Here is a 57,671-nt window from a genome sequence, read left to right as displayed (position 1 = left end):
GCGTCGGCACACTCCATCATCGCGGGTATCCACGTTCTACACTCGTCCCATGGGGAGGATCCGAGAGCGCTGGCGACCATCCGGGATCATCACCATCGCCGTGATCTCACTGCTCGGCCTCGGGGTGATCGCCGTCGCCGTCATCGCCATGATCACGGAACTCTGGGGGCAGCCGCTGTTCGACACGACCGGTGTCGCTCGCCCCAAACCGGTGTGGATGGCATGGATCGGCGCCGTCGTCGCCATCCTCGGAGGGGCCTCACTCTTCCTCACCGGCACCGGCTACCTCATCCGGGTCGCACGAGGGCTCGTACCGCGAGTACCTCCGACCCGCGAGGACAGGGACGTCCGGAGGCTCCGTCGCAAACGGGAGTATGACGCGCGCAAGCATGCTCGACGCACGGCACGTGACCGGGTCGCGCAGGCCCCTCCGCAGGATGACCGGGGTCCGTCCGCCGACTGATGCCGACGGCGCGGCGAGCGCCCTACAGTTGTCGGAATGAGCGGATGGACATGGCAGGCGTGGGTCGGACTCGTCGGCGGCACGCTGATCTTCTTCGCCGTCCTCGGCCCGATCCTGCTCGTGCAGCTCCGTCGCTACGGCCAGATGTCGCTCCCCCGGGTGATCGGCGCTGCGGCGGTCAGTGTCTACGCGGTGGCCCTCGTGGCGTACACGCTGCTGCCGCTGCCGGACGAGCGCGCGAACTGCAGCACGGCCCACGGAGCACTCGAGCTGATCCCGGGGCACTCGATCGGGGACATCGCACGGGAGACCGCCGGGCTCTCCGTCCTGAGCACCCTGACGAGCCACGCGTTCCTCCAGGTCGTCCTGAACGTGATCCTGTTCATCCCGTTCGGCGCCATCGCGCGGCGGTACTGGAACCGCGGGCTCGGTGTCTCCATCCTGCTCGGGGCGCTCGTCTCCCTCCTGATCGAGTCGACGCAGTACACGGGCATCTGGGGCTTGTACGAATGCGCCTACCGGGTGGCCGACGTTGACGACGTGATCACGAACACGGCCGGTGCCGCGATCGGAGCACTCATCGCTCCGATCGTCCTCGGGTGGATGCCGAGCGCGCGAGCCCTTCGTGCCACTCGCGACCGGGCGCGACCCATCACCGTCTGGCGACGCTGGTTCGGCATGGTGCTCGACGCGTTCGCCGTGAACCTCTCGATCACGGTGCTGTCGCTCGTGTTCGTCGTCCCACGCGTCCTGCTCACGGGAGCGACCGGGACCGCCAACGACCCGACGCTGCCCGAGGTGCTCAGCATCGGCGCGGGCACGGTCGTCCTCGTCATCGTCCTGCCGGCGCTCATCGGGAGCGGGGCGTCGCTCGGGCAGCGCCTCGTCTGGCTCGCTCCGCAGTGGTCGGACGGCCGTGGATCGGCGGCCCGCCGCCTCTACCGCGGGTCCGTCGTGGCCCTGCCGTACATCGCCACGACGACCGCCGCGCAGATACCCGACGCCACCAGCGGCCTCACCCAGACGATCGTCGGGATCATCGGGATCCTCAGCTTCATCATCGTCACCACGGCCGTCGTCTCCGTCCCGTTCACCCGGCACCGCCGCGGCGTCTCGTACGTCTCCGTCGGCGCGGACCTGCGCGACGCCCGCACGACCACGCCGTAGCGCGACAGCAGGAGATCAACGCCGGAGCAGGACCCACTCGCTCGAAGGCGCCTGTCCCCAGGCGGATCTCCTGCTGCCGCGCCGGCCGCTCGGCGCCTAGAGCTCGGAGCCGAGGAGCCCCGACAGGAAGGCGTGGAGCTCGTCCGCCATGTCGACCGACTCCGGTGCGAGCAGCCACTGCACCTGCAGGCCGTCCATGAGCGCGAGGGTCATGAAGGCCGCGCTGGTGGTGGGGAAGTCGGCCCGCACCCGTCCTGCGGAGACGAGCAGCCCGAAGGTGCGCTCAAGCCGCCCGCGCGTGCCCTCGTAGCGCTCGACGAAGTAGTCGTGCGCCGGGTGGTCGGGCGACGTCGCCTCCGCCGAGAGCGTGCAGTAGAGCGCGACCACGCCGGGCACGGAAGCGTTGTAGCGGGCGAGTGCGACCAACCCCCGGAGCGTTTCGATCGGGTCATCGCCGTCCATCGGCACGAGCGTCGCCGAGAGGTCGTCGCGGTGGGAGAGCACGGCGGCGAGCAGCGCGCTCTTGTTCGGGAAGTGGTGCAGGAGTCCGGCCTCGCTCATCCCCACCTGCGCGGCCACCTCCCGAAGCGAACCCGCGCGGTATCCCCCGTTGGCGAAGACGGCGAGCGCGGCGTCGAGGATCGCGACGCGCTTCATACCGGTTTTCGCATATGCACCGCGGGGCTTCCCCTGCGGCTTGTTCCCGGTCTTGACCGATGTCATCGGACGACCTCCCCCTTCGGACGGCTTCACGATAGCGCGTTCCCCGTCGAACGCCGCGGCCTGGTCGTGATCCAACTGTGACATGGCCGAAAACAAAAAGCTAGTGACCACTCGGGTTTCATGCTAGCGTCCTCAATCACCAGCGATCCGATGAGGGATTGCTCACAGCGAATGGACAAAGATGTTCCGATGGAAGACGACCGCAGCCGTCGCGGTCACCGCTGCTGCACTCGTGCTCACCGGATGCTCCGGTAGCACCTCCGGCTCTGACAGCGGCTCCGGTGGCACCCTGATCCTGGGTGCGATCACTCCCCCCACCACGTTCGACCCGGCCGGCTCCGAGTGGGGCAACCGCTCGCCCTTCTACCAGGCCGTCTTCGACACCCTGCTCGTCGCCACCGCCGACGGCGAGATCGTCCCGTCGCTCGCGACCTCCTACGAGTACAACGACGACAACACCGTCCTGACGCTCAAGATCCGCGACGACGTCACCTTCACCGACAAGTCGAAGCTCACCGCCGACGTCGTCAAGCAGAACCTCGAGCGGTTCAAGACCGGCACCTCCCCCGACGCCGGATACTTCGCCGGGGTCGCCTCCGTCGCTGCCCCCGACGACACCACCGTGGTCATCACGCTGAGCGCGCCGGACCCGGCCATGCTCAACTACCTCACCCGTGACCCCGGCCTGATCGCCAGCGCGGAGTCGTTCGACAGCCCCGACCTCGCCACCAACCCCGTCGGCTCCGGACCGTACGTGCTCGACACGGCCGCGACCGTCACCGGCACGAGCTACAGCTACACCGCGAACCCCGACTACTGGAACAAGGACTGGCAGCACTACGACAAGCTGACCATCAACGTCCTCCAGGACGCGACCGCCGGCCTCAACGCCGTCAAGTCGGGCGAGGTCAACGGCATCAAGCTCGCCAACAACGACAACCTCGCTGAGGTCGAGGGCGCCGGCTGGACCGTCAACGCCAACGAGCTCGACTTCCAGGGCATGCTCCTCCTCGACCGCGCCGGCACGATGAACCCGGCGATCGCCGACGTCCGCGTCCGCCAGGCCATCAACTACGCGTTCGACCGCCCTGCCTTGCTCAAGGCGCTGCAGAACGACAACGGCACGGTCACGGGTCAGGTCTTCCCGGAGAACTCCCCCGCCTACGACAAGTCGCTCGACGACCGCTACGGCTACGACCCCGAGAAGGCCAAGGAGCTGCTCGCCGAGGCGGGTTACGCCGACGGCCTGACGCTCTCGATGCCCTCTTCCACCGTGCTCGGCGCCACCACCTACACGCTGATCTCGCAGCAGCTGGCCGACGTCGGGATCACCGCCGAGTACACGGACCCGGGCAACAACTTCATCGCCGACCTCCTGGCCCCGAAGTTCCCCGTCTCCTTCATGGCGCTGGAGCAGAACCCGGACTGGCAGCTCATCCAGTTCATGATCGCCCCGAACGCCGTCTTCAACCCCTTCAAGTACGACGACCCGAAGGTCGACGAGTACATCAAGCAGATCCAGTACGGCGATGAGGCGACGCAGGGCAAGGTCGCCAAGGAACTCAACGCCTACATCGTCGAGCAGGCCTGGTTCGCCCCCTTCTACCGGGTGCAGGGCAGCTTCGCGACGGACGCGAACACGACCGTCAAGATGATCCCGACGAACGCGTACCCGTCCATCTACGACATCCAGCCGAAGTAGTCCGCTGATCCCGGAGCCTGTCGAGGGGTTCGCCCGTCGACAGGCTCAGGGACCGGGACCGACTGTTCGCACGTGTCGTATCGATTCCGGCCCGCCCGAGTGCCCAGCGCTCGGACGGGCCGGCCCCAACACCCCTCACTCACCCACTTCCTGGAGTGACCCATGCTCGGATTCATCCTCAGACGCCTGGTGTCCGGCGTCGTCCTCATCTTCGTGATCTCCGTGATCGCGTACTCCCTCCTCTACCTCGGCGGCGGCGACATCGCCCGCCGGATCCTCGGCCAGAGCGCCACCACCGAGACCGTCGCGAAGAAGGCCGCCGAACTCGGCCTCGACCGCCCGCTGCCGGTGCAGTACTTCGACTGGATCACCTCCGCCTTCCAGGGCGACCTCGGCCGCTCGTGGTTCACCGGCCAGCTCGTCTCCTCCGGCGTCACCGGCCGCCTCGCCGTCACCCTCTCGATCGTGCTCGGCGCGACCATCATCGCCGCGATCGTGTCCGTCATCCTCGGTGTCCTCGCCGCCCGTCGCGGTGGATGGATCGACAACGTCGTCCAGTTCATCTCCGTCATCGGCTTCGCCATCCCCAGCTTCCTCATCGCGCTCGTGCTCGTCATCACCTTCGCGATCAACCTGCGCCTGTTCAAAGCCACCGGGTACATCCCGATCACCACGTCCTTCTCCGGCTGGGTCGCCTCGGTGACATTGCCGATCATCGCCCTCGCGATCGGCGCCATCGCGACGGTCTCGCAGCAGGTGCGCGGTTCCGTCGTCGACGCGATGTCGAAGGACTACGTCCGGACGCTCCGCAGTCGCGGGCTCGGCACGGGCCGCGTCATCTACAAGCATGTGCTGCGGAACGCCGGCGGCCCCGCCCTCGCCGTCCTCGCCGTGCAGTTCATCGGCCTCCTCGGCGGCGCCGTCATCATCGAGCAGATCTTCGCCCTCCCGGGCATCGGTCAGCTCGCCGTGCAGGCCACGACCCAGGGCGACATCCCCATCGTCATGGGGGTCGTCATCGCGACGGCCATCATCGTCGTCGTCGTCAACCTGCTCATCGACCTCGCGCAGGCTGCGCTCAACCCGAAGGTGCGACTGTCATGACCGCCATCGAAACCCCGCTCACCGTCCCGACGCCGCAGGTCCGCGTCAACCTCCTACGTCGGCTCCTCAAGCGCCCGATCGGCGCCGCGTCGCTCGTGTTCCTCGCGCTCATCGGGGTCGTCGCGATCCTCGGACCGCTCATCGCCCCGCAGGACCCGAACCTCGCGTCCCTGCAGCAGGTCCTGGCGCCTCCGAGCGCCGACCACCTCCTCGGAGCGGACAGCGCCGGGCGCGACGTGTTCTCCCGCCTGCTCGCCGCCACCCAGATCAGCGTCGCCGCGGCGCTCCTCGCCCTCGTCGTCGCGATCGTCATCGGGGTCGTCGCCGGGCTGATCGCCGGGTACTACCAGGGCTGGTTCGACTCCGTGTCGTCCTGGTTCACTGGCCTCATCATGGCGCTGCCCGGCATCGTCGTCCTGCTCGCCGCCCGCGCCGTCCTCGGCCCGTCGGTCTGGATCTCGATGGCGATCTTCGGCATCCTGCTCTCGCCCTCCTACTTCCGGCTCGTGTACGCGGCGGTCACGGCCGTGCGCTCGGAGCTCTACGTCGACGCCGCCCGGGTCTCCGGCCTCAGCGACCCGCGCATCATCGGCAAGCACATCCTCTCCGTCGTCCGTGCACCGATCATCATCCAGTCGGCGATCATCGCGGGCATCGCCATCGCGATCCAGTCCGGCCTCGAGTTCCTCGGTCTCGGCGACCTGTCGGTGCCGACCTGGGGGTCGATGCTCAACGACGGCTTCACGAACATCTACAAGGCACCGATCCTCATGGTCTGGCCGTCGCTCGCGATCGCACTCACCTGCATCGCGCTCACCCTGCTCGCCAACGCGATGCGCGACGAGCTCGAGCGCACCGTGTCCGTCCGTCGGCGCCGTCGCAAGATCGTGACGACGTCGAAGACGGGCTCCAACACGATCGTCACGCAGTCGATCAGCACCTCCGGGATCAGCGAGGACGAGATCGTCGGCGTCCCACCCATCCGCCACGACGACGACGCCCGCGCCTCCGCTCGCGCCGAGGAGCTCGTCCTCAGCGTCCGCGACCTCCGCGTCGGCTACGACCAGGAGGGCGGCCGGGTCACCGAGGTCGTCCACGGCGTCGACCTCGACATCCGCAAGGGCGAGGTCCACGGCCTCATCGGTGAATCCGGCTCGGGCAAGACCCAGACCGCATGGGGTGTCCTCGGGCTCCTACCGCGCGGCGGGCGGGTCACCGACGGCACGATCCGCTACGAGGGCACCCGGCTCGACACCCTCGGGGAGCGCGAGTACACGGCGATCCGCGGCAAGCGCATCGGCTACATCCCGCAGGAGCCGATGTCGAACCTCGACCCGGCGTTCACGATCGGCAGCCAGCTCGTCGAACCCCTGCGCGTCACCCTTGGCCTCAGCAAGAAGGAGGCGACGGACAAGGCGCTCGCACTGCTCGAGCGGGTCGGCATCCCGAACCCCAAGCGCACCTTCGCCGCGTTCCCGCACGAGGTCTCGGGCGGTATGGCGCAGCGTGTGCTCATCGCCGGCGCCGTCTCCACGGACCCGGACATCATCATCGCCGACGAGCCCACCACCGCCCTCGATGTGACCGTGCAGGCGGAGGTCCTCGACCTGCTGCGCGACCTCCAGGCGGAGCGCCACATGGCGATGCTCCTCGTGACGCACAACTTCGGTGTGGTCGCCGACCTCTGCGACCGGGTCTCGGTCATGCAGAACGGCCTCATCGTGGAGACCGGGCCGGTGCGCTCGATCTTCAACCACGCACAGCACCCGTACACGCAGTCGCTGCTCGGCGCGATCCTCGACGAGGGTCCCGCCCGACCGGCACTCGCGACGAACCTGACAGGAGAGACCCGATGACGTCGTCACTGCTCGAGGTGAAGGACCTCGAAGTCGAGTACCCGGGCAAGGGGTTCCGTGCCCAGTCGTTCAAGGCGCTGAAGGGCGTGTCCATCGACATCAAGCCCGGTGAGACCGTCGGCCTCGTCGGCGAGTCCGGCTCCGGCAAGACCACACTCGGTCGCGCCGTGCTGGGCCTCGCCCCGGTCACCGGCGGCAGCATCCGCTACCGCGACCAGGGGATCGGGCACCTGAAGCGCAAGGAGCGCCGGGCACTCAGCTCAGAGATCCAGGTCGTGTTCCAGGACCCGTACTCCTCGCTCAACCCCTCGCTCACGATCGAGCAGATCCTCACCGAGCCGCTCACCGTCCGCGGTGTCTCCGGTGCCGACGCCCGCAAGCGCGTCGGATCCCTGCTCGACCAGGTGCAGCTGCCGACCGGCGCGGCCTCACGGCTCCCCCGGGAGTTCTCGGGCGGCCAGCGGCAACGCATCGCGATCGCCCGGGCGCTCGCCCTCGATCCGAAGCTCATCGTGTGCGACGAGCCCGTGTCGGCCCTCGACCTGTCGACGCAGGCGCGGGTCCTCGACCTCTTCATCGACATCCAGGAACAGACGGGCGTCGCCTACCTGTTCATCTCGCACGACCTCGCGGTCGTCCGGCACATCAGCCACCGCGTGGCGGTCATGTACCACGGCGAGATCGTCGAGTCCGGCGACGGCGACCAGGTGACGGCGCACCCGGCGCATCCCTACACGCAGCGCCTGTTCATGGCGGCACCGATCCCCGACCCGGACCGCCAGGAGGACCGCCGGGTGGAGCGACGCCGCCTCATCGACGAGCAGCGTGCGGCGGAGTCCGCCGCCTGACCGTCGCTTCGACCGCCCGGTCGGCCGGGGCCAGGAACCTGGCCGGCCGGGCGCACCACCCACACCATCCGGTCCCTGAGCTTGTCGAAGGGCCCACATCCGGTCCCCGAGACCCACATCGGTCCCTGAGACCCACAACCGGTCCCTGAGACCCACATCCGGTCCCTGAGACCCACCATCCGGTCCCTGAGCTTGTCGAAGGGCCACCCCAGAACGGACCCACATCGCATGACCATCACCACTCCCCGGCACGCCGCCGTCACGAAGCCCGTCGACACCGCGGCGATCGACGCCCTCGTCGCCCGGCTCGACCTCGAGGAGAAGGTCGCGCTCGTCTCCGGTGCCGACTTCTGGACCACGGTCCCGCTCGAGAAGATCGGCCTCCGCGCCATGGTCCTGTCCGACGGCCCGGCCGGCGTCCGCGGTCCGCTGTGGGACGAGCGCTCGCCGTCCATCAACCTCCCGTCAGCGACCGCGCTGGCGTCATCGTGGGATCCGTCGCTCGCCTACCGATACGGCGCCGTCGCCGCGGCCGAGGCCCGCCGCAAGGGCGTCGACGTCGTCCTCGGCCCGACCATCAACCTCCACCGGTCCCCGCTCGGCGGGCGGCACTTCGAGGCGTTCAGCGAGGACCCGGAACTCACCGGTTCGCTCGCGGCCGCCTACGTCAGTGGCCTGCAGGACAACGGTGTCGCCGCGACCCCGAAGCACTACGTCGCCAACGATTCCGAGACCGACCGCTTCACGGTCGACGTGCATGCGGGCGAGCGTGCCCTCCGCGAGCTCTACCTCGCGCCGTTCGAGCGCACGGTGACCGAGGCCGGCACCTGGGCGATCATGAGCGCCTACAACTCCGTCGACGGCGTCACGATGAGCGAGAACGACCTCCTGGAGACGCCGCTCAACTCGGAGTGGGGCTTCGACGGCGTCGTCGTCAGCGACTGGACCGGCGTCCGCAGCCTCGGCTCGGCACCGGCGTCGCAGGACCTCGCCATGCCCGGCCCCGCTCCCGCATGGAGCGCGGCCCTCGTCGAGGCCGTCCGCGACGGCCGCGTCGCCGAAGCCGACGTCGACCGCAAGGTCGCCCGACTCCTCGCCCTCGCGGTCCGTGTCGGTGCCCTCGGCGAGGAAGCGCTGGCGCCGGCCCCGGTCGACGGGGTCGCCTTCTCCCGCGAGGCCGAGACCGAGGGCGTCGTGCTGCTCGACAACGACGGCACGCTCCCCCTCGACGCCGCCGCGCTCACCCGCGTCGCCGTCATCGGGCACAACGCCCGCGACTCGCGCACCCAGGGCGGTGGCAGCGCGACGGTCCTCCCCGAGCACACCGTCAGCCCGCTGGAGGGACTCCGACTCGCGCTCCCCGAGGCGACGATCGACTACGCCGTCGGCGCGATCGTGCAGGAGGGCGTCGCCGAACTCCCGCTTGAGCGCCTCACCAATCCGCGCACGGGTGACCCCGGTCTCGTCGCCACGTTCCTCGACGCCGACGGTGTGGAACTCTTCACCGAGGACCGCCGGTCCACCGCGCTCGTCTGGTTCGGTGGCGACGCCCCGGTCACCACGGCGTCGCAGCTCGTGCTCACCACCACATACACGCCGGAGGCCACCGAGCAGCTGCGACTCGGCTTCGCCACGGGGCTCCACGGCCGGCTCTTCGTCGACGGCGTCCTCCTCGTCGACGAGCAGCCCGTGGTCGTCGGGAACGACCTCGGCGCGGCGCTGCTCGCCCCGCCGTCGGCGACGGGGGCGTTCGCCGCCCAGGCCGACGTCGCCGTCGAACTCCGCGCGGAGTTCGACCTCTCCCCGAGCGAGAACGGTCTCGGCGCGATCAGCGTCACCGTCGGTCGCGCTCCCGACGACTCCGACCCCGACGCCCTCATCGCCCAGGCGGTCGAGGCGGCCCGCGCGGCCGATGTCGCCGTCGTGGTCGTCGGCACGAACTCGAAGGTCGAATCGGAGGGCTGGGACCGCAGCGACCTCACCCTCCCTGGCCGTCAGGACGAGCTCGTCCGCGCCGTCGCCGCCGTGAACCCGCGCACCGTCGTGATCGTCAACTCCGGCGCCCCGGTCCTGCTCCCCTGGAGCGACGAGGTCGCCGCCGTGCTCCTCGGCTGGTTCGGCGGACAGGAGATGGGCAACGCCCTGGCCGACGTGCTCCTCGGTGTCGCCGAACCCGGTGGTCGTCTGAGCACCACCTGGGCTGCGGCGCTCGACGACGTCCCGGTGCTCGACGTCACCCCGGTGGACGGCGTGCTCCGCTACGAGGAGGGCATCCACATCGGCTACCGCGCGTGGCTCCGCTCGGCTGCCACGCCCGCCTACTGGTTCGGCCACGGGCTCGGGTACACGAGCTGGTCCATCGACGATGGCGAGATCTCGGGTGGCGTCGCCTCCGACAGCGCCCGCGTCTCCGGGACCGCGACGAACACCGGCGACCGCGCCGGCAAGCACGTCGTCCAGGTGTACGCGGAGCGACCGGACTCCTCGGTCGACCGCCCCGTGCGCTGGCTCGTCGGATCGGCCGTCGTCCGCGCGGGCGCCGGCGAATCGGTCGCCTGGGAGGTCGCGCTGCCGGCCCGGGTCTTCGCCCACTGGGCGGACGGCTGGCAGGTCGAGCCAGGCGACGTCACCCTCCGGATCGGATCGTCCGTCGTCGACCTGGTTCACGAACACGTCGTCACCATCGCGGCAGGGACTTCCCGATGACCGCGCACGTGGCGCGGATCGGTCGGCTGCGGGCGGAGACCCGTGACGACAGCCCCGCGGTCGCGACGCCGACGCCTCGGTTGAGCTGGACCGTCGAGACCGGTGGCTCCGACTGGGTGCAGGCCTGGGCCGAGCTCCGGGACGGCAGTGGTGTCACGGCGCGTGTCGAGGGCCGCGACTCCGTCCTCGTCTCCTGGCCGTTCACCCCGCTCGCGCCGGACGAGGTGCGCACCGTCGAGGTCCGTGCCGCGTCGACCGCGGGTGAGGAGACACCCTGGAGCGAGCCGACCGTCGTCGAGGCCGCGTTCCTCGCCGACGGAGCCTGGACCGCCCGCTTCATCGGTCTCGCGGCGCCCGAACGTCCGGCGCAGCCGATCCGGGTGCGCCGCACCTTCACGGTCGGCGGGCCCGTCCGTCGCGCCCGGCTGTTCTGGACCGCGCTCGGTGCCGCCGAACCGCAGCTGAACGGGATGCCCGCCTCGGAGGACGTCCTCTCCCCCGGCTGGACCGCCTACGGCGACCGCCTCGTGCACGAGACCGTCGACGTCACCGCGCTCGTCGAGCCGGGCGAGAACGTCCTCGCCGCGACCGTCGCCGGCGCCTGGTACACCGAGCGGTACGGGTTCTTCCAGTTCGCCGAGCGGATCTACGGCGACCAGCCACGCTTCGCCGCCCAGCTGCAGCTCGACTACCTCGACGGGACGACGGAGACGCTCGTCACCGATGCGAGCTGGTCGGCGGCCGACGGTGCCGAGCTCGTCGACAGCGGCATCTACGCCGGCGAGACGATCGACACCACCCTGGCCGAACCCGGCTGGTCGACGACGGCGTTCGACGCGTCCACCTGGGCCCCGGCCCTCGTCGACGACGCTGCGCACCCGGTGCCGGAGGCCCGCATCGCCGCGCCCGTCCGTCGCATCGAGGAGCGCGCGGTGGCGGAGGTGCTCACCTCGCCGTCCGGCGCGACCATCCTCGACTTCGGCCAGAACCTCGTCGGCCGCCTCCGGCTCACCGTCGCCGGCCCGCGTGGCACGACGCTCACGCTCCGGCACGCCGAGGTCCTCGACGAGGGCGAACTCGCCCTGCGTCCCCTCCGGAACGCCGCAGCCACCGACCACGTCACGCTCTCGGGCGACGGCGAGCAGACGATCGAGCCCCGCTTCACCTTCCACGGCTTCCGCTACGCACAGATCGACGGCTGGCCGGGCGCGTTCGACCCGGCGTCGGTCACCGCCGTCGTCCTCCACAGCGACCTCACGCGCACGGGTTGGTTCTCCTCCTCGCACAAGCTGCTCGACCGCCTCCACGAGAACGTCGTCTGGGGCATGCGCGGCAACTTCCTGAGCATCCCGACCGACTGCCCGCAGCGCGACGAACGGCTCGGCTGGACGGGTGACCTGCAGGTCTTCGCACCGACCGCGAGCTTCCTCTACGACAGCTCCGCCTTCCTCGACTCCTGGCTGCGCGACCTCGCGCTCGAGCAGGGACACCAGGACGGTGTCGTCCCCATGGTGGTCCCGGCCGCGCTGTCCGGATTCGCCGGTGGCGGCCCGACCGCGGCCTGGGGCGACGCCGCGACCGTCGTGCCGTGGGTGCTCCACGAGCGCTACGGCGACCTCGGGATCCTGCGCGAGCAGTACCCGTCGATGCGCTCCTGGGTGGAGGCCGTCCTCCGGGTGAGCACCGACGGTCTCTGGTCGAACACCTTCCAGCTCGGCGACTGGCTCGACCCGAGCGCGCCGCCGGACCAGCCGGCGAAGGCCAGGGTCGACTCGGACATCGTCGCGAGCGCCTATCACGCGCGATCCCTCCGGATCCTCGCCGACACCGCCGAGCTCCTCGGGGAGACGGCGGACGCCGAGCGGTACGGCGAACTGGCCGAGCGGAGTCGGGCGGCCTTCACCGCCGAGTACGTGACGCCCGCCGGCCGGATGATGTCCGACGCGCCGACCGCGTACGCCCTCGCCCTGCGGTTCGACCTCGTCGACGACCCCGCCCTGCGGCAACGCCTCGCGGACCGCCTCGCCGACCTCGTCCGCGCCGACGGCTACCGCATCGGGACCGGCTTCGTGGGGACCCCGCTCATCACCGACGCGCTCGCGGACGGCGGACACCTCCGCGCGGCCGGCCGCCTCATGCTCCAGACCGAGAACCCCTCCTGGCTCTCGCCCGTCACCAAGGGCGCGACCACGATCTGGGAGCGCTGGGACAGCCTGCTCGAGGACGGCTCGGTCAACCCTGGCGAGATGACCTCGTTCAACCACTACGCGCTCGGCGCCGTCGCCGACTGGCTGCACCGCACCGTGGCCGGCCTCGCTCCCGCGGCTCCCGGCTACCGCGAACTCCGGATCGCACCGCGGCCGATCGACGGGCTCGACCACGCCGAGGCCCGACACGTCACGCCCTACGGCGAGGCGTCGGTGGCGTGGCGGCGCGAAGGGTCGTCCCTCCGGGTGTCGGCGGTCGTGCCGCCGAACACGACGGCGACGGTCGCGTTGCCGGGCGCCGCGGAGGAGACGGTCGGGTCCGGTCGCCACGATTGGACGATCGAGGTCCCCGACGCCGGATCGAGTGCCGACGACGACATCACGCTCGGCCTCGACTCGCCGCTCTCCGAGATCATCGACCGACCGGCCGCGTACGACGCCCTCCTCAGCTCGGTGGGTGCCCACGATCAGGCCAAGGCCGACGACATCCGCCGCGGCACCCAGTGGAGTCGTGGTCGGACCGTCCGTCAGCTCCTCATGTTCACGCCGCCGTCGATGCTCGACGACGTGGACGCAGCGCTTGCTGCAGCCACTCCGGCATCAGGAGTTGCGCGATAACCCCCACTCGACTGTTCCACGTGCAACACTCGCACCGCCTGCACCAGTAGCACCCGCCGCCGACCCGCTCGGCTGATCACAGGAGATCCATGTTCGACCGCAGTTCCGCCTTCGGAGACGTCATCGAGAGCCCGGCGGGTCGCACCGTCCTCGAGCAGTTCCTGCCCGGCATCGCCGCGTCGCCGATGGCCAAGCAGTTCCGCAGCATCCGTCTCGGGCAGCTGTCGGCGATCGTGCCGGAGCTGCAGGACGATGCGGCGAAGGATCGTCTCTGGGCGGCGCTCGCACAGGTCGACGACGGTCCCGACGCCCGCGCCCCCTACGGCGCCGCGATCGAGCCCGCTCACGACTACGAGGGAGAGGACGTCCCTCGCGGCTCGGCGACCCTGACGGTCCCCGTCGACGTCCCGCAGTACGGCGTCGTGGAGATCCGGATGGACGGGCCGTCGCACGGCAACCCCTTCGTCGACGTCGAGCTGAGCGCGACCTTCACGAACGGTGCACGCGAGCTCACCGTCGGCGGGTTCTACGACGGCGACGGCCGGTACCTGGTGCGGCTGCTCGCCGAGGAGCAGGGCGAGTGGTCGTTCACCACGAGCTCGACCGCCCGATCACTCGACGGCGTCGCCGGCGCGTTCACCGTGTCGGCCGCGGCGACGGGCAGCCACGGACCGGTGCGCGTCGACGGCTTCCACTTCGCCCACGCCGACGGCACCCGCCATCGCCCGCTCGGCACGACCGCCTACGCCTGGACGCACCAGCCCGAGGAGCTGCAAGAAGAGACGCTCCGCGCCCTCGAAGCCGCGCCGTTCACGAAGATCCGCATGTGCGTGTTCCCGAAGTCGTACCTCTACAACGCGAACGAGCCGGAGACGTTCCCCTTCGTCGGCTCGCTCGCCGACGGGTTCGACCACGAGCGCTTCGACCCGGCGTACTGGGCGAACCTCGAGCGGCGCATCACCCAGCTCGGCGCGCTCGGCATCGAAGCGGACCTCATCCTCTTCCACGCCTACGACCGCTGGGGCTTCGCGGACCTCGGTCCGGCCGTCGACGAACGGTACCTCCGCTACGTCGTCCGCCGGCTGGCCGCGTTCGCGAACGTGTGGTGGTCGATGGCGAACGAGTACGACCTGCTCTGGGCGAAGACGAACGACGACTGGGAGCGACTCGCGGCGGTCGTCGGCGCGGAGGACCCGCACGGCCACCTCAACTCCATCCACAACTGCCAGGGGTTCTACGACTACGCGAAGCCCTGGATCACGCACTGCAGCGTGCAGCGCGTCGACGTCTACCGGACCGCGGAGAACACCGACGCCTGGCGCGAGCAGTGGGGCAAGCCGATCGTCATCGACGAGTGCGCCTACGAGGGCGACATCGACCAGGGCTGGGGCAACATCACCGGCGAGGAGATGGTGCGACGGTTCTGGGAGGGTGCGATCCGCGGCGGCTACGTCGGCCACGGCGAGACCTACCTCAACGACCGGGAGGAGCTGTTCTGGTCGAAGGGCGGGCCGCTCATCGGTTCGAGTCCCGACCGCATCGCGTTCCTGGAACGCATCACGGCGGAGTCCCCGACGGGCGTCCTCGACCCGCTGCCCGGCGACTGGGACGTGCCGTGGGGCGGGGTGGCCGGCCGCTACGTCATCGGCTACTTCGGCTTCAACCGGCCGCGGTTCCGCAACGTCTTCCTCCCCGAGGGCGAGTTCCACGTCGACGTGCTCGACACCTGGAACATGACGGTCGAGACCCTCCCCGGCACGTACACCGGTACGGTCCGGGTCGACCTGCCCGGTCGCCAGTTCATGGCGGTCCGCCTCCGCCTCGTGGAGTAGCCGCCCCCGGCCGCCGGGCCCGGCTTGTCCGGTCACCGGGCCCACCCTTCCCGGGCACTGAGCCTGTCGAAGTGCCGAGCAACCTTCCCCGCTCGCTGGCCCACCGGCCACCGGTCACTGGGCCCACCCTCCCCCGGTCACTGGGCCTGTCGAAGTGCCGATCAACCCTCCCCGCTGACTGGGCCCATCCGCCACCGGTCACTGGGCCCACCGCCACCGGTCACTGGGCCACCCTCCCCGGCCACTGGGCCACCCTCCCCGGTCACTGAGCCTGTCGAAGTGCCGAGCAACCCTCTCCGCGACCCCGCCTCCACACCGTTGACACGTTTGTTCGGACCCTTTACAGTTGTCGGGCATTGACGCAACCCCCGTTGCAACATGCGCAATCGCCCGACGACTGGAGAGCGGCCCATGGATCACGGCACCGGCACCATCCTCCCGGGCGGCGTCCTCCGCGGCACCGCCCTCACCGCCCTGCTGCCCACCTGGGTGACCGGCGGTGGCGGTGACGCCGTGATCGACCGCCTCCGTGACGACGCCGTCGTCGATGAACTCGAACGCGCCTTCGCCGAGCCGCCGGTCCACGAGCGCGTCGACTGGTCCGCCGTCCGGATCGCACAGGTGTCGCACCCCGACCTCCGCGAGCTCGTCGGCCGCAGCATCGCCGAGCTCGCCGCCGAGGCCGGACAGTCGCCGCTCACCGTCGTCTCGGATACGCTGATCGCCGACCGGCTCACCACCCTCGTCGACCACCCGTCCTGACCTCCACCATCCGGGACCGTTCTCAGGAGTCCTCCGGCGTGTCACCGGGTTCCCGGCCAGCCGCGCCGCAGATGTCCTGAGAACGGCCCATCAGCACTCGAGGAGAGAACCACCGATGCTTCCACTGCCCGTGTCCATCCAGCAGCACGACGGCGCCTTCACGCTGAGCGAGACGACCGGGCTCGGCGGTGACCGCCGCTTCACGGCCGCGACCCGCTGGTTGCGCGGGGCGCTGCAGACGTCGACCGGGTTCGACCTCGACGCACGGATCGACCTGCGGACCGACAGCATCGCGTTCATCCACGACGACACCGTCGCGGCCGGCGGCTACCGGCTCGTGGTGGACGCGGACGGTGTGCGCATCGTCGCCGCCGACGCCTCCGGCGCGTTCTCCGGTGCGGTGACCCTGACCCAGCTCCTCCCCCCGGCGGTCAACCGCCGTGCGCTCGTCCCCGGCGTCGACTGGACCGTCCCGGCGACGACCATCGACGACGCCCCGCGCTTCGGGTGGCGCGGCGTCATGCTCGACGTGGCACGGCACTTCCTCCCCACGTCCGACGTGCTGCGGTTCATCGACCTCGCCGCGCGCCACAAGCTCAACGTCCTCCACTTCCACCTCACCGACGACCAGGGCTGGCGCATCCAGATCGACGCCTTCCCGAAGCTGACCGAGGTCGGCGGGTGGCGGACCGAGAGCCAGCGCGGCGCGGCGCGGCACGCTCCCGGCGACGGCCGCCCGCACGGCGGCTTCTACACGAAGGACGACCTGCGCGAGATCGTCGCCTACGCCGCTGAGCGGTCCATCACGGTCGTCCCCGAGATCGACCTGCCCGGCCATGCGCGAGCGATCATCGCCGCGTACCCCGAGCTGGGTGTGCCGGATGTGGCGCAGGACGCGGACGAGCCGTCGGTGTGGACGCGGTGGGGGATCAACGAGGCGATCCTCGACATGGGCGAGGAGACGGTCGCGTTCTTCCGCACCGTGTTCGACGAGGTCATGGAGCTCTTCCCGTCGACCTTCATCGGCGTCGGTGGCGACGAGGCGAAGAAGACCCGCTGGGCGGCGAGCGCCCGGACCCAGGCGCTCATGGCCGAGCGTGGGCTCGACACCGTCGAAGCGCTGCAGGCGTGGTTCATCCGCCAGCTCGAGGCGCACCTGTCCGCCGCCGGCCGACGCCTGTACGGCTGGGACGAGATCCTCGAGGGCGGCGGATTGCCGAAAGACGCGACCGTCGCCTCATGGCGCGGCGAGTTCGGTGCGGTCGCCGCCGCACGCCAGGGGTACGACGTCATCGCCTGCCCGGACGACCGCGTCTACCTCGACTACCGCGAGTCGGAGCTGCCGGGTGAGCCGATTCCGGTCGGCCCGCCGCTGACGGTCGCGGAGGTGTACACCTTCGAGCCGGTGCCGGCTGAGCTGACGGAGGCTCAGGCCGAGCACATCATCGGGGTGCAGGCGAACATCTGGACCGAGCACATGGACTCCGCCCGCGTCATCGACTACCAGGGGTATCCGCGGCTGTGCGCCCTCGCCGAGGTCGCCTGGGTCGGCCGCGAGCGCGACCTCGCGGGCTTCGAGGCGCGGCTGCAGCAGCACCTCGCCCGCCTCGACGCCCTCGGGGTCGAGTACCGCCGCACCACGGGACCGTTCCCGTGGCAGGAGCGTCCCGACGCCGAAGGTCGACCGTCCACCCGCGAGCAGCGGGCCGCCCTCGTCGCCGAACTCACGAAGGACATCCGCGCCTGACGCCGGCCGCGGGCCTGCCGCCCGGTCTCTAAGCCTCCCGTCGGTCCCTAAGCCTCCCGCCCGGTCTCTAAGCCTCCCGTCGGTCCCTAAGCCTCCCGCCAAGTCCCCGAGCCCCCAACCCGGTCCCTGAGCCTGTCGAAGGGCCCCGCAAGCCCCTCGTGCGCACTTCGACAAGCTCAGTGACCGGAAGAGGGCCGCCGTCGCGCGCACCGGTCCCTGAGCCTGTCGAAGGGCAGCCCCGCACGAGCCCCGTGTCCACTTCGACAAGCTCAGTGACCGGAAGAGGCCCAGCCTCGCGCGCTTCGGCCCCTGAGCCTGTCGAAGGGCAGCCCCGCAAGATCCTCGTGGGCACTTCGACAAGCTCAGTGACCGGAAGAGGGCCGCCGTCGCGCGCACCGGTCCCTGAGCCTGTCGAAGGGCAGCCCCGCACGAGCCCCGTGTCCACTTCGACAAGCTCAGTGACCGGAGGAGGTCCACCGTCGCGCGCTTCGACCCCTGAGCCTGTCAAAGGGCGTCCGCCTCAGGTGACGAGCGCGTACTCGGTCCCCGAGCGCGTGCGTTCGACGAGCTGCGCGTCGACGAGGTACCGCCGGAGCACCGCGACGTCGTCGTGGAACGCGGACAACCGCTCGTTGATCTCGGCTTCGTCGACCACCTCGCCCGGCTGGAGCGCTGATGCCGCGACGCGCTGCAACAGCGCCTGCCGCTCGTCCGGATTCGACGGGTACTGCACGATCCGACCGTCGACCAGGAAGCGGTCGATCCCTTCGCGCTTCGGCGGTGCGGCGGCCGCGAGGAGGTCCCGGAACACCCTGCCCGAAGTGCGTCCGTCAACATCCAGCAGGCCCACCCGAGACAACGTCTGAACGCTCTGCTCGGCCCGTCGCACAGCACGCTGGGTGGCGCCGAGGTCGGGCTCCTGCCCGAGGACGAGTTGCGCGTACACCGTCCGGGCGTCGTCGTTCGCGAGGGCGGCGGCCAGTGCACGCCAATCCGTCGTCGTCCGTTCCTCGTCCGGCACTACCCATCCTCCTGCGGTCGACGACATCGTCCTCAACGGTACCCGCGTCGACCGGAACAGCCGATCACCCGTCCTGTCGCTGCGAGGCCGGGACGATGACGACGCTGCAGAGGTGGGTGCCCACCACCGACCATCGTCCGGCGAAGGTGCGCGGCGTGGTCGAGCGCGCGGTCCGACCGGCCGGCACGACGACCCGCGCATCGAACGACCCACGATCCGGGTGGATCACCACCTCACACGCCGTGTAGTCGACCCACCGGCCGGTGAGCGGGTACCACGCCTTGAAGACGCTCTCCTTGACGCTCCACAGCACGGCGCTCCACGCGACGGCCGGATGGCTCGAGGCGAGCCGCGTGAGCATGGACGCCTCACTCCCGCAGACGATCGTCGCCGCGACGGCGGGATGGACGGGCCGGTGCACCTCGACGTCGATCCCGATGGCGCTCGCGACACCGACGTGACCGACGGCTGCGATCGTGAAGCCGGGGCAGTGCGAGAGACTCCCGACGACGCCGGTCGGCCAGACCGGTTGCCCGCCCTCCCCCGTCGGGATGTCCGTGGAGCGCTGGCCGAGCATCGCGAGTGCCGCCCTGGCGCAGTCGCGCGCCGAGCGGGATTCGGTGCTCCGAAGAGCCTGAGTCGGACGGACCCCGAACGGCCCGGGTGCGGTGCCGACGGACGCCGAGACGACGACGCCCGACGGCACCTGCATCCGGAGAGCGTCGACGACCGCGGCTGCGGATTCAGCCACTCGATCGACGCGGGGATGCCAAGCGCGTCGCGGGGTCCGAGGCGGGGATGCCGACCCGGAACCAGGCGACGAGCTGCTCGTCCCGGGCGATTTGCCAGCGTTCGTCGAGCATGGCTCTGGTTTCCGGACAGTCGAGCGGCGCGCTCTGGGGATGCACGTACAGGCCGTGGCGCTGGAAGCCGAGCCAGAGCCGGGCGAGCAGTCGCCCAGCGGCGAGTTCCTGTGGGGCCTCGGTGGGACTGACCACGCCGAGGACGGTGCCGGAGCCCTGGGTCGCGGAGGCCGACATCCTCGCCAACAACCCGGGCAGCCCGACGCCGCGAAGCGCGCGGAACACCCGCGGGCTGATCAGCGTCCGCAGGCCGGCTCGTTCGACCTTCGACAGCACGAGCATCGCGTCGTTGAGTCCGTCCTCGCCGTAGTCGGGGTGGCGCGGCGACAGGCGGGTCCACCGGTGGAGCTCGGCGACGATCGCCGCGTCGCCGAAGAACCACCGGTTGGCTCGGATGAGGAACGGACGGGCGTCCCGGGTCGGCATCGAGACGAGCCGGAACCCCGCACGCTCCGCCTCCGCAGCGGCCGCCGTGAGGACGTCGGGCGGAGGAGCGCCGTCCCGCCATCGCCCTCGCCAGACGCGTCGTCCACGGACGTCCGCCGAGGAGAACGTCGTCTGGTAGCCCTCCGGGTGGCGCGAGAACCGGCCGACCTCATCGGTCTCCGCGTCACCGCCGGTGGAGGCCTCGAAGCGCAGTCCGACACCGGCCGACGCCGCACAGATGAGGAGTGACTCGACGAACGCCCCGAACGACAGCATCGTGTCGCGTCCTCGCGGATCGCTCGCGCCGAGGGTGCGAGTGCGATCCCGGCGGAGGACGAGTTCGTCGCCCTGACAGTCCACGCCCCACGGCTGCGTGTTGTGGGCGTTCGCCGCACGAGCCGCCTCGGACACGAGCGCCGAGAGGTCGTCATCGGCCGACAGGCCGCTGAACCGCGCGTCCATTCAGCCCTCCGTGATCCCGATGCGACGGTGGATCGCCGCGAGCCACCGCGGCGCCCACCAGTTGTATCGTCCGGCGACGCGCATGAAGACCGGGACGAGCACGCCGCGGATCAGGATGGCGTCGATGAGGATCGCGATACCGGTACCGATGCCGAGCATCTTGATGATCGACACCCCGGAGGTCGCCATGGCGAAGAACGACACCGCGAGGATCGCCGCAGCGGCCGTGATGATCGGGCCGCTCGCACCGAGCCCGCTCCGCACCGCCTCCGCGAGATCGCCCGTGGCACGGAACCGTTCCTGGATCCGCGCGAGGAGGAACACCTCGTAGTCCATCGAGAGTCCGAAGGCGATGCAGAACAGCAGGATCGGGATCGAGATGGCGATGGGCGACGGGGTGAAGCCGAGCACGTCCGACAGGTTGCCGTCCTGGAAGAGGAACACGATGACGCCCAGGATGCCGACCAGCCCGACCACGTTCAGCACCAGCGCCTTGATCGGGAGCAGCACGCTCCCCGTGAACAGGAAGAGGATGATCAGGGTCATGAGCGCGATGGCCGCGGCGGCGAACGGCAGACGCGCCGAGATGGAGTCACCGATGTCGATCATCTGCGCCGCGAGGCCACCGACCAGGACGGTCGAGCCGGCTCCAGGGTCCACCGCGCGGACGTCGCGGACGAGCTCCGAGCCCTCGGGCGAGTACGGGACGACGTCGGTCGCGACCTGCAGCCAGAGCGCCGAACCGTCGCGGAAGTGCTGCTCCGTCCGAGCATCGGCCGGGACGACGAGGCGTCCGTCGACGAAGCTGCCGAGGGACGTCGTGACGGCCTCGACGCCCATGATCGAGGAGAGCTCGGTGGCGTACTCCTCGAGCTCGCGGTCCGTCCCCGCCCAGTCCTCGGTGACGACGGAGACGGCGTCCGCCTCGGCGACGTCGAAGTCGGACCGCATGATGTCCGCCACGACACGACTCTCGGCGTCGGCGGGGAGCACTCGTTCGTCGGGTACCCCGAACTCCGCGTGCGCGAACGGCGCGGCCATGGCGATGAGCAGCGCGATCACGGGCACCGCCAACCACGGACGGCGATACGCGTGGTCGCCCACCCGGTACCAGAACCGACCCTCGGCCCCGGCCGGGCGCCGCGAGCGCAGACGGCCCCAGTCGATCCGGCGACCCAGGAGGGTGAGGGCTGCGGGCAGCAGGACGACCGCGCCCACCACGGAGCAGGCCACGATGACGAGTCCCGCGATGGCGAACGAGCGCAGGAAGTACTGGTCGAACAGCATCAGCGTGGCGAGCGCCGCGGCGACGACGACGCCGCTGAACACGATGGTCCGGCCGGTCGTCCGCCGAGCGATCCGCAACGCCTCCTCGTCGGTGGCTCCGCCCGAGCGTTCGTCCCGATAGCGGGTGAGGAACAGCAGGCAGTAGTCGATGGCGAGTCCGAGGCCCAACGCGGTGACGAGGTTGACTGCGAACAGGGAGACCGAGGTGAGCTGCGCGACCACGTTCAGCAGGCCGAGGGAACCGAGGATCGTGACGCCCGCGACGCCGACGGGCAGCAGCGCGGCCACCACACCGCGGAACGCGAAGAACAGCAGCACGAGGGTGATCGGGATGGCGATCGTCTCCGCGACGATGATGTCCGTCTTGACCTGCGCGTTCAGGTCGTCGTTGATCCCCGCGATGCCGCCGAACCGGACCGTGGCCGACGTCACCTCCTCGGTGATCGTCCCGCGGAGCGCGGTGGTCGCGCGTTGCACCGTGTCCTCGTCTCCGGCGAGCGCCACGAGCACGACGCCGCGGTCCGTGTCGCTCCGCAGCTGCTCCGCGTCGGCGTAGGAGCCGGTGACGCTGGCGCCGTCCACATCGTCAACAGCGCCGACGATGTCGTCGAGCGCCTCCCTGCCGGCGGCGCTGTCGAGTCCGTCGGAGACGTCCACGACGAGGACGAGTTTCGGGTCGCTGCCGGGGAACCGGTCGGCGAGCACGTCCGCTGCGGCCACGGAGTCGGACTGCGGGTCGTCGAACCCGCCCGTCTTGAGGTTGTCGAGGACGTCGGCCCCCGCGATGCCCGCCACGATCGCGAACACCAGGCCGATCAGGAGCGTGATCACCGCCCGTCGTCTGGGAGTCGTTCTGGAGTGGTTCGTCATGCGGATACCTCGATGTCGTGGGTGATGCGGTTGAGTTCGGATGCCGTGATGTCCACGACCCGCTGGATCTGCTCGGCGGTGTGCTCCGCGGTGATGAAGAATCGGAGCCGCGCCTGGTCGTCCGGCACGGCCGGGTACAGGATCGGGTTGACGCTGAAGCCGTGGTCGAAGAGCGCGGTCGCCAGTGCCAGCGCCCGTTCCGAGCTGCCGACGATGCACGGCACGACGGGCGAGTCGGCACTGTCGCCGATGTCGATGCCGGCGGCCCGGGCCGTCTCGCGGAAGCGGTCGGCGTTCTGCCGCAGGCGGCTGAGGCGCTCGGGCTCGTCGCGCATGAGCCGGAGGGCGGCGAGCGACGCGGCTGCGTTCGCCGGGGTGATGCCGACGCTGTACACGAACCCGGGCACGGAGTACTTGAGGTAATCGATCGCCGCGGCGGTGCCCCCGACGTAGCCGCCGCATCCGGCGAGCGACTTCGACATCGTGCCGCACCAGAGGTCGATGTCCGCGCGGTCGACACCGAAGTGTTCGCCGACTCCGCCCCCGTTCGCGCCGACCGTCCCGATGCTGTGCGCTTCGTCGACGAGCACCAGTGCGCCGTGTCGCATCTTCAGCTCGATGAGTTGCGGGAGCGGTACGAGGTCGCCGTCCATGCTGTAGACGCCCTCCACGACGATGAGGACTCGGCGGAACCCGCCGCGGATCGCGCCGAGGAGGTCGTCGAGCGCGCTCAGGTCGTTGTGGGGGAAGGACCGCCGGGTGGCTCCGCAGAGTTTCGCCCCCTGGATGATGCTGTCGTGCGCGAGGCTGTCGTGGACGATGAGATCGCCCGGTTCCACCAGGTGCCCGATGACACTCACGTTCGTCGCGTGGCCGCTCACCAGGGTGAGCGCGGACTCCACCTGGAGGAGGTCGGCGAGCTCCTGCTCGAGCTCGGCATGGATCGGGCGCTCACCGGACAGGAACCGACTGGCGGACACCGAGCTGCCGTATCGGGCCACGGCGTCGGCGATCGTCTCGGCGACCACGGGGTGGCCGGTGACACCGAGGTAGTTGTAGCTCGAGAAGCTCACGAGCTGGGCGTCGCCGATCGTCGTCGTCGCGTCGATGATCCCCTCATGGAGCAGGAAGTAGGGGTTGCGGTCCGTCTGCTGCCGGCGTTCCCGCATGGCGACCGCCTCCGGGAAGCACTCGATGCGGGCGTCGGCCTCGGTCCATCGGGTCGGGCGGTCGACCGGCGCCGGGGAAGCGGCGGCCACCGGTTCCGTCTCGACCCGCGGAAGCCGGTGCTGCGCCTCCTCGGCGAACGGGTGCAGCAAGGAGCCGACACCGTCCAGCACCTGCTCCACCGTGGGCCGCCCGGCGAAGCGCTCGCCGAGCTGGGCGGGGGTCGGCAGCGATGGCCACTCCGTGTGCAGCTGGGTGATCAGCTCACGCATCATCAGCGAATCGAATCCGAGCTGCTCGACGAGGTGCATGTCCGGCCGGATCAGGTCCAGCGGGAACCCGCTGATGCGCGACACCATGCCGAGGATGACCGCGTCGGACTCCGCACGATGCGACCGGGAGGCTGCGAGGCCCATCCGTGCGACCACCTCCGCCTGCGGCGATCCGGGTTCCGCTGACCAACCGAACGGATCCGTCGACGCGGGCGCACGTCCGGCCTGCCCGGAACCCTCGATGAGGCTCAGCTGGCGGTTCATGAGGGCGAGCAGTCCGGGCAGGTGGTCGGCCTGGGCGTCGGCGGCTCGCGGCTGGATCGACGGTCCTGCCGACGGTCGTCCGGCGAGGGGGGAGGACGGCAGATCGCGGGGGTCGTGGTGCATGGAGTGGGGATCCTGTTCGACGGGGGAGGGTGGTCGGTGCGGTTCGGATGTGGGTTCTCGGGGTGTGGTCGTCGGGGCGGTTGCGTCCGGTCGGACGACCCAGTACGGCTCGGTCGGCAGCGGCGCGATCGGCAGCGCCACACCCGCGGTGTCTGGTGGCACGAGCGATGCCAGGTCGAGGTCGGCCCCCAGTACCGTCAGCCGACCGAGGAGTCGGAGGAAGGTCGACGCGTCGTCCTGCGCCGACGCGCTGCTCGGGATGACATGTACGTCGGGCGCATCGCCCAGGGAGCGTCGGATGGACCCGAGCAGTGCCGAACCTCCACCGATCTGGACGTAGACATTGACGTCGGATGCGGACGCCGACTCGATCGCCTCGCGGAACCGCACCGTGGAGAAGACGTTCTCCTCGAGCTGACGGCCCAGCTCCTCGCTCGTCTCCACCGTGCGGCCCGTCACGGTGGAGACGAGCCGGACCTGCGGCGCGCGAGGTCGGAATCGCGACAGGTCCGCCACGAGGGCCGGCCGGATCGGCTCGAGCAGGGGCGAGTGGAACCCGGTGGCGACGCGCAGCGATTGGGTCGACACCCCGTGCTCGACGCACCGTTCCGCGACGGTGCGCAGGGCCTCGCCGGTTCCACTCACCACCGTCTGCCGGGGGTCGTTGGCGGCTGCGATCCACGCGTCGTCGATACCACTGAGGAGCGCTGCGGCCCGCTCGGCGTCGCAGCCGAGGGCCGTCATGCCGTCGCCGGGTCGCGTCGCAGCCGACCGCATGTGGTGTCCGCGGACCGCGGCGAGCCGTACGGCGTCGGGCGCATCGAGCGCGCCCGCCGTCGCCATGGCGGGCAGCTCGCCGACACTGTGCCCGATGACGAGGTCGGGCTCCACGCCGATCTCGCGCAACAGCGCCACGGTGGCGATCGCCGTCACCGCGAGCGCGGGTTGGCAGACCTCGGTGGACGTGAGACGGTCGATTCCGGAGGGGGTGTCGGCATCGGCCGCGACGAGCGCCGCGAGCACATCGACCCCGGTCTCGTCGAGCACCTGCTCGTTCAAGGTCTCGGCCGCTGTGCGGAAGGCGGGGAACCGATCGAGGAGGTCCGACTGCATCCGCGGTGTCTGGCTGCCCTGCCCGGGGAAGACGAAGGCGATCCGCCGGGCGGCCTCGTCGACACGGACCCCGGTGCAGACGTCCGCGGAGATCGCCCCGGTGGCTCCGCTAGCGAGCTGCTCCACGGCGGCCGACAGCCCGGAGATCAGCTCGGCGGCGGTGCGGCACACCACCGCCAGACGGGTGCTCGCGAGCGACCGGGAGCTCAGGGTCCGTGCGAGGCCGGCGATGGACGGTGCGTCGGCGGCCTCGAGGACGGCGAGGACCGCACGGAGGTGCTCGCCGAGCAGCGTGGGGTCGGCGGCCGAGAACACGAGCAGGTGCGGGAGCGTTTCGTCGGCCGGTCCCCCGGCGGCACGCCGACGGACTCGACCTGCTCGCGCCGGCGGTGATTCGAGCACGACGTGAGCGTTGGTGCCGCCGAACCCGAACGAGCTGACGCCGATCAGGCCCAGAGCGTCGTCGCCCGGATCGATGGTGCGGGAGGCGAGCGCCAGGCGGCCGTCTCGGAGGGCCTCGGTGTGCGCCTCCGAACGCAGGCGGGGCTGCCCGGGGACGACCCGATGCCTCGCCATGAGTGCCGCTTTGACGATGCTGGCGATCCCGGCCGCCGCCATCGTGTGCCCCACGAGCGCCTTCACCGCCGTGACCGTGGCGGTCCGGCGCGGCGATGCCCCGAGACGACGCAGCGCCGCCAGCGATTCCAGCTCGGTGCGGTCACCCACCGGGGTGGCCGTGCCGTGCGCCTCGACGACGCCCAGGTCGGCGGGGTCGGCAGCGGCGTCCTCGTAGGCCCGGCGGAGTGCTGCCAGCTGTCCGTCCGTCGTCGGCGTCATCGGTCCTTCGGCCCGGCCGTCGTTGGACACCCCGGAGCCGCGGATGACCGCGTAGACGTCGTCGTGGTCGTCGATGGCGGCCTCAAGCGGTTTGATGACGATCATGCCGACACCCTCGCCCAGGAGGAATCCATCGGCATCGCCGTCGAACGGCCGGCACACCCCGCTCCGTGACAGCGCGCCGATCCGCGAGAAGGCGACCATCGCGTCCGGGACGAGGCTGAGGTTGACACCGCCGACGAGCGCCGCCGAGCACTGCCCGGACCGGATGGCGGCGATCGCCTGGTGGAGCGCGACGAGGCTGCTGGAGCACGCGGCGTCGACCGCGAAGCTCGGGCCGCCGAGGTCGAGCGTGCTGCTCACCAGCGCCGGCCCCATGTTGGGCAGGCATCCCGGCATCGAGAACGCGTGGAACGGGCGCACACCGGCGACGCGCGCGCCCATCGCCGCCGTGAGGTCGGGGCCGGCGCGTTCCGCGTGGACCGAGTCGTCGCCGAGGAGCTGCGTCCGGATGCGGAGCGAGGAGAGTTCGCGGTAGTCGTTCGCCGCCATCCCGACGAAGACGCCGATGGACGACCGGTCGATGCGACGACGTTCGAACCCGGCGTCGATCCAGGCGGCTCGCGCTGCCTCGAGGAGCAGGCGATGTTGCGGGTCCATCGCGTGCGCGCGACTGGGTGGGATGCGGAAGTGCCGCGCGGCGAACTGCTCGACGCTGTCGATGAAGGACCCCTGGTCGGAGTAGGCGTGATGCACCGCTCGGGCGTCGTGCGGCGCGAAGAAGGAGGCGTGATCCCATCTCGAGCGGGGGACGGCGGAGCCGCTGCGCCGGGCTGTCAGGATGTTGCGCCAGTACTGGTGGGCGTCTGCCGCGCCACCGAAGCGGGCGGACAGGCCGACGATGGCGAGTGGTCGAACGGGCACGACGAGAGAACCTCCGAGGGTGTTGATCGCGGATGGAACGAGGGGGCAGGTCGGCATGTCGACGACTCCGAGCGGAGTGGGTCGAGGTCCAGGGGCCGCCTCGTCGTGAGGAGAGCCGGCCCGTGGGCACGCCACAGCTCGACTGTAGTCATCTGAAACATCAGTTCGGATGCTCGTTCGGAATCTGTGGATAACTCGCGAGGCAGCGCAACCCCCAGCCGGTGCGGAGGGTCGGCTGGAACACTGGCGATATGACGACCATCACGCTGACCAAGGGCCTCACCGCCTACCGCGCCGACCCGCCGAAGGGCGTCGAGCTCCGCGGCGGGCTCGTGCTCATCCACGAGATCTGGGGCCTCGTCCCACACATCACTGACGTCGCCGACCGGTTCGCCGCGGAGGGGTACCTCGTCATCGCGCCCGACATCCTGAGTGGCGCCGGCGTCACGCCCGAGATCGGTGCGGAGCTGGAGAGCCTCGTCTTCAACAGCGACGAGGCGACGAGGACCGCGGCACAGCCGAAGCTGCGCGAGAAGCTCTCGGCCTCGAAGTCGCCCGAGTACGCCGAGGAGGCGCTCGGGTACCTGGGGAAGGCCGTCGACGCCCTGTTCGACGAGGAGGGGATCGACGGCCGCGTCGCCGTCGTCGGCTTCTGCTTCGGTGGTGGCTACAGCTTCGCGCTCGCCGCGGCCGACCGCCGCATCCGCGCCGCTGTCCCGTTCTACGGCTACCCGCCGGAGCCCGAGGCCGTGACGAGCATCGCCTGCCCCGTCCTCGCGTTCTACGGCGACCAGGACGAGGGCCTCATGCAGAGCCTGCCCGAGCTGACCACGACGATGGAGGACGCGCGTGTCGAGTTCACCGCGACCGTCTACCCCGACGCCGGTCACGCCTTCTTCAACGACACCAACACGATCACCTACCGTGAGGACGCTGCCGCCGACGCCTGGGTGAAGACGCTCGCGTTCCTCGACACCTCACTCGGCAACGCCTAGCCCGAGCGATCCGCATCCGCTCGCCCNAACGGCGGAGGCCTACGCGCCCTTGAGGCGGGTGGCGAGGTAGGCGTACAGCTCGTCGATGGCGACACGCTCCTGCTGCATGCTGTCGCGGTCGCGGACCGTCACGGCGTTGTCCTCGAGCGAGTCGAAGTCGACGGTCACGCAGTACGGGGTGCCGATCTCGTCCTGACGACGGTAGCGGCGGCCGATCGCACCCGAGTCGTCGAAGTCGATGTTCCACGAGCCGCGCAGCTCGTCGCCGATCTGGCGGGCGAGCGGCGACAGCGCCTCGTTGCGGGACAGCGGCAGCACGGCGACCTTGACGGGCGCGAGACGCGGGTCGAGGTGCAGCACGGTGCGCTTCTCGATCTTGCCCTTGGCGTTCGGCGGCAGCTCCTGCTCCTCGTACGCGTCGACGAGGAAGGCCATGAGCGCACGGGTCAGACCGAACGACGGCTCGATGACGTACGGCATGTACCGCTCGTTCTTGGCCTGATCGAAGTAGCTGAGGTCCTTGCCGGACTGCTCGGCGTGCACCTTGAGGTCGTAGTCGGTGCGGTTCGCGACGCCCATGAGCTCGCCCCACTCGCTGCCGGCGAAGCCGAACTTGTACTCGATGTCGACGGTGCGCTTCGAGTAGTGCGCCAGCTTCTCCTGCGGGTGCTCGAACCAACGGATGTTGTCGGGCGTCATGCCGAGGTCGATGAACCAGGCCCAGCAGAGGTCCATCCAGGTCTGCTGCCACTCGTCGTCCGTGCCGGGCTCGACGAAGAACTCGATCTCCATCTGCTCGAACTCGCGGGTGCGGAAGATGAAGTTACCGGGCGTGATCTCGTTGCGGAACGCCTTGCCGATCTGGCCGATGCCGAACGGCGGCTTCTTGCGGGCCGTCTGCAGCACGTTCGCGAAGTTCGTGAAGATTCCCTGCGCGGTCTCGGGACGCAGGTAGTGGAGACCAGACTCGTCGTCGACGACGCCGAGGAAGGTCTTCAGGAGGCCGGACATCTGGCGGATCTCGGTCCACTGGCCGATCTTCGAGGGGTGCTCGGGGTCGGGGATGTCGGCGAGGCCGTTCTCCGGCGGGTGGCCGTGCTCGGCCTCGTACGCCTCGAACAGGTGGTCGGCACGGTACCGCTTGTGGGTGATGAGCGATTCGGTGAGCGGGTCGCTGAAGACCTTGACGTGACCGGACGCCTCCCAGACCGGGGTGGGCAGGATGACGGCGGAGTCGAGACCGACCATGTCGCCGCGGCCACGGACGAACGCGTTCCACCACTGGCGCTTGATGTTCTCCTTGAGCTCGACACCCAGGGGCCCGTAATCCCACGCAGACCGCGTACCGCCGTAGATGTCTCCCGACGGGAAGACGAAGCCGCGGTGCTGGGCCAGGGTGATGACGGACTCGAGATGGGACTGCTCTGCCATGGGTGTGGATCCTCCGTGCCGCTTGCCACGCGGCGGTACCTTCCGGTGCTGACGCCTGGCTGGCGCCCGCTCCCGGAACCCCTCAATCCTATGGGCGAGCCCGTGAGGACGCCCAACGGCCCTTGTCCCGCTCAGGGCGGCCGCTTAGCCTGACAACCATCGCGGTACGCAGGATGGAGCATCGATGGACTGGCTGTGGAACCTCGACGTCATCGACGGTCCACTCGTCTGGGTGCTCGACGGGCTCAGCATCGCCGGCCTGCTGTACCTCGTCATCCGTCGGTCCGGGTTGCTGTGGTACCTGAGCGCCGCCATCGCCCTCCTGGCCGGCGCGCTCCTCGCCCTGGGGACGGTGTGGCTGGTCTTCGACGTGCTCAACCTCTTCGGCGGGCCGTTGATCCGCTCCGCGGAGCCCTGGTTGATCGGCGTCTTCGCCGGCATCGCGCTCGCCGTCCTCACGATCTGCTGGCGCGTCTCGTGGCAGCGGCGCGTCATCGCCGTCGCGTGCATCCTCGTCTTCGGCGCGACCGCGGCGCTGGGCGTCAACGGCGCGTACGGCGTCCAGACCACCCTCGGGTCGATGTTCCACGTCCAGAACCGCAAGCCGATCACCCTCGTGACGCCGACGAGCACGCCCACCGGCGATCCGGCCCGTCCGCTGTACGAGACGTGGAAGCCGCCGGCCGATCTGCCGAAGACAGGCAGGTTCGGCCCGCTTCCCACGGGCGACCGGATCCCGAACACGAACTCCGGGTTCAACGCCCGCCCGGCGCAGGTCTACTACCCACCCGCCGCGCTCGTGAAGGATCCCCCGGCGCTCCCGTTCGTCCTCATGATGATGGGACAACCGGGTGACCCCGACGCGAAGTGGATCGGCGAGGCGCTCGACGCGATCGCCGCCGACCACCAGGGGCTCGCCCCCATCGCGCTCGTCGTGGACCAGCTCGGCGACCCTTCCGTGGATCCGCTGTGCATCGACGGGCGGTACGGGAAGGTGGAGACGTACGTCACGCAGGACGTCCTCCCCTGGGCGAAGGCGAACCTGCACATCCTCCAGTCGCCGAAGGATTGGACGGTGGCCGGGTACTCGGCCGGCGGCAGCTGTGCGATCTACTACGGAGCCAAGTACCCGCAGACCTTCGGCAACGTCGTCAGTGTCTCGGGTGAGGAGTATCCCGGAGCCGGCCTCCCGGCGGACAACCTGCGCGTGATGTTCAACGGCGACCAGAACGCGTACGACGCGATCAAACCGGCGACCATCATGGCGAAGACGACGTACGCCGACACGGAGGCGTTCTTCTCCGCGGGGACGGCGGACGCGGTCTACACCGACATGATGCGGCGCGCCGCAGCCACCGCGACGGCCGCCGGCTGGAAGGTCCAGACCTTCGCGATACCGGGCGGCGACCACGGCGCCAGCTCGCTCACGGGCGGGCTGGACCAGACGCTCCGCGCGCTCTACCCGCGGATCGGCCTCCAACGACCGTGACGGGGACTGGGACGGGGACCCGGCTTCCACTCCATCGTGGGCTGTGGAGAACTTCGGCGGCGGTCTGGACCGATTGGTTATGGTCGATGCCCATGACCACCCAGCTCCCGCCGATGCCACAGCCCCTCCTCGTCCAGATCGGCAACATCAGGGTCACTGAGGACGTGATCATGACCCCCGCCGGCACGTGGCCACTCGCGGACGTCAACGTGACGTCGAGCGATCAGACCTCGACGACCACCCACACCCCGGCGTGGGCCATCGTGCTGGTCATCGTGTTGATCTGGTTCTTCTTCCTCAGCCTGCTGTTCCTGTTCGCGAAGGAGAGGCGCGTCTCGGGGTTCGTCTCCGTGAACGTCCAGGCCGGCCCGTACACCTACACCGAGCAGGTCCCGATCTCGACCGACTTCGCCCGGCACGACACCATGAACCGCGTCGCTTACACCCAATCGCTGATCGGGCAGGCACGGCACCGGGCGATCGCGAACCGAGCGGCGGAGTCCTCCCGGCGCCCTGAGGTGCGGTGACCGGTCGCTCGAGGGCCGCTCACGCGACGAGATGACTCAATCGGGCGGCGGCGCGAGGGACGCGCCCTCGAGGAAGGCGCCCATGACGAGTTCGTGACGCAGTTCACCGAGGGTGCCGTCGAGACGGCCGATGAGGGTCTCGACGCCCATCCTGCCGAGTTGGGCGGCGGGCAGCAACGTGACAGCGAGTGCCGGGTCGGCCGCTTCCGACACCTCTCGTGTGGAGGCGACGAGGACGACGGACAGGTCGTCGGGGACCGAGACGCCGCGCCTGCCGAGCTCGCTCACGAAACCGAGGGCCGCCCGATCGTTGAGCACGAGGACGGCGGTGACCTCGGGCGCCTCCTCCTGGAGGGCCGCCGCGATCTCGCGACCACCGGCCGGATCGGGAGTGCACTGGAGCGTCCGAGCGCGGAGTCCACGGGCCGCGCACACGGCGTGGAAGGTCTCCTGCACGCGGACCACCGGGCCGTAACCGTCGAGATCGGCCCGCTCGACCTCCTCGAGCAGGGCGAACTCCCGATGACCGAGGGCCTGCAACCGGTCGATGGACAACTCGACCATCCCCTCGAAGTCGACGTCGACGTAGTCGAGACCGGAGGGGTCGCGCGTCCGACCGATGAGCGTCAGTGGCGTCCCGGCCGCGAGCAGACGGTCGACCCGATGGTCGTCGAGCCGCACCTCCATGAGGATGACGCCGTCGATGAGGCCATCGGAGGTGAACTCGCGAAGCGCCTCGGGGTCGCTCGGCTCCGGCCAGAGGACGACGGTGTACCCGAGCTCGGCCGCAGCCTCCGCAGCACCGGTGAAGAAGCGGGCCGCGTTGTCGGACAGTCGATGCTGGAGCACCGGGAACAGCAGTGCGATGATCCGGGTCCGACGGCTCGCGAGCGCGCGGGCGACCGCGTTCCGGCGGAAGTCCAGTTCGACCATCGCCGACTCCACCCGCAGTCGGGTGGCCGGGGACACCGGCTTCGAATCGTTGACGACGAACGACACCGTGGCGACCGAGACCCCTGCGAGTCGCGCGACGTCACGCATCGTTGCCATGGATCCCCGTTCAGGTGCGGTGCTGTCCGGTCAGTCTCTCACGGATCACGATTCGGTAAACCGGTTAAATTGCTTCTTGACGACTCCGGCGACGCGGTGCATGCTGGTTCCCGAAGCGAGCAGTAAACCGGTTAACTTTTCGGCCTGCGCGATCCGACCTCGACCGGCGAAGGAGCCGTGCTGATGCCTGTACCGACCACGGACGACAACCGGTCCGAGCAGCCACTGCGCGTCGCGATCGTCGGGTACAGCTTCATGGGCACCATCCACGCGCAGGCCTGGACCACCGCTCCCCGCTTCTTCGACCTCGGCCGCCGGGTCGACCTCGTCGCAGTCAGCGGTCGCGATGCCGACGCCGCCCGCGCGTTCGCCGACCGGTTCGGGATCGCCGACGTCGAGACCGACTGGCGAGCGCTCCTCACCCGTGGCGACATCGACGTGATCGACATCTGCACCCCGGGCCACCTCCACGCCGAGGTCGCGATCGCCGCGCTCGACGCCGGTATCCACGTCCTGTGCGAGAAGCCGCTCGCGAACACGCTCGAGGAGGCCGAGCGGATGAACGCCGCGGCCGAGCGGGCGGCGGCGCGCGGCGTGCACGCGATGGTCGGCTTCAGCTACCGACGCACCCCCGCGCTCGCCTATGCACGACGGCTCGTCACCGACGGCCGCCTCGGGACGATCCGACACATCCGGGCCCAGTACCTGCAGGACTGGATCGCGGATCCCACCTTCCCGCTCGTCTGGCGACTCGACGCCGACCAGGCCGGCTCCGGTGCGCTCGGTGACCTCGGCGCCCACATCATCGACCTCGCACGGTTCGTCACCGGGCAGGAGCTGACGGGCGTGAGTGCCCTGACCTCGACCTTCGTCACCGAGCGGCCGCTCCCCACCTCGTCGAGCGGCCTCAGTGCCACCGCGGGCGACGATCCTGAGGATGGCGACGCGGCGGAATCCCTCACCGGCCGGGTGACCGTCGACGACGCGGTCGTGTTCATCGCCCGCACCGACGGCGGCGCCCTGGCGACCTTCGAGGCCACCCGCTTCGCCACCGGCCGCAAGAACGCGATGCGGCTCGAGGTCGACGGATCCGACGGATCGCTCGTCTTCGACTTCGAGCGCATGAACGAGCTGCAGTTCCACGACCACACCCTCCCCGCCGAGGAGGCGGGCTTCCGGCGCATCCTCGTCACCGAACCCGGTCACCCGTATGCGGACGCCTGGTGGCCGGCCGGGCACGGCCTCGGCTACGAGCACACCTTCGTCCACGAGGTCGCCGACCTCGCCCGTGACCTCGCCGCCGGCCGGGCGCCCGAACCGGGCTTCGCCGACGGCCTGATGGTGCAGCGCGTGCTCACCGCGGTCTCGGCGAGCGCCGACGCAGGCGCCGCTTGGATCCCCCTCGACCACTGACCGAACCACCCACCGCACCACGATCACCACCGCATCACGAACACCACTCACCAGGCAAAGGAGCCATGACATGAGATCCACGACCACCCGCGACACCCGGCCTCGCATCATCCGTCGGCCGCACGTGCTCGGATCGCTCGCGATCCTCGCGATCACCCCGTTCGCCCTCACCGCGTGCAGCGGTGGCGGTGGCGCGGCGGCCGGAGGCGACGCCGGCACCCTCACGATCCTCGACTACTACAACAACGAACCCGACAAGACCCTCGTGGGCGACGCCCTGGACCGGTGCGCGGACGACGTCGGCGTGAAGATCAAGCGCGAGACCGTCCCCGGCAAGGACCTCATCCAGAAGGTGCTCCAGCAGTCGTCGTCCAAGACGCTGCCCGACGTCCTCATGCTCGACAACCCGGACGTCCAGGAGATCGCCGCGACGGGTGGCCTCTCGCCACTCAGCGACTACGGCGTCGACACCTCGGGCTTCGCGAAGGGCATCCTCGACGCGGCGAGCTACGAGGGCGAGGTCTACGGCCTGGCGCCGACGGTCAACACCCTCGGCCTCTTCTACAACGAGGACCTCCTCGCGGCGAAGGGCATCACCCCGCCGACCACGTGGGACGAACTCAAGACGGCCGCCGCTGCACTGACCGAGGGCGACACCTACGGGCTGGCCTTCAGCTCCATCGCCACCTACGAGGGCAGCTGGCAGTTCCTGCCGTTCATGTGGACCAACGGCGGCGACGAGGCCGACCTCACGACGCCCGCCGTCGCCGAGGCGCTCCAGCTGCAGGTCGACCTCGTGAACTCGGGGTCGGCGTCGAAGAGCGTCATCAATTGGTCGCAGGCCGACGTGAACGACCAGTTCATGGCCGGCAAGGCCGCGATGATGATCAACGGCCCGTGGCAGATCCCGGCCCTCAGCGCCGACACGAACCTCAAGTACGGCAGCGTCCAGGTTCCGGTCAACAAGGCCGGCCAGACGCCCGTCGCCCCGCTCGGCGGCGAGGTCTGGACCGTCCCCGTGACCGGCGACAAGGACAAGCAGGCGAAGGCGGCGAAGTTCGTCGAGTGCATCTCGAGCGACGAGAACCAGCTCGCCCTCGCCGAGGCCCGCTTCACCGTCCCGACGAAGACGGCCCTGGCCGAGCAGTACGTCGCGAAGGTCCCCGAGATGGCCGCGTTCACGGAGCAGGTCGCCAACGCCCGCTCGCGCACCGGCGAGCTCGGCGAGGAGTGGCCCGAGGCCGCGACCGAGATCTACACCGCCATCCAGCTCGCCCTGACCGGGCAGGCGACGCCTGAAGAGGCGTTCAAGCAGGCGGCCGCGGGCTGATCCCGATGAGCAGCGGCATCGCCGGAGCATCGCTCCAGGACCGGAAGACCGACCAGCGGTCCAGCGGCACCGGCGGGGGCGCGCCGACCAAGCGCACCCCCGCCGGGGCCGGCCGCCGGTCCCGACGCTTCCGCCGGGAAGACCTGATCAAGCTCGGCTTCGTCCTCCCCGCAGCGCTCTACATCGTCCTCTTCTTCGGCTACCCGGTCGTCAAGAACGTCACGATGAGCTTCCAGGAGTACACGACGAAGACGTTCTTCACGGGCGAGGCTCCGTGGGTCGGGTTCGCGAACTACGTGACCGTGTTCAGTTCCCAGCTGTTCACGCCGGCACTGCTCAACACGGCGCTGTTCACGGTGGGGTCGATCGCCGGGCAGTTCGTGATCGGGCTCGCGCTCGCCGTCTTCTTCAAGCGACGCTTCCCCCTGAGCTCGTTCCTCCGCGCGATGCTGCTGCTCCCCTGGCTCCTCCCCCTGATCGTGTCGAGCGCCACCTGGCGGTCGATCCTCGACCAGGACAGCGGCGTCCTGAACGCCGCCCTCGGATCCATCGGCCTGTCGGGCGTCCCCTGGCTGACGAGCCCGTCGGTGGCCCTGTTCGCGGTCGTCCTCGTCAACATCTGGATCGGCATCCCGTTCAACGTCACGATCCTCTATGGCGGCCTCCAGGACATCCCCGACGAGCTCTACGAGGCGGGAGCGCTCGACGGCGCGACCGGCTGGAAGGCGTTCCGCCACATCACCTGGCCGAACCTCAGGCCCGTGGTCAGCGTCGTGCTCGTGCTCGGCGTCGTCTACACGATCAAGGTGCTCGACATCATCCTCGGCCTCACGAACGGCGGGCCGGCGAACGCCACCCAGACCCTCGCGGTGCGGTCGTATCAGGAGTCGTTCGTCAACTTCGAGTTCGGTGTCGGTGCGGCCTTCAGCAACATCCTCATCGTCATCTCGCTCCTCTTCGCCATCGTCTACCTGCGCGTGAACCGACGCGCGGTCGACGAGTAAGGACACGGACCCTCATGACCACGACCAGCATCGTGACCGGCGGCCGGCAGACGCGCCGCTTCGCACCGGTCGGCCCGCGTCGACACCGCGGCGACCGACGCCACCTCGGCTCCACCGTCCTCGGCATCCTCATCCTCGCGATCATGCTCTTCCCCGTCTACTGGATGGTGAACGCGTCCCTGCAACCCTCCGGAAACACGCTCACGGGGGACTTCTTCCCGGTGAACCCGAGCTTCGCCGGGTACGAGAAGGCGATCGCCGACCAGGGCGGGCACCTCGTCACGAGCCTCGTCATCTCGCTCGGCACCGTCGTCCTGACCCTCGCGATCGCGGCCCCAGCGGCCTACGCCCTCGCGCAGTTCAGGTTCCGGTGGATCAGCATCGCCCTCCTCGTGATCCTGATCGCCCAGATGATCCCGGGCATCGTGATCGCGAACGCCCTCTATTCGGCCTACAACGACCTCGGCCTGCTCAACTCGATCCCCGGGCTGATCCTCGCCGACGCCTCGCACGCCATCCCGTTCGCGATCCTCATCCTGCGGGCGTCGATGCAGACCATCCCGCCGTCGATCGTGGAGGCGGCACGGGTCGACGGCGCGGGGCACGTGCGGGCCTTCGTCTCGATCGTCCTCCCGGTGAGCCGCAACGTGCTCATCACCGCCGGCCTGTTCGCCTTCCTCTTCTCCTGGAGCGACTTCCTGTTCGCCCTGACGCTGACGACGACGGAGGACGTCCGGCCAGTGACGCTCGGCATCTACCAGTACCTCGGCTCGCAGGTCTCGAACTGGAGCGCGGTGATGGCGACCGCCGTCCTGTCGTCCCTGCCCGCGATCCTGCTGCTCGTCATCGCCCAGCGGTTCATCGCCGCGGGCGCCACGGGCGGTGCCGTGAAATGACCGACGACCACTCCGACACCCTCTCCGACCACGCAACGCATCCTCGAAGGAGCACCACCATGTCCGACAGCAGCACCCCCATCCGCGTCCTCGTCTGGGGCGAGAACCGCCACGAGCAGATCGAGGAGAAGGTCCGCGCCATCTACCCGGACGGCATGCACACGACCATCAAGGAGGGCATCGAGGAGCACCTCGGCGTCGACGCCGTGGTCACCACGACCACGCTCGACGAACCGGAGCACGGGCTCACCGAGGAGGTGCTCGCCGCGACCGACGTGCTCGTCTGGTGGGGCCACGCGGCTCACGGCGAGGTCGCCGACGAGGTCGTCGAGCGCGTGCACCAGCACGTACTCGCCGGTATGGGCCTGCTCGTGCTGCACTCCGGCCACTGGTCGAAGATCTTCGGCAAGCTCATGGGCACCTCGTGCACGCTCCGGTGGCGGTCGGAGGAGGACCGCGAGATCGTCTGGACCGTCGACCCCACCCACCCGATCGCCCAGGGGATCCCGCACCCGTTCATCATCCCGGCGCAGGAGATGTACGGTGAGTTCTTCGACGTCCCCGCGCCCGACGAGCTCGTCTTCCTGTCGACCTTCACCGGTGGCGAGGTCTTCCGTTCCGGCATGACCTACAAGCGCGGCTTCGGCAAGATCTTCTTCTTCTCCCCCGGCGACCAGGATTACCCGGTCTACCACCACGAGCACGTCCGTCGCGTCCTCGCGAACGGCGTCCGGTGGGCGCAGACGCTGCGTCCGGAACGCGCGGTGCCGGTCCTGCTGCGGTACGAGACCGAGGACTTCTACAACGGCCGCGGATACGAAGGGGCGCTCGCGCGATGAGTGCTCCTGTCGACGGTGGCTTCGCGACGCTCGCGGACGCCACCAGGCCGGTCCGGCTCGTGCTCGTCGGTGCGGGCGGGATGGGACGGGCGTGGTTGCGGACGATCCTCGCGAACCCGGACACGGAACTCGTCGGCGTCGTCGACCTCGACACGGCCCTCGCGGAGTCGGCGGTGACCGAGGCGGGGCTCGGCGTGGGCCCCGAGGGTGTCGTCGTCGGCACCAGCGTGTCGGTCGTCGCCGAGGCGACGGGGGCGGACGCTGTCGTCAACGTCACCGTGCCCGCCGCGCACCACCCGGTGAACACCGAGGCGCTCTTCGCCGGGTTGCCGGTGCTTTGCGAGAAGCCGATCGCGCCGACCGTGGCGCAGGCGCTCTCATTGGCGGCGACGGCCGAGGCCAGCGGGCAACTGCTCATGACGAGCCAGTCGCGTCGCTACTACGCGTCGATCGCCGCCTTCCGGGAGCAGGTCGCGTCACTCGGTCGGCTCGGGTCCGCGACCACGGAGTTCTTCAAGGCGCCGCACTTCGGCGGCTTCCGCGAGGAGATGCCGCACGTGCTGCTCGTCGACATGGCGATCCATGCCTTCGACGCCGCCCGCTACGTCCTCGGCAGCGACCCGATCGCCGTGTACTGCGAGGAGTACAACCCCGGGTGGAGCTGGTTCTCCGCCGACGCCGCCGCGACCGCGATCTTCGAGTTCGCCGGAGGAGTCCGCTACACCTACAGCGGCAGCTGGTGTGCGGACGGCGTGGAGACCTCGTGGAACGGCAGCTGGCGGGTGAACGGCGAGCGCGGCACGGCCGTCTGGGACGGCGACTCCGCTCCGCAGCGGCAGCTCGCGCCGCAGGGCGGATCACCGTCGGCGGTCGAGACCGCCGAGCTCGAGCCGGACGTGCCGGAGGAGATCGCCGGGTCGCTCGTCGAGTTCGTGGATGCCCTGCGCACGGGGCGTGTCCCGTCGGGCGAGGTGCACGCCAACGTGCTGAGCCTCGCGATGGTGGAGGCCGCCGTGCGGTCCGCCGAGTCCGGCGAGCGCGTGGTCATCGCGGACGTGCTCGCCCAGGCGCACACGCAGGCGATCGGGGCCGAGCCGCGCGACGACGTCCGGGCCGCGCTCGTCGCCTCCCGTTGAGGTGAGGCGGATCGTCGCCCGCGCATCCCGCTAGCGACGATCCGCCTCACCTCACATGCCGGTCGAGGCTGCCGTACGGTCAGCTCAGACGCGACCAAGCGTCTCGGACGGTCGTGAGGGCAGTTTCCGGGTCCACGTCGATACGGCCCTGGTGAGCCAGCGCGCGCTGCCACTCGACGCCGTCCGGTGCCGTGTCAAAGGTCCGTGCGTTGGGTCGCCCACCCGGCCCGATGGTTGCGAACAGGTGTGCCGCCTCGACGTCGAACGCGCCGTGCGCTTGGAGCGCCCACAGGTCGTACAGATCACGCGGCGCCCTGCGATCGGCCCAGGCGGAGACCTTCGCCGCCACGAACGCCGAACGGGTCGGCACCGTGAGCCACGCGGGCGGCGCGTCACTGTACCGCTGCACCAGTTCGAGGCGTTCCGTCGGCCACTTCGGGTAGCCGACCTGGTCGAGGAGCTGCACCTGGATGCTGCTGGCATCGACGCTGAGGACGACCGGTTCGGAACCGCGAGTCGCGTCGAATCCTGGAAGGAACTGCACCTCACCGAAGGTCCGCTGCAGTGAGCCTCGGACCGCTTGTTCGATTCGGCGGCCGACCTGCGCCCGCGACCCGACGGCGATGAGGTCGATGTCTTCACTCAGCCGGAGGAACGGGAGATGGGTCCGCGCGAGAGCCGTGCCCCCGAAGAAGATCACTTCGTCGGCGACGGTCTCCGAAAGCGCTGCCAGCACATGGGAGATCAGATGGTCTCGGACCACCTGCGCGGTCTCGACGCCGAACTGGTCCTCGATTCGCCTGCGCTCGGCTGCACTGAGGACGCCGGGGGTCGGAGTCCGTTCAGCTGCCATCCTCGGCCTCCTCCCGCCTCGAGATGAGCGCTCGCACGGCATCGTTCATCCGCCCGTGGCGTGACGCGATCCGTTGGAGTTCACCCGCATCGACTCGAGGGGCGAGGTTGGTCACCGCCTCTGCAGCTTCTGCGGGCATGCCTCCAAGCCCAGGCCGCATGAGGAGGTCGAACGCGGTCTGCTCCACCGTCGTGACGAGCCCGCTCCCGAGATCCAACCGTTCGAGGCGAGCCTCCAATCGGTCCACGTCGCGCGCGACGAACACGACCTCGCCACCAGCGGACAACCGGATGGGATTTCGCTTCGACGGCATCGCGATCGTGGTCACCGCGACCGCGCGAGGGATGGCTCGATGAAAGCGAGCAGCGCCGAGGCCCATGAGGACCGGCACTCGATCGCCCTGCATGGCCGTGGCGATCGCCAGACCGGCACTCTCGAGCGTGGGCCTCCAGTCCGTGCCGATGCGGTCATCGGGCACCGCGATGTAGAACCCATACGCAAGCCGAACCACCTTGCCGGACTGCTCGAGCCGCGACAGCTCCTTCGAGGGATTGCGATAGACGTCAGCGAGATCCGCCGGACGCGCCACCCTCAGAGGACGTCGCGCGAGAGCTGCTGCGCCAGCCACTTCATCTCGATGCGTCTTCACTGCACTGAGTATACCCAAAATGGGTATAGATGGTGCACCGAAAGGAATCGTCGCGCATGGCACAAACGGTGTGCTTCCCACACACGCGGTGGCGAGGTGCACGCGATCCGCCTCACCTCACCAGGTGCCGTCGAGGAGGTCGCGGGTCACGACCAGGTTGAGCACCCGCCAGAGGCCGGAGTGGCCCGGGGTCTGGCCCGGCCGATTCGGCCACCCCTCGAGGCGTGCGACACGGACGAAGCCGACCTCGTGCCACTGCGGATCCGTCTTGCGGAAGCGGTGCGGCTGCCAGACCACCGGGCGCTCCGGCAGATTGCCCGAGGCCGGCTCGCGCTTCGCTCGCAGCGTCGCCAGGGTCTCCGGCCCGGGGATCTGCTCGCCCACCCAGTCGAGCACGTCGAGCTCGGGTGAGTCGCCGTATCGGGACCGATGGATGCCGGCGACGCGGAACAGGGCCGTCCGTCCGTTCGGCGCCGTGAACGCGAGGACATCGCCCGGCGTCAGGTCGTCCTCCACGTGGCGCCACGATCGGCGGAGGCGCTTCGCTGCGGGCTGCGGGCCGAGGAGCTTCTCGCGGAGGCGGTCGAGGGCCGCGGCCCGCCTGGCGACCTCCCCCGGGCCTGATTCAGCCCACAGCTCGAGGTCGGCACCGCGATCGATCGCCGCGAGCGCCCGCGTCCACACGTCGGGATCGAGTCGGCCGACCTCGCTCTGCGCGGCCGCGAGCGGGATCCACAGCTCGCCGTCCTCGCGCTCCACCAGGTGGGCGAAGGACGCGATGATCCGTCGCGTCGCCTCGTCGTCCGGCACCCGGTCCTGCACGTACTCGCGGTACTCGGTGCGGATGTCCGACGCCGTGTCGTTCGAGAAGATCGCCGTTCCCCATGCACCCATCCCGGCATCCTGCCAGACCCCTCGCGTCAGCGGCCAGGTGAGGCCCATACGATGGATCCAGCCCGACTCCGAGACGAAGGACGCTGCATGCCATCCCGCCCCACCAAGCTGATCCCGCCGACCTTCTCCCGCACCCCCTCACTCGACGCCGAGGCGGTCGAGCTGAGCATCGCGATCGAACTCCCCGAGGGCGTCGAAGCGATCGGCCTGGCCGTCGCCCCCGCAGCCGACGGCGCCGCCGACGACATCCCCGCCGCGCTCGGACTCGACCGCGCGGCACTGACCCGCGCCGGCTTCACCGGTGAGGTCGGCCAGACGCTCGTCATCCCCAGCCAGGACGCCCCGACGTACATCGCGGTCGGCGTCGGTGCACCCGAGAAGCGCACCCCCGCAGCCCTCCGCGACGTGGCCGCCGCCTTCGCCCGTGCGGCATCCTCGTTCGCGAGCATCGGCCTCGACGTGGCGCGCTCGTTCGACCTCGACCCGGCCTCCGCCGGCCAGCTCGTCGTCGAGGGCGCGCTCCTCGCCCGGTACCGCTACACCGAGTTGAAGCGGGAGACGAAGCGCACCCCGCTCGTCGCGCTCCACCTCGTCGCCGGTGCCGAAGACCTGCCCGAGACCGCGACCGGCGCACACCGTGGCGAGGTCCTCGCCCGCGCGGCGAACCTCGCCCGCGACCTCGCGAACACGCCTCCCGGACACCTCACGGCGACCGACCTCGCCGAGGTGGCCGAGACGCTCGGTGCCGCCAACGGGCTCGACGTCGAGGTCTTCGACAAGGACGCGCTCATCGAGCTCGGTCTCGGCGGCCTGCTCGGGGTCAACGCCGGCAGCGTCGAGGCACCGCGCATGATCAAGCTCCGGTACACGCCGAAGGACGACGACGGCTCGCCGATCGAGGCCGCAGGACACCTCGCGCTCGTCGGCAAGGGAATCATGTACGACTCGGGCGGCATCTCGCTCAAGCCGTCCGACCCGTCCCACGCGGCGATGAAGATGGACATGGCGGGCGCCGGAGCGATCCTGTCCGCCATGACAGCGCTGGAGGAGTTGCACTGCACGAGCAGCGTCACGGCGTTCCTCATGTGCACGGACAACATGCCCTCGGGCTCGGCCACGATGCTCGGCGACGTGCTGACGTTCCGCAACGGCACCACCGTGGAGATCAAGAACACCGACGCCGAGGGTCGCCTCGTCCTCGCCGACGGCCTGAGCCTCGCCGTCGAGGAGGAGCCCGACGCGATCGTCGACATCGCGACCCTGACCGGTGCCGCGATCATGGCGCTCGGTACGAAGACGGCGGCGGTGCACGGGACCGACCAGGGCATCGTCGACCAGACGCTCGCGTCGTCGAAGGCCACCGACGAGCAGCTGTGGCAGTTGCCGCTCGAACGCAGCTACCGCAAGCAGCTCGACTCGGACGTCGCGGACCTCGCCAACATCGGCGGCCGGTTCGCCGGTTCGACGCTCGCCGCCCTGTTCCTCGCGGAGTTCGTCGGCGACATCCCGTGGGCGCACCTCGACATCGCGGGCACCATGCTCGTGGAGTCGGACGAGTCGTGGCGGTCGAAGGGTGCGACCGGGTACGGCACGCGCCTCCTCATCGACCTGGCGCTCAACTTCCGCGCCTGACCTGCGGTCGGCCGGCCCCTGAGCCTGTCGAAGGGTGAGGACCGAACCACCGGACCCGCCAGCACTTCGACAGGCTCAGTGACCGAATCTCCCCACCCGTAACCCCGCCCCGGGCTTGTGGCAGGGGCCGGGCCCTGAGCCTGTCGAAGGGCGGTCCGTGAGCGTATCGACGGCCGCGCGGTGACGGCCTCCCATTGCCGTTTCGGCAAGAACCGTCCGCTCGTCGTCGAGATCGCGGCAGGCTGATGTCATGACCTCCGAGCACGAGTCCGCCATCACCGATCCCGCCGCCTTCTGGGAGCACCGCTACAGCAGCCGCGGCCAGGTGTGGAGCGGCAATCCGAACGCCGCCCTCGAGCGTGAGGTGCGCGGGTTGCCACCGGGCACCGCGCTCGAGCTCGGCAGCGGGGAGGGCGCCGACGCCGTGTGGCTCGCCCGGCAGGGCTGGTCCGTGACCGCCGTCGACATCTCCCCGAGCGCACTCGCCCTCGGAGCCTCCACCGCGAGCGAGGCAGGGGTCGCCGATCGCATCACCTGGGTGCAGGCCGACCTCGTCGAGTGGGAGCCGTCGGCGTCGTTCGATCTCGTGACCGCGACCTTCCTGCACTCCCCCGTCGAGTTCCCGCGCGAGGCGGTGCTGCGCCGTGCCGCATCGGCGGTCGCCCCCGGTGGCGCCCTCCTCGTCGTCGGCCACGCCGGTCCGCCGCCCTGGGCGACCCAGCACATCGCGCACGCACACTTCCCGACGCCCGACGAGGTCCAGGCCTCGCTGAAGCTGGAGGAGACCGAGTGGGAGGTCGTCACCGCAGGCCTCGTCGCGCGCGCCGCGATCGGGCCCGACGGCGAGCCCGCCGAGCTCGACGACAGCGTCCTCGTCCTCCGTCGCCGTCCCTAACTCAGGAGTGTCCCGGCGCGTCGCGCCGCCCGGCCGGCGTGTCGCACCCGACACGCCGCAACAGTCCTGAGTTAGGGACACAACAACACCCGGTCGACACGCGGAGTCACCCGTCCCCGCGTAGCCCTGGCCGGTTCACAACTCAGGACGGCCCCGGCGGGTCACATCGGCCACCCGGCGTGTCCGGCGGGACACGCCGCACCGGTCCTGAGTTCTGAACCCGCGCCGTCCCCAACTCAGGAGTCGTCCGGTGTGTCGCAAGCACTCCAGCCCGACGCACCGCAGGACTCCTGAGAACGGAANTCGGCGTTACGTGGTGCGACTAGTCGGTGCCGGAGTCGAACGCGGCGCCCTCGGAAGCGAGGTCGGTCGCGCGCTCGAGGGCGTCGGCGGTCGGGTCGAGGAGTTCGCCACCGAGGATCTCCTGCGCCTCACCCTGCTCGAGCTTGCCGACGAGGTCGGCGGTCGCGCCGCCGACGATGCCGGCCGCTGCGTACTGCTCGAGCCGCGAGCGCGAGTCCGCGATGTCGAGGTTGCGCATGGTGAGCTGACCGATGCGGTCGTCGGGACCGAACGCTGCGTCACCGACGCGCTCCATCGAGAGCTTGTCGGGGTGGTAGCTGAGGCCCGGGCCCGAGGTGTCGAGGATCGTGTAGTCGTCGCCGCGGCGCAGACGGATCGAGACCTCGCCGGAGACGGCGGAGCCGACCCAGCGCTGGATGGACTCGCGCAGCATGAGCGACTGCGGGTCGAGCCAGCGGCCCTCGTACATGAGGCGGCCGAGTCGGCGACCCTCGTTGTGGTAGTTGGCGACCGTGTCCTCGTTGTGGATCGCGTTGAGCAGACGCTCGTACGCGATGTGGAGGAGCGCCATACCGGGGGCCTCGTAGATGCCGCGGCTCTTCGCCTCGATGATGCGGTTCTCGATCTGGTCGCTCATGCCGAGGCCGTGCCGACCACCGATGGCGTTGGCCTCGAGGACCAGCGCGACCGCGTCAGCGTACTCGACGCCGTTGAGCGCGACCGGGCGACCGGCCTCGAAGGTGACGGTGACGACCTCGGAGGCGATCGCGACGTCTTCACGCCAGAACGGCACGCCCATGATCGGCTCGACGAGTTCCATGCCGGAGCTGAGCTCCTCGAGGCGCTTGGCCTCGTGGGTGGCGCCCCAGATGTTGGCGTCGGTGCTGTACGCCTTCTCGGTGGAGTCGCGGTACGGGAAGTCGCGGGCGACGAGCCACTCGCTCATCTCCTTACGGCCACCGAGCTCGTTGACGAAGTCGACGTCGAGCCACGGCTTGTAGATGCGCAGGCGCGGGTTGGCGAGCAGACCGTAGCGGTAGAACCGCTCGATGTCGTTGCCCTTGTAGGTGGAACCGTCGCCCCAGATGTCGACGCCGTCCTCCTTCATCGCGCGGACGAGCATGGTGCCCGTCACGGCGCGGCCGAGCGGCGTCGTGTTGAAGTAGGTCTTGCCGGCGTTGCGGATGTGGAACGCACCGCACTGGAGGGCGACGAGGCCCTCCTCGACGAGCGCCGACTTCGCGTCGACGAGGCGCGCGATCTCGGCGCCGTACTCCTTGGCGCGGTCGGGGACGGCGCCGATGTTCGGTTCGTCTGCCTGGCCGATGTCGGCGGTGTAGGTGCACGGGATGGCACCCTTCTCGCGCATCCAGGCGACGGCGACGGAGGTGTCGAGACCTCCGGAGAAGGCGATGCCGACGCGCTCGCCGACGGGGAGGCTGCTCAAGACTTTAGACACGCCTGCGATTCTACGGGTTCGCGGGGAGTGGAGCACGTCGCCGCCGGTACCGCCTCGCCCAGGCCGGGGGACGGCTGGGGCTGTGGCGATATCGACGGCGACGCTGCTGTGAACCGGACGGATCGGACCAGGTCCACCCAGGCGCTGTTCGGGTCTCGCGCCATGAGCTTCTCGAGTGCATCGGGATGACGATTCGTCGACTCCAGAGTGATTCTCGCAGCGTCCACCGGCCTTCCGCATGTCCCACTACTGGGGTCATCGGCAGGGGGCGACAGGCGGAGCCGACCCTTCGACAAGCGGTTCCTGCCCTTCGACAAGCCCTGCCCTTCGACAAGCTCAGGGACCGGGTGGTGAGGGGACAGGGACCGGCAGGTCGGCTACCAGATGGTGACGCGCTCCTCGGGGGCGAGCCATGCTGCGTCGGACTCGGTGACGCCGAACGCCTCGTAGAAGGCGTCGATGTTCCGGACGATCTGATTGCAGCGGAACTCGTTCGGCGAGTGCGGGTCGATCGACAGCAGTCGGATGACCTCCGCGTCGCGTCCCTTCTGCTGCCAGGCCTGCGCCCAGGAGAGGAAGAACCGCTCCGCGCCGGTGAGGCCGTCGATGACCGGCGGCTCCGCGCCCTCGAGCGACAGCAGGTACGCCTTCCAGGCGATGCCGAGCCCGCCGAGGTCGCCGATGTTCTCGCCGATCGTCAGGGCGCCGTTCACGTGGTGGTCGGGCACCTGGGCGGGAGCCAGCGCGTTGTACTGCTCGATGAGCGACGCGGTGCGCTCCTCGAACGCCGCGCGGTCGGCCTCGGTCCACCAGTCGGTGAGTCGGCCGTCGCCGTCGAACTTCGACCCCTGGTCGTCGAAGCCGTGCCCGATCTCGTGACCGATGACCGCGCCGATCGCCCCGTAGTTCGCGGCGGCGTCGCGACCGGCGTCGAAGAACGGGTACTGGAGGATGGCGGCGGGGAACACGATCTCGTTGAAGCCGGGGTTGTAGTAGGCGTTGATCGTCTGCGGCGTCATGAACCACTCGTCGCGGTCGAGCGGCTTGCCGATCTTGCCCAGTTCTCGGTCCATCTCGAACCGGCTGGCACGACGGACGTTGCCGAGCAGGTCGTCGGCCTCGAGCTCCAGCGCCGAGTAGTCGCGCCACTTCACGGGGAAACCGATCTTCGGCGTGAACTTGTCGAGCTTCTCCAGCGCGCGCGTGCGGGTCTCGGGGCTCATCCACTCGAGGTTCTCGATGCTGTCGCGGTACGCCTCGACGAGGAAGCCGACGAGGACGTCCATCTCGTCCTTCGACGTCGCGCCGAAGTGCCGGTCGACGTAGATGCGGCCGACGGCTTCGCCGAGCATGCCCTCGACGAGCGAGACGCCGCGCTTCCAGCGCTCGCGCTGCTGCGGCGTACCGGTGAGTGTCTTGCCGTAGAAGTCGAAGTTGGCGCGACCGAACTCCTCGGAGAGGTACGGTGCGGCACCGTGGACGACCTTCCAGGCCAGCCAGTCCTTCCAGGACTCGAGCTGCTCGTCGACGAGGAGCTCCCCGAGGCCCTCGAGGAAGCTCGGCTCGCGCACGACGATCTCGGCGAACACCGCGTCGGCCGCGCCGATCGCATCGCGCCACACGGCGAGGTTCGGGCCGTCGAGGTCGGCGCCCGCGGCGAGCGCCGCCGCTTCGTCCCACGAGTACAGGTTGTACGTCTTCTCGCTGTCGCGGGTGGCGACGTTGTCCCAGTGCTTGGACGCGATCGCCGTCTCGAGGGCGAATACGCGGTCGGCGCGTGCGGCAGCGTCGTCGATGCCGGCGAGCTCGAACATCGTCTGGAGGTGTGCGCGGTAGGCGTCGCGGATCTCGGCGAAGGTGTCTTCACGGAAGTAGGACTCGTCGGGCAGCGTGATACCGCCCTGTTCGGCGAAGACGAGGTAGCGCTCGGGGTTGCCCGGGTCGTTGTCGACGAAGAGCTGCAGGAAGCCGCCGACCCCCTCGGCCTCGAACTCGCCGGACAGGCGGAGGAAGGACTCGATGGAGTCGACCGCTGCGACGCGGGCGAGCTGGTCGGCGAGCGGGGTCGCTCCGAGGGCGTTGGCCCGGTCGACGTCCATGAAGCTGGCGTACAGGGCGCCGATCTTCACGCCCTCCTCGCCGTCGGGGTTCGTCTGCGACTCTTCGATGATGTCGCGGACGGCGTTCTCGGCGTCTTCCGCCAGCTGGTGGAAGGAACCCCAGCGAGCTTTGTCGTCGGGGATCTCGGTGCGGTCCATCCACTTGCCGTTCACGTGGCGGAAGAGGTCGTCCTGCGGCCGCACGGCCGGGTCGAGTTCGGAGCGGTCGATGCCGGAGGCGAGCTGCGCGTCAGTCATGCGGATCAGCCTAGCGACGGCACCTGACCACGGCTCGGGTGTTCTCTCAGAGCGGGCGTGCAGCTCTGGACCGAGTCCTGTGGAGGAGCGTCGCGAGCGCTTCGGGGAACGAGGGACTACCGTTGACCCACCCGGCCGGAAGGAGCCCGCGTGGACTGGTTGGCCGACTTCCCGCCCGGCGTCCTGCTCCTCGTCGTCTTCCTGGTCGTCGCGGTCGAAAGCCTCGGCGTGCCGTTGCCGGGAGAGACCGTGCTCATCGGGGCGACCCTCCTCGCCGCGTCGAGCGGCCTGAGCCCGGTGTTCGTCGCCGCCGCGGCCGCCGGTGGTGCGATCCTCGGCGACTCGATCGGGTACTGGATCGGCAAGCGATACGGCCGGCGGCTCCTGTCGGTGCTGAACCGCAGGTTCCCGAAGCACGTGGGGCCGAAGCGGCTGGGCGCCGCGGTGCACCTCATGCGGCGGTGGGGGCCGTGGGCGGTGTTCGTCGGACGGTTCATCGCCGTCCTCCGCATCTTCTCCGGACCGCTCGCGGGCATGTTCCGCATGACGTACCCGCACTTCCTCGTCGCCAACGCGGCGGGTGGCATCGCCTGGGCCTCGCTCGTGGTGACGGTCGTCACCGTGCTGGGGAGTGCCGCGACCGAGTTCCTGCACCGCTTCTCCTGGGCGGCGCTCGCGTTGGCCGGCGCCGCGGCCGTCGTGATCGCGGTGGTCGTCGTGTTCCGGCTCCGTCGTCGAGCTGCCCAGCCGGCCGCCGATCGCGCGCCCGTGTCGATGACCGAGGCGGAACTCGACGAACTGCTGTCGCCATCCGGGTCGGCCTCTGCCACGACCGACGCCGACGCCCGAATGGACACGCCGACCACCCGGACCGCCAGCTCGGCCCCCGTCCGCACCGATCTGCGCGCCGCGATCTCCGTCGTCCTGACGCCGCTGCGCTGGGCCCTGCGGACGACCCCCGCGACCACCGCCTTCGTCACCGTCTTCGTCGCACTCGGCGTCGTGACCGGCGGCCTGTGGCGCCCGATCGACCAGGCCGCCTGGTACCCGGCGTTCGCCTACGGGGTGCCGAGCCTCGAAGCCGGGCGCTGGTGGACGGTCTTGACGGGCATGTTCATCACCGCCGACCCGCTCGCCTACCTCGTCGCGATCGTCGGCGCGGCCGTGTTCGGCGGGTGGGTCGAGGTCCGATTCGGCACGCTGCGGGCGTCGGCGATCTTCGTGACCGGCCATCTCGTCGGTATCCTCGGGGCCCTCGGTGCGGCCTTGGCGCTGGCTCGGCTCGACTGGCCGTGGGCGCAGTCCCTCGTGACGACGCTCGCCGTCGGTCCGAGCTGCGGCATCCTCGCCTGCGTCGCGACCGCGACCGCGTTCATGCGTTCCCCCTACCGGCTGCGCTGGCGGCTGCTGCTCCTGTCGTGGGTGTCGATCGCGCTCCTCTACGTCGGGAAGATCGACGACCTCGAGCACTTCATCACGACCGTCGTCTTCGTGATCGCGGCCCGCATCCTCCTCGGCGAGCACCGGTCGACCCCACGACCGACCATGCGCGACTGGCGACTCTTCGCCGTCTCCGGACTGCTCGTGATCGGCGCGGTGCAGCTGCTCGTCACCCTCGTGCCGCTCGACGGGCCGCTCGGTTCGACCACCCTGACCCAGGGCTCCATCCTGGACGTCGGGGTCGACACCATCGCGATCCTGGTGATCGCGAACTGGCTCCGCCGTGGACACCGCTGGGCCTGGTGGGCGGCGATGGCGCTCACCGTCGGCAACCTGCTGGTCACGCTCGCCCTCATCGCCCTCGCCTGGCTGGCCCAAGTGCCGCTCGTGGCGTCGACCATCTGGATCTCCGCGAGCGTCCTGTGGGTGGGACAGGCGGTGGTCCTCGTGCTGTCGCGCCACGCGTTCCGGGTCGCGGCGAACCAGACCAGGCGACGCCTGCCCGGGGCGATCGGTCCGGGTGCGCGGCGAGCACGCGCCAGGGCGGCGCAGCTGCTGCACGAACACGGCGGCGGACCGTTGGCTGCCTCGGCGCTCCGACCGGAGAACCGGGTGTTCGTCACGGCCGACGGTGGACACGCGGTCGCCTACCAGCAGCACGCCGGCGTCGCGCTGGCCCTCGGCGAGCCGATCGGCGACCCCGGCGGTGCAGCAGCAGCGGTGTCGTCGTTCGCGACGGCGGCCGAGCAGGAGGGGCTCACACCGGCGGTCTTCGCCACCCGCGACGCGCGCATCGTGCCCGAGGGGTGGCGGGTGTCGCCGCTCGGTCGAGACCTCGTGCTCGACCTCCGCGGGGCGGATGCATCAGGACCCGCTGGTCCGGACGATGCGACGGGAGCCACCCGCGCGGATCCGACGGCCTCGATCCTCCTGGCCGCTCGCGAACTGCCGTGGGAGCTCCGCAGCCAGATCCGCGCGCTGTCGTCGGTGTGGGTGTCCGACCGGCACGTGCCCGAGCTCGGTCTCACCGTGGGTTCGAGCATCGACGCCCCCGATGACGACGACCGGCAGCCGACCGCCGCGGTCCGGGTCTCCGTCGTGACGGACGCCGCGGGCGCCGTGCTCGCGGCGGTGTCCTGGTTGCCGATCCCGGGGGCCGGCGGCACCGTGCACGGGTGGGTGCTCGATGCGGTCCGGCGCGCACTGCCGAAGGACGACGCCGGAACAACGACGGGTGCGGGTGCGGGTGCAGCGTCACGTGAACACGCCAGCCGAGCCGTCGAGCTGGCTCTGACCGACGCATGCCGACGATTCGCGTCCGAGGGCGCGTCCCTGGTCTCGTTCGCTGCTTCCGGACTGGCACAGGACGGCACCGAGCCCGACGGCGTCGCCGTGCGCACGATGGCCGGCATCGCCCACCGGGTCGACCCCCTCGTCGGCTTCGCCGAGATCGCCGACGTCGCCGAGCGCCTGGGTGCCACCGCCGTACCGCTGTTCCTCGCCTGCCGCGAGGACGCCGACCAACCGCGGGTCGCCTACGCCGCCGCGGCCGGCTTCCTCACGGGCATCCGCCTGCGCGACCTCCCCGGCCTGAGCGGATCGCTACTCGTGCGGTAGGCCTTCGGCTCGTCCCGCCTCGGACGGCGACGCGGCGTGTCACCACCCGCGGCTAGGCTCGGCGGGTGACCACGGGACAGGACAGGCGACGGCTGCAGCCTGTCGACCGCGACATCCTCCGGCTCGCGGTCCCCGCGCTCGGGGCGCTGATGGCGGAGCCGCTGTTCCTGCTCGCCGACTCCGCGATGATCGGCCACCTCGGCGTCGTGCCGCTCGCCGGCCTCGGGGTCGCGAGCGCCGTCCTGCAGACGGTCATCGGCCTCATGGTGTTCCTCGCCTACGCGACGACACCCGCGGTCGCCCGACGCCTCGGACACGGCGACGAACGCGGCGCGGTGTCGCTCGGTGTGGACGGCCTCTGGCTGTCACTCGGGCTCGGTGTCATCATCGGTGCGGCCGGCTGGTTCCTCTCCCCCACGCTCGTCGGGCTGTTCGGTGCGACGGACGCCGTCGCCCAGCAGGCCGACACCTACCTCGGCATCTCGATGCTCGGCATCCCCGCCATGCTGCTCGTCTTCGGTGCGACCGGGCTCCTCCGCGGGCTGCAGGACACGACAACACCCCTCGTGGTCGCCGGCGCCGGGTTCGCCGCGAACATCGGCCTCAACTTCCTCTTCATCTACGGCCTCGGACTCGGCATCGCGGGATCCGCCATCGGCACCGTCATCGCGCAGTGGGGCATGGTCGTGGCCTACCTCGTCGTCGTCCTGCGCCACGTGCGTCGGACGGGAGCGAGCCTCCGCCCGCACCGCGCCGGCCTCGGTGGCGCGGCCCGTTCCGGCGGGTGGCTGTTCCTCCGCACCGTCAGCCTCCGTGCCGCGATGCTCATCGCCGTGTTCGTCGCGACCGACCTCGGCACCGACGAACTCGCCGGGTTCCAGCTCGTCATGACCCTCTTCGCCACCCTCGCCTTCGCGCTCGACGCCCTCGCGATCGCCGCGCAGGCCCTCGTCGGCAAGGGGCTCGGGGCCGGCGACGTCGCAGGGGTGCGCGCCGTCCTCGTCCGATGCCTGCAGTGGGGCGTCGGCTCCGGGATCGTCCTCGGCCTGGTCATCGCGCTCGCAAGCCCGGTCATCGGCCTGCTCTTCACGAGCGACCCCGACCTCGCGGCGCTCATCGTGCCCGCGATCATCGTGCTCGCCGTCACCACTCCGCTCGGCGGCGTCGTCTTCGTCCTCGACGGCGTCCTCATCGGCGCCGGCGACGCGAAGTACCTCGCGATCACCGGGCTGCTCAACACGCTCGTCTTCCTGCCGTTCGCGCTCGCGGTCCTCGCCTGGGCACCCGGCGGGCAGACCGGACTCACCTGGTTGGCACTCACCTTCTTCGTCGGCTATCTCGGCGCGCGCGCGACCACCCTCGGGCTCCGCGCCCGCACGACGACGTGGATGCGCACCGGGGCCTGACCGACAACTGGGGAGTTGTCCCCATTGAGGCTGCCGCCTCGGTCCCCCATCCTGGACCTGAGCATCCGTCAACGCTCACGATTCCAGGGGGAACCACCATGTCACTTCGCTCCGCTCACCACCGTCTCCGCGTCTCCGCGGTGGCCGCCGTCGCCGTCATCGGGCTCTTCGGGCTCGCCGCCTGCAGTAGCGGCGACGCACCGGCCGACTCCGAACCCTCGACGAGCGCCACGACCGCGCCCGAGGCCACGGAGGACGCTGCCCAGGAAGAGCCGGCATCGGGCGCGACGAAGTGCACCGAAGAGCAGGTCAACACGCTCAGCGCAGCCAGCGGCGTCGCGGTCCCGGCAGCCGCTGTCGCCGCGGCGAAGGCCACCTTCGCTCCGGCCGCCGTCCTCGGCGACCTGCCGACGGTGTGCATCCTCAGCTACGAAGCGGGTGCCGCCTCGGGCAGCTACGCCGTCCTCTCCGGCGGCGCTGCCTCCCTCACCGCAGCAGCCGCGAACGCGACGGCCGGTGGCGCGAGCGTGACCGAAGCCGCCGGTACGTTCACCGGATCGCTCGACGGGCTGACGATCATCGGCATCCCGTTCACCCAGCTCACCCAGGAGACCGCCGGGTTCGAGAACGTCGAGGACCTCGTCGTCGTCGTCTCCACCGCGGCACTCGGCTAGGCCACCGCAGCGTCACACCAGCGCCCATCCGCCCTCGTCGGGCGGGTGGGCGTTCGTGCGTGTCGGCAGACCGAGCCGGAGCGACGGGGCGCCAGGCCGCTCGCGCATCAACCGATCGGTGGATGCGAGGATCAGCCCCTCCACCGCTACCGGTGCGCGTCGCAGCGGACGAGCATGGACACCATGAGCACACGACCGATCATCGAGGTCCGCGGGCTGCGCAAGCAGTACGGCGATTTCACCGCCGTCGACGGGGTCTCCTTCGACATCCACCCGGGTGAGACCTTCGCCCTGCTCGGCCCAAACGGTGCCGGGAAGAGCACCACGATCGAGATCCTCGAGGGCTACCGGCACCGGACGGGCGGCGAGGCGAGCGTCCTCGGTGTCGACCCGGCGAAGGGCGGTCTCGACTGGAAGGCCCGCCTCGGCATCGTCCTCCAGTCGAGTGCCGAGGCCGCCAACGTCACGGTCCGGGAGCAGCTCACACAGTTCGCCCGGTACTACGCGGACCCGCGGGATGTGGACGAGGTCATCGAGGCGGTCGGGCTTACGAGCAAGGCGGGCACGCGCATCGGCAAGCTCTCGGGCGGCCAGCGTCGTCGGGTGGACGTCGCGCTCGGGGTGGTCGGCCGCCCGGCCCTCCTCTTCCTCGACGAGCCGACGACCGGGTTCGACCCCGAGGCGCGTCGGCAGTTCTGGGAACTCATCCGCTCGCTCAAACGCGACGGCACGACCATCCTCCTCACCACCCACTACCTCGACGAAGCCGCCCAGCTCGCCGACCGCGTCGCCGTCATCACGGCGGGTCGACTCGTGGAGATCGGCGCGGTCGACGAGATCGGCGGCGCCGAGGCCCGGATCCCCGTGGTGCGCTGGCGCGACGAGCACGGCCTCCACGAGGGACGGACCGAGGCACCGGCTGCACGGGTCGCCGATCTCACGGCGACACTGGGCGGAGAGCCGCGCGACCTGGAGGTCATCCGTCCGAGCCTCGAGGACATCTACCTCGGGCTCGTCCACGCGGCCGACGCCGCTGCGGCGCCAGCCACCCCATCCGAAGCACCGTCACCGGCCACGCAGGTCACCACGACAGGAGTCGGCGCATGACCACCATCGACCGCACCACCAACACGCTCGTCCCGGCACTCCCCCGCGGACGCACCCTCCGACTCGGAGCGAGCCGGATCGGCTACGAGACCCGCATCTACTTCCGCTCCGGCGACCAGGTGTTCTTCACCTTCCTCTTCCCCGTCGTGATGCTCGCGATCTTCTCGACCGCGTTCAGCGCGATGGGGAACGTGGGCGAGGCACCCGACGGCACCGGCGGGGTCAGCCAGGCCGCCTTCTACCTCCCCGGCATGATCGCCGCGGGCATCCTCCTCTCGGGCGTCCAGAACCTCGCGACCGACATCGCGACGGAGAAGAGCGACGGCACGCTCAAGCGCCTCGGCGGCAGCCCGCTCCCGGTGATCTCCTACTTCCTCGGGAAGATGGGGCAGGTCCTCGTCACCTCGGTGCTCCAGATCGCACTGCTGCTCCTCGTCGCGCGGTTCCTGTTCGACGTCACCCTGCCGACCGAGCCCGAGCGGTGGCTCACCTTCGCCTGGATCTACCTGCTCGGCATCGCCACGTCGGCGGTGCTCGGCATCGCCCTGTCGGCGCTCCCCCGCACGGGCAAGAGCGCGACGGCCGTCATCATCCCGATCGTGCTCGTGCTGCAGTTCATCTCCGGCGTCTACCTCTCGTTCACGATGCTCCCCGAATGGCTGCAGAGCGTCGCGAGCGTCTTCCCGCTCAAGTGGATCGCGCAGGGCATGCGTTCCGTCTTCCTGCCGGAGGGGTTCGCCTCGCAGGAGCCGTCCGGGGGCTGGGACCTCCCGATGGTCGCGCTCGTCCTCGTCGTCTGGGCGGTCGTCGGCCTCGTCCTCACCCGCCTCACCTTCCGCTGGGTCCGCCGCTCCTAGCCCGCGAACTGTCAGTTCCGGTGGGTGTACGCCACCGGAACTGGCAGGAAGTGACAGTTCGCGAGCAGGGATGGGAGGGTTGGGACATGGACGGACGACGGTGGTGGGATGTCGCGTTCGGCGCGGGGTGCGTGATCGTGGGCGCGCTCGTGAGCGTCAGCGCGGCCGGGGCACCGGAGCGGGTCGTCGGCGTCTGGATCGTGCTGGCGGTGCTCTGCCTCGTCTACTACACGGCCGGGCGCCGCACCGTCGAGCGTCCGCAGGGCGGGCTCTGGTTCGCGATCACCCTCATCGCCCTCACTGCAGTCGGGACGGCGTTCTCGCCGAACGTCCTGACCCTCCAGTGCCTCGTGTTCCCGCTGCTGTGGGTGTTGACGCCGAAGACGCGGAACGCGATCGTCCTCAACATCGCGAGCGCCGCGACCCTCGCCGTCGGCTTCATCGTCGGACAAGGCGCCACCCCCGACGTGATCCTGCAGGGGCTCGCGATCCAGAGCGTCTCGCTCGTCTTCGCGCTGTCCCTCGGTCTCTGGATCACCCGGATCGCCGAGCTCGGCGACGAGAAGGCACGACTCCTCGTGAGTCTGCAGACCGCTCAGGCCGAATCGGAGCGAGCGAGCCGGGAGGCCGGGGCTGCCGCCGAACGCGAACGCATGGCGCGAGACATCCACGACACCATCGCGCAGAGCCTCACGAGTGTGGTGCTGCTCGCGCAACGCGCCCGTTCCGAGGTCGGCGAGACCGTCGCGGGCACGCCGGACGCCTCCCCGCTGGACGGTCGACCGATCGCCGCCCTCGACAGCATCGACCTCATCGAGAGCACGGCACGCGACGCCCTCCGCGAGGCGAGATCCCTCGTGGCAACGACGGCGGCGATGCCGGCCGCCGACACGACGCTCGGTGACAGCCTCCGCCGCTTGGGCGAGCGGTTCGCCCGCGAGACAGGTGTGGCCGTCGACATCGACGCTCCGTCCGAACGATTCCAGCGGGCGCCCGAGGTCGTGCTGCTCCGGAGTGCCCAGGAGGGTCTCGCGAACATCCGGAAACACGCCGCCGCCGACCGCGTCGAGCTGGCGCTCACCGTCGACGGCGGCTGGGCCGAACTGCGGATCTCCGACGACGGGGTCGGGATCGCGGACCCGGACGGCGCGCTGCTCGGGACCAGTCCGGGCGCGGGCTTCGGGCTGCACGGCATGCACGACCGGGTGACGCTGCTCGGCGGGACGGTGGAACTCACGAGTGCCGCCGGAGCGGGGACGACCGTGCGGGTGCGAGTGCCGGTGACGATCGAAGCGGGCCCTTCGACAAGCTCAGGGACCACGGACGGCGTGTCGGCCGGCAGCCCCTCGACAGGCTCAGGAACCGTGGAGGAGGGACGATGACACGGATCAGGATCGTCGTCGCGGACGACCACCCCATCGTGCGGTCGGGCATCGTCGCGCTGCTCGGGCGCGCGGACGACCTCGAGGTCGTCGCCGAGGTGGCGGATGGTGCTGCGGCGGTCGCGGCTGCCGAGGAGCACCGGCCGGACCTCGTGCTCATGGACCTGCGCATGCCGGTCCTCGGCGGTGCGGAGGCGACGGCGCGCATCGTGCAGCGCGTGCCAGGCGTCCGGGTGCTCGTGCTGACGACCTACGAGACCGACGACGACATCCTCGGCGCGATCGAGGCCGGAGCCGGCGGCTACCTGTTGAAGGCGGCGCCCGAGCAGGAGATCCTGGCCGGCATCCGTTCGGTGGTCGCCGGTCAGACGGTGCTCGCGCCGACGATCGCGGCGACACTCGTGGGCCGCATGCAGGGCGGGACACCAACCCGCCCCCAGCTCAGCGCTCGCGAGCTCGAGGTCCTCGCGCTCGTCGCCGCCGGCAACAGCAACCGGGCGATCGCGGCGGCACTCTTCATCTCGGAGTCGACGGTGAAGACGCACCTGCTGCACGTCTTCGAGAAGCTCGAGGTGGCCGACCGGACCCGGGCCGTCACCCGTGCACAGGAGCTGCGCCTGCTCTGAGCCGGCGCACGAGGCGGCGGGTCCGTTCAGTCCCCTCGGGGCACGG

44 protein-coding genes (2 of these 44 running past the window's edge) are annotated in these 57,671 nt (G+C 70.2%); 29 read left to right on the top strand and 15 right to left on the bottom strand.

Features of this window, described 5'->3' with window-relative positions; all coding sequences use genetic code 11:
- Positions 1-10, bottom strand: partial view of an NAD(P)H-dependent oxidoreductase gene (locus IFU11_RS10990; protein WP_192018974.1) — the start only. The gene continues 590 nt to the left of window position 1, outside the view; only the first 10 of its 600 coding nucleotides appear in the window; the start codon lies at positions 8-10; the stop codon falls past the left edge of the window.
- Between the two features lie 39 nt (positions 11-49).
- On the opposite strand from IFU11_RS10990, the gene IFU11_RS10985 reads away from it, so the two are divergent.
- Both IFU11_RS10985 and IFU11_RS10980 read left to right on the top strand, forming a co-directional pair.
- A complete protein-coding gene (locus IFU11_RS10985) occupies positions 50-463 on the top strand; it encodes a hypothetical protein (protein WP_191940056.1) in 414 nt (137 codons plus the stop codon).
- 36 nt (positions 464-499) lie between these two features.
- A complete protein-coding gene (locus IFU11_RS10980; RefSeq protein WP_192018973.1) occupies positions 500-1,630 on the top strand; it encodes a VanZ family protein in 1,131 nt (376 codons plus the stop codon).
- Positions 1,631-1,726: 96 nt separating this feature from the next.
- Here the strand turns inward: IFU11_RS10980 and IFU11_RS10975 are convergent, their stop codons facing one another.
- Complete coding sequence (locus IFU11_RS10975; RefSeq protein WP_228501437.1) at positions 1,727-2,287, bottom strand: TetR/AcrR family transcriptional regulator; 561 nt, start codon at positions 2,285-2,287, stop codon at positions 1,727-1,729.
- A 247-nt stretch (positions 2,288-2,534) separates the two neighbouring features.
- Here IFU11_RS10975 and IFU11_RS10970 point away from each other — a divergent pair, with 247 nt between their 5' ends.
- From IFU11_RS10970 to IFU11_RS10930, 9 genes are all read left to right on the top strand, one after another.
- Positions 2,535-4,055, top strand: coding sequence for an ABC transporter substrate-binding protein (locus IFU11_RS10970; RefSeq protein ID WP_086472654.1), 1,521 nt, complete (start codon positions 2,535-2,537; stop codon positions 4,053-4,055).
- A gap of 162 nt (positions 4,056-4,217) precedes the next feature.
- A complete protein-coding gene (locus IFU11_RS10965) occupies positions 4,218-5,159 on the top strand; it encodes an ABC transporter permease (protein ID WP_079704501.1) in 942 nt (313 codons plus the stop codon).
- Positions 5,156-7,015, top strand: a complete 1,860-nt coding sequence (locus IFU11_RS10960; protein WP_192018971.1) for a dipeptide/oligopeptide/nickel ABC transporter permease/ATP-binding protein — start codon at positions 5,156-5,158, stop codon at positions 7,013-7,015. The genes IFU11_RS10965 and IFU11_RS10960 overlap by 4 nt, the downstream gene beginning before the upstream one ends.
- A complete protein-coding gene (locus IFU11_RS10955; RefSeq protein ID WP_192018970.1) occupies positions 7,012-7,863 on the top strand; it encodes an ATP-binding cassette domain-containing protein in 852 nt (283 codons plus the stop codon). Before IFU11_RS10960 ends, IFU11_RS10955 begins: the two co-directional genes overlap by 4 nt.
- 228 nt (positions 7,864-8,091) lie before the next feature.
- Positions 8,092-10,569: a beta-glucosidase family protein gene (locus tag IFU11_RS10950; RefSeq protein ID WP_192018969.1), complete on the top strand. Its 2,478-nt coding sequence runs from the start codon at positions 8,092-8,094 to the stop codon at positions 10,567-10,569.
- On the top strand, positions 10,566-13,394 hold the full coding sequence (locus IFU11_RS10945) for a family 78 glycoside hydrolase catalytic domain (protein WP_192018968.1): 2,829 nt from the start codon (positions 10,566-10,568) through the stop codon (positions 13,392-13,394). Before IFU11_RS10950 ends, IFU11_RS10945 begins: the two co-directional genes overlap by 4 nt.
- 89 nt (positions 13,395-13,483) lie before the next feature.
- On the top strand, positions 13,484-15,226 hold the full coding sequence (locus IFU11_RS10940; RefSeq protein WP_192018967.1) for a DUF5605 domain-containing protein: 1,743 nt from the start codon (positions 13,484-13,486) through the stop codon (positions 15,224-15,226).
- Between the two features lie 411 nt (positions 15,227-15,637).
- On the top strand, positions 15,638-15,988 hold the full coding sequence (locus IFU11_RS10935) for a hypothetical protein (RefSeq protein ID WP_192018966.1): 351 nt from the start codon (positions 15,638-15,640) through the stop codon (positions 15,986-15,988).
- Between the two features lie 115 nt (positions 15,989-16,103).
- Positions 16,104-17,735 carry a beta-N-acetylhexosaminidase gene (locus IFU11_RS10930; RefSeq protein ID WP_192018965.1) on the top strand — a complete coding sequence of 544 codons (1,632 nt, stop codon included), beginning with the start codon at positions 16,104-16,106 and terminating at the stop codon, positions 17,733-17,735.
- A gap of 520 nt (positions 17,736-18,255) precedes the next feature.
- Here IFU11_RS10930 and IFU11_RS10925 read toward each other — a convergent pair.
- The 5 genes from IFU11_RS10925 to IFU11_RS10905 all read right to left on the bottom strand — a co-directional run bounded on the left by IFU11_RS10925 (position 18,256) and on the right by IFU11_RS10905 (position 27,364).
- Positions 18,256-18,756, bottom strand: a complete 501-nt coding sequence (locus IFU11_RS10925; RefSeq protein ID WP_342450787.1) for a DUF2087 domain-containing protein — start codon at positions 18,754-18,756, stop codon at positions 18,256-18,258.
- Between the two features lie 64 nt (positions 18,757-18,820).
- Positions 18,821-19,507: a 4'-phosphopantetheinyl transferase family protein gene (locus IFU11_RS10920; RefSeq protein WP_192018964.1), complete on the bottom strand. Its 687-nt coding sequence runs from the start codon at positions 19,505-19,507 to the stop codon at positions 18,821-18,823.
- Complete coding sequence (locus IFU11_RS10915) at positions 19,500-20,507, bottom strand: hypothetical protein (protein WP_192018963.1); 1,008 nt, start codon at positions 20,505-20,507, stop codon at positions 19,500-19,502. The genes IFU11_RS10920 and IFU11_RS10915 overlap by 8 nt, the downstream gene beginning before the upstream one ends.
- On the bottom strand, positions 20,508-22,625 hold the full coding sequence (locus tag IFU11_RS10910) for an MMPL family transporter (RefSeq protein ID WP_192018962.1): 2,118 nt from the start codon (positions 22,623-22,625) through the stop codon (positions 20,508-20,510). It lies immediately after the preceding gene.
- Positions 22,626-22,660: 35 nt separating this feature from the next.
- Positions 22,661-27,364: a type I polyketide synthase gene (locus tag IFU11_RS10905; RefSeq protein WP_192018961.1), complete on the bottom strand. Its 4,704-nt coding sequence runs from the start codon at positions 27,362-27,364 to the stop codon at positions 22,661-22,663.
- A 251-nt stretch (positions 27,365-27,615) separates the two neighbouring features.
- Between IFU11_RS10905 and IFU11_RS10900 the strand changes: the two genes are divergently transcribed.
- The gene (locus IFU11_RS10900) at positions 27,616-28,359 is read left to right on the top strand and encodes a dienelactone hydrolase family protein (protein WP_085511333.1); all 744 of its coding nucleotides are present in this window, start codon (positions 27,616-27,618) and stop codon (positions 28,357-28,359) included.
- A 39-nt stretch (positions 28,360-28,398) separates the two neighbouring features.
- Here IFU11_RS10900 and IFU11_RS10895 read toward each other — a convergent pair whose 3' ends face one another.
- Positions 28,399-29,790, bottom strand: a complete 1,392-nt coding sequence (locus IFU11_RS10895; RefSeq protein WP_137242790.1) for a glycine--tRNA ligase — start codon at positions 29,788-29,790, stop codon at positions 28,399-28,401.
- A gap of 184 nt (positions 29,791-29,974) precedes the next feature.
- On the opposite strand from IFU11_RS10895, the gene IFU11_RS10890 reads away from it, so the two are divergent.
- Both IFU11_RS10890 and IFU11_RS10885 read left to right on the top strand, forming a co-directional pair.
- Positions 29,975-31,279: an alpha/beta hydrolase gene (locus tag IFU11_RS10890; protein ID WP_079704489.1), complete on the top strand. Its 1,305-nt coding sequence runs from the start codon at positions 29,975-29,977 to the stop codon at positions 31,277-31,279.
- A 92-nt stretch (positions 31,280-31,371) separates the two neighbouring features.
- Positions 31,372-31,806, top strand: coding sequence for a hypothetical protein (locus tag IFU11_RS10885; protein ID WP_137242792.1), 435 nt, complete (start codon positions 31,372-31,374; stop codon positions 31,804-31,806).
- A 36-nt stretch (positions 31,807-31,842) separates the two neighbouring features.
- On the opposite strand, the gene IFU11_RS10880 is transcribed toward IFU11_RS10885, so the two are convergent.
- Positions 31,843-32,856, bottom strand: a complete 1,014-nt coding sequence (locus IFU11_RS10880) for a LacI family DNA-binding transcriptional regulator (protein ID WP_228501431.1) — start codon at positions 32,854-32,856, stop codon at positions 31,843-31,845.
- Between the two features lie 183 nt (positions 32,857-33,039).
- Here IFU11_RS10880 and IFU11_RS10875 point away from each other — a divergent pair, with 183 nt between their 5' ends.
- The 6 genes from IFU11_RS10875 (at position 33,040) to IFU11_RS10850 (ending at position 39,474) form a co-directional block, all read left to right on the top strand.
- Positions 33,040-34,269 carry a Gfo/Idh/MocA family protein gene (locus IFU11_RS10875; protein WP_192018960.1) on the top strand — a complete coding sequence of 410 codons (1,230 nt, stop codon included), beginning with the start codon at positions 33,040-33,042 and terminating at the stop codon, positions 34,267-34,269.
- Between the two features lie 70 nt (positions 34,270-34,339).
- Complete coding sequence (locus IFU11_RS10870; protein WP_082916064.1) at positions 34,340-35,599, top strand: sugar ABC transporter substrate-binding protein; 1,260 nt, start codon at positions 34,340-34,342, stop codon at positions 35,597-35,599.
- 5 nt (positions 35,600-35,604) lie between these two features.
- Positions 35,605-36,603 (top strand): carbohydrate ABC transporter permease, encoded by a 999-nt coding sequence (locus tag IFU11_RS10865; protein ID WP_191940042.1) that lies wholly within the window; start codon positions 35,605-35,607, stop codon positions 36,601-36,603.
- 14 nt (positions 36,604-36,617) lie between these two features.
- Positions 36,618-37,499, top strand: a complete 882-nt coding sequence (locus IFU11_RS10860) for a carbohydrate ABC transporter permease (protein ID WP_137242794.1) — start codon at positions 36,618-36,620, stop codon at positions 37,497-37,499.
- A 59-nt stretch (positions 37,500-37,558) separates the two neighbouring features.
- The gene (locus IFU11_RS10855; RefSeq protein WP_191940041.1) at positions 37,559-38,338 is read left to right on the top strand and encodes a ThuA domain-containing protein; all 780 of its coding nucleotides are present in this window, start codon (positions 37,559-37,561) and stop codon (positions 38,336-38,338) included.
- Complete coding sequence (locus IFU11_RS10850; protein WP_192018959.1) at positions 38,335-39,474, top strand: Gfo/Idh/MocA family protein; 1,140 nt, start codon at positions 38,335-38,337, stop codon at positions 39,472-39,474. Before IFU11_RS10855 ends, IFU11_RS10850 begins: the two co-directional genes overlap by 4 nt.
- Before the next feature lie 79 nt (positions 39,475-39,553).
- On the opposite strand, the gene IFU11_RS10845 is transcribed toward IFU11_RS10850, so the two are convergent.
- The 3 genes from IFU11_RS10845 to IFU11_RS10835 are packed head-to-tail and all read right to left on the bottom strand — an operon-like array spanning position 39,554 to position 41,870.
- Positions 39,554-40,327, bottom strand: coding sequence for a nucleotidyl transferase AbiEii/AbiGii toxin family protein (locus tag IFU11_RS10845; protein WP_192018958.1), 774 nt, complete (start codon positions 40,325-40,327; stop codon positions 39,554-39,556).
- Positions 40,317-41,078 carry a type IV toxin-antitoxin system AbiEi family antitoxin domain-containing protein gene (locus IFU11_RS10840; RefSeq protein ID WP_192018957.1) on the bottom strand — a complete coding sequence of 254 codons (762 nt, stop codon included), beginning with the start codon at positions 41,076-41,078 and terminating at the stop codon, positions 40,317-40,319. Before IFU11_RS10840 ends, IFU11_RS10845 begins: the two co-directional genes overlap by 11 nt.
- Positions 41,079-41,093: 15 nt before the next feature.
- Positions 41,094-41,870: a hypothetical protein gene (locus IFU11_RS10835; protein WP_192018956.1), complete on the bottom strand. Its 777-nt coding sequence runs from the start codon at positions 41,868-41,870 to the stop codon at positions 41,094-41,096.
- Positions 41,871-41,957: 87 nt separating this feature from the next.
- On the opposite strand from IFU11_RS10835, the gene IFU11_RS10830 reads away from it, so the two are divergent.
- A complete protein-coding gene (locus tag IFU11_RS10830; RefSeq protein WP_192018955.1) occupies positions 41,958-43,502 on the top strand; it encodes a leucyl aminopeptidase in 1,545 nt (514 codons plus the stop codon).
- A 250-nt stretch (positions 43,503-43,752) separates the two neighbouring features.
- On the top strand, positions 43,753-44,397 hold the full coding sequence (locus tag IFU11_RS10825; protein ID WP_192018954.1) for an SAM-dependent methyltransferase: 645 nt from the start codon (positions 43,753-43,755) through the stop codon (positions 44,395-44,397).
- Positions 44,398-44,719: 322 nt separating this feature from the next.
- Here IFU11_RS10825 and argG read toward each other — a convergent pair whose 3' ends face one another.
- Together argG and IFU11_RS10815 are read right to left on the bottom strand one after the other, a co-directional pair.
- Positions 44,720-46,159 (bottom strand): argininosuccinate synthase, encoded by a 1,440-nt coding sequence (gene argG / locus IFU11_RS10820; protein ID WP_079704472.1) that lies wholly within the window; start codon positions 46,157-46,159, stop codon positions 44,720-44,722.
- A 377-nt stretch (positions 46,160-46,536) separates the two neighbouring features.
- On the bottom strand, positions 46,537-48,516 hold the full coding sequence (locus IFU11_RS10815; protein ID WP_192018953.1) for a M13 family metallopeptidase: 1,980 nt from the start codon (positions 48,514-48,516) through the stop codon (positions 46,537-46,539).
- Between the two features lie 150 nt (positions 48,517-48,666).
- Between IFU11_RS10815 and IFU11_RS10810 the strand changes: the two genes are divergently transcribed.
- From IFU11_RS10810 to IFU11_RS10780, 7 genes are all read left to right on the top strand, one after another.
- The gene (locus tag IFU11_RS10810) at positions 48,667-51,573 is read left to right on the top strand and encodes a rhomboid family intramembrane serine protease (RefSeq protein ID WP_192018952.1); all 2,907 of its coding nucleotides are present in this window, start codon (positions 48,667-48,669) and stop codon (positions 51,571-51,573) included.
- Between the two features lie 65 nt (positions 51,574-51,638).
- Positions 51,639-52,979 carry an MATE family efflux transporter gene (locus IFU11_RS10805; RefSeq protein WP_371742762.1) on the top strand — a complete coding sequence of 447 codons (1,341 nt, stop codon included), beginning with the start codon at positions 51,639-51,641 and terminating at the stop codon, positions 52,977-52,979.
- 98 nt (positions 52,980-53,077) lie between these two features.
- Entirely contained in the window at positions 53,078-53,653 is a 576-nt protein-coding gene (locus IFU11_RS10800) for a hypothetical protein (RefSeq protein ID WP_085511350.1), read from the top strand.
- A 183-nt stretch (positions 53,654-53,836) separates the two neighbouring features.
- Complete coding sequence (locus IFU11_RS10795; protein ID WP_192018951.1) at positions 53,837-54,760, top strand: ABC transporter ATP-binding protein; 924 nt, start codon at positions 53,837-53,839, stop codon at positions 54,758-54,760.
- Complete coding sequence (locus tag IFU11_RS10790; protein ID WP_192018950.1) at positions 54,757-55,617, top strand: ABC transporter permease; 861 nt, start codon at positions 54,757-54,759, stop codon at positions 55,615-55,617. The genes IFU11_RS10795 and IFU11_RS10790 overlap by 4 nt, the downstream gene beginning before the upstream one ends.
- Before the next feature lie 86 nt (positions 55,618-55,703).
- Positions 55,704-56,999, top strand: a complete 1,296-nt coding sequence (locus IFU11_RS10785) for a sensor histidine kinase (RefSeq protein ID WP_192018949.1) — start codon at positions 55,704-55,706, stop codon at positions 56,997-56,999.
- On the top strand, positions 56,996-57,625 hold the full coding sequence (locus tag IFU11_RS10780) for a response regulator (RefSeq protein WP_192018948.1): 630 nt from the start codon (positions 56,996-56,998) through the stop codon (positions 57,623-57,625). Before IFU11_RS10785 ends, IFU11_RS10780 begins: the two co-directional genes overlap by 4 nt.
- A 26-nt stretch (positions 57,626-57,651) precedes the next feature.
- On the opposite strand, the gene IFU11_RS10775 is transcribed toward IFU11_RS10780, so the two are convergent.
- Positions 57,652-57,671, bottom strand: partial view of a glycoside hydrolase family 125 protein gene (locus IFU11_RS10775; RefSeq protein WP_229940179.1) — the end only. Its footprint extends 1,285 nt past the window's final position; 20 of the gene's 1,305 nt are visible here — the last part of the coding sequence; its start codon lies off the right edge, out of view; the stop codon is at positions 57,652-57,654.

Source organism: Plantibacter sp. CFBP 8804 (genome assembly GCF_014841225.1).
Classification (GTDB): Bacteria; Actinomycetota; Actinomycetes; order Actinomycetales; family Microbacteriaceae; genus Plantibacter; species Plantibacter auratus.
Note: the sequence above shows the minus strand (reverse complement) of the source record. Positions and strands in the feature narration are given on the sequence as shown.

Excerpts from the sequence above, each read along its gene's own strand:
- IFU11_RS10985 (WP_191940056.1), top strand. The coding sequence starts at position 50 with ATGGGGAGGATCCGAGAGCGCTGGCGACCATCCGGGATCATCACCATC.
- IFU11_RS10930 (WP_192018965.1), top strand. The coding sequence starts at position 16,104 with ATGCTTCCACTGCCCGTGTCCATCCAGCAGCACGACGGCGCCTTCACG.
- IFU11_RS10865 (WP_191940042.1), top strand. The coding sequence starts at position 35,605 with ATGAGCAGCGGCATCGCCGGAGCATCGCTCCAGGACCGGAAGACCGAC.
- IFU11_RS10965 (WP_079704501.1), top strand. The coding sequence starts at position 4,218 with ATGCTCGGATTCATCCTCAGACGCCTGGTGTCCGGCGTCGTCCTCATC.
- IFU11_RS10940 (WP_192018967.1), top strand. The coding sequence starts at position 13,484 with ATGTTCGACCGCAGTTCCGCCTTCGGAGACGTCATCGAGAGCCCGGCG.
- IFU11_RS10825 (WP_192018954.1), top strand. The coding sequence starts at position 43,753 with ATGACCTCCGAGCACGAGTCCGCCATCACCGATCCCGCCGCCTTCTGG.
- IFU11_RS10780 (WP_192018948.1), top strand. The coding sequence starts at position 56,996 with ATGACACGGATCAGGATCGTCGTCGCGGACGACCACCCCATCGTGCGG.
- IFU11_RS10855 (WP_191940041.1), top strand. The coding sequence starts at position 37,559 with ATGTCCGACAGCAGCACCCCCATCCGCGTCCTCGTCTGGGGCGAGAAC.
- IFU11_RS10880 (WP_228501431.1), bottom strand. The coding sequence starts at position 32,856 with ATGGCAACGATGCGTGACGTCGCGCGACTCGCAGGGGTCTCGGTCGCC.
- IFU11_RS10975 (WP_228501437.1), bottom strand. The coding sequence starts at position 2,287 with ATGAAGCGCGTCGCGATCCTCGACGCCGCGCTCGCCGTCTTCGCCAAC.
- IFU11_RS10935 (WP_192018966.1), top strand. The coding sequence starts at position 15,638 with ATGGATCACGGCACCGGCACCATCCTCCCGGGCGGCGTCCTCCGCGGC.
- IFU11_RS10980 (WP_192018973.1), top strand. The coding sequence starts at position 500 with ATGAGCGGATGGACATGGCAGGCGTGGGTCGGACTCGTCGGCGGCACG.
- IFU11_RS10860 (WP_137242794.1), top strand. The coding sequence starts at position 36,618 with ATGACCACGACCAGCATCGTGACCGGCGGCCGGCAGACGCGCCGCTTC.
- IFU11_RS10845 (WP_192018958.1), bottom strand. The coding sequence starts at position 40,327 with ATGGCAGCTGAACGGACTCCGACCCCCGGCGTCCTCAGTGCAGCCGAG.
- IFU11_RS10785 (WP_192018949.1), top strand. The coding sequence starts at position 55,704 with ATGGACGGACGACGGTGGTGGGATGTCGCGTTCGGCGCGGGGTGCGTG.
- IFU11_RS10870 (WP_082916064.1), top strand. The coding sequence starts at position 34,340 with ATGAGATCCACGACCACCCGCGACACCCGGCCTCGCATCATCCGTCGG.
- IFU11_RS10835 (WP_192018956.1), bottom strand. The coding sequence starts at position 41,870 with ATGGGTGCATGGGGAACGGCGATCTTCTCGAACGACACGGCGTCGGAC.
- IFU11_RS10955 (WP_192018970.1), top strand. The coding sequence starts at position 7,012 with ATGACGTCGTCACTGCTCGAGGTGAAGGACCTCGAAGTCGAGTACCCG.
- IFU11_RS10815 (WP_192018953.1), bottom strand. The coding sequence starts at position 48,516 with ATGACTGACGCGCAGCTCGCCTCCGGCATCGACCGCTCCGAACTCGAC.
- IFU11_RS10915 (WP_192018963.1), bottom strand. The coding sequence starts at position 20,507 with ATGGACGCGCGGTTCAGCGGCCTGTCGGCCGATGACGACCTCTCGGCG.
- IFU11_RS10895 (WP_137242790.1), bottom strand. The coding sequence starts at position 29,790 with ATGGCAGAGCAGTCCCATCTCGAGTCCGTCATCACCCTGGCCCAGCAC.
- IFU11_RS10875 (WP_192018960.1), top strand. The coding sequence starts at position 33,040 with ATGCCTGTACCGACCACGGACGACAACCGGTCCGAGCAGCCACTGCGC.
- IFU11_RS10850 (WP_192018959.1), top strand. The coding sequence starts at position 38,335 with ATGAGTGCTCCTGTCGACGGTGGCTTCGCGACGCTCGCGGACGCCACC.
- IFU11_RS10790 (WP_192018950.1), top strand. The coding sequence starts at position 54,757 with ATGACCACCATCGACCGCACCACCAACACGCTCGTCCCGGCACTCCCC.
- IFU11_RS10890 (WP_079704489.1), top strand. The coding sequence starts at position 29,975 with ATGGACTGGCTGTGGAACCTCGACGTCATCGACGGTCCACTCGTCTGG.
- IFU11_RS10960 (WP_192018971.1), top strand. The coding sequence starts at position 5,156 with ATGACCGCCATCGAAACCCCGCTCACCGTCCCGACGCCGCAGGTCCGC.
- IFU11_RS10900 (WP_085511333.1), top strand. The coding sequence starts at position 27,616 with ATGACGACCATCACGCTGACCAAGGGCCTCACCGCCTACCGCGCCGAC.
- IFU11_RS10945 (WP_192018968.1), top strand. The coding sequence starts at position 10,566 with ATGACCGCGCACGTGGCGCGGATCGGTCGGCTGCGGGCGGAGACCCGT.
- IFU11_RS10950 (WP_192018969.1), top strand. The coding sequence starts at position 8,092 with ATGACCATCACCACTCCCCGGCACGCCGCCGTCACGAAGCCCGTCGAC.
- IFU11_RS10800 (WP_085511350.1), top strand. The coding sequence starts at position 53,078 with ATGTCACTTCGCTCCGCTCACCACCGTCTCCGCGTCTCCGCGGTGGCC.
- IFU11_RS10795 (WP_192018951.1), top strand. The coding sequence starts at position 53,837 with ATGAGCACACGACCGATCATCGAGGTCCGCGGGCTGCGCAAGCAGTAC.
- IFU11_RS10885 (WP_137242792.1), top strand. The coding sequence starts at position 31,372 with ATGACCACCCAGCTCCCGCCGATGCCACAGCCCCTCCTCGTCCAGATC.
- IFU11_RS10970 (WP_086472654.1), top strand. The coding sequence starts at position 2,535 with ATGTTCCGATGGAAGACGACCGCAGCCGTCGCGGTCACCGCTGCTGCA.
- IFU11_RS10830 (WP_192018955.1), top strand. The coding sequence starts at position 41,958 with ATGCCATCCCGCCCCACCAAGCTGATCCCGCCGACCTTCTCCCGCACC.